Below are 57,671 nucleotides of genomic sequence, written 5' to 3'. Positions count from 1 at the left end.
CGAGCGCATCCGGCTGGAGCCGCTGGTCGCCGCCCGCGGGGCCTGCGGGGTGGCCATCGTCATCGGACTGACCCTCTGGTTCGGCTCGCCCACCCTCGCGGTGTCGTCGGCGTTCGGCGCGTTCTCCGCCGGAATCGCCACCTTCCAGAAGAGCTGGCGGCCCCGCCCCGAGCTGGCGCTGGCCGCGGCGTCCCTGCTCGCGGTCTCCACCTTCCTCGGCTATCTGGCCGCCGCCCACACCGCCACCTTCGTCGTGATGCTCGCCGTGTGGACGCTGCTGACCGGCATGTCGTGGGCGGTCGGCCCGGTCTCCGGACTGGTCTCGACCCAGATGGTCGCCGTGATGCTGGTCACCGTCACGCTCCCCACCTCGGTGCTCGGCGCCCTGGAGCACGCCGCGCTGATCGGCCTCGGCGGGGTCGTCCAGGCCGTGCTGATCGTGCTCTTCCCGGTGCGGCCCTGGGGTGTGCAGCGCGACGCCCTCGCGGACGCGCTCGCCGCCGTCGCCGACTACGCCCGGCGGCTGCGCCACGACCCGCAGGCACCGTTCGACCCGCAGCCGCTGATGGACGCCCGCAGCGCCGCCGCCGTCACGGCGCGCGCGGCGAAGCGGCGCCCGCGCCAGCTGCGCGGCTACCGGCTGCTGGCCGAGCGGATCCGGCCGGTGCTCGCCTCGATGGCCGACCCGGTGGTCGGCGCCCCGATGCTGGGGCCCGAGCGCGACCGGGTGCGTGAGCTGCTGGCCGCCACCGCCACCGTGCTGGACGCGGTGGCCCACGCCATCCGCCGCAGCAAGCCGGTCCGGCTGCCGCCCGGGGCGATGGCGGTGCTGGAGGTGCCGGAGAGCGGCCCGATGCTCAACGGGGCGGCCCGCCGCGCCGCGCTGCGGCTGATGGCCCTGGTGAACGATGTCGTGGAGTCCTCGGACGAGCGGGTGGAGGCGGTGACCGCCGAGGGCACCAAGGACCGCCGTCATCTGCCCCGCCCCACCGTCCCCGGCCTGGTGCCGGTGGCGCTGCGCGCCCTGCGCCGCGAGGCCCGCTGGGACTCGCGGATCCTGCGGCACGCGGTGCGCCTGAGCGTGGTGGCGGTCTGCGGCTATCTGCTGGGCGCCGTGCTGCCGTTCGGCCACGGCTACTGGGCGCCGCTGACCTCGGTGATGGTGCTGCGCCCGGACTTCGGCCAGACCTTCTCGCGCGGCGTCGCCCGGTTCTGCGGCACCCTGGCCGGGGTGCTGATCGGCGGGGTGGTGGTGTCGCTGGCCCATCCCGGTCCGTACGTCAGCGCGGCGCTGGCCGTGGTGTGCGCGGCCTTCATGTATCTGCTGCTGCGCACCGGCTTCATCGTGGCCTCCGCGTGTGTGAGCGCCTACGTCGTCTTCCTGCTCGGCATCGCGGGCGCGGCGGTCGGCCAGACCGTCCAGGCGCGGGTGGCGCTGACGCTGCTGGGCGGGCTGGTGGCGATGGCCGCGTACGTGCTCTTCCCCGCCTGGGAGACCCCGTTGCTGCGCGATCGGCTGGCCGACTGGCTGGACAGGAACGGCCAGTACGCCATCGCTGTCTTCGACGCCCACGCCCGCCCCGCCGAGCGCCGCCCCCGTCAGGTGCGGGAGGCGCTGCTGGACGCGCGGGCCGCGCGGACCGACTACGAGCAGCTGGAGGCCCGGGCCCGCCGGGAACCGGTGCGCCACCGCGGTCTCGGCCGCCGGGCGGCGCAGGCGGCGCAGACCGCGCTGTCCACCACGGGCCGGGTCACCATGCTGCTGGAGGCGCATCTGCCGGACCGTGACGCGGCCCCGTCGAAGGAGGCCGAGGAGTTCGCGGCGGCGCTGCGGACGGCGGTCCCGAAGGCCGTGGAGGCGATACGGGAGCGGCGGCCGCTGGACTGGACCGCCGTACAGGAGTCGCTGGAGCACTGGCAGGAGCGCGCCGGGGAGCGGCAGGGGGTGGCGGTGCGCAGCGCCGACCTGTTGGTGGAGGCTCTGGACGACCTGGCGCAGGCGCTCGCGGGGGGCGCGCGGCAGCAGCACGCGCTCCAAAACCCCACTCGTGGGGGTGACTCCGCGCATTAGGGGTGCCCCCTACATCAATTGTCGTGTTAGAACATTTAGGGGCAGCCTGTTCCGACTCGTCTTCCGAAGCGTGCGGGTGTGTTGAGCGGCTGTTCGCGACGGCGAACCTGATGAGGGAAAGACTTTTCACGTACATGGGTGCTCAGCGAGAAGACAGCGTCTGGATACGACGGTTCCATCCGGCACCCGACAGCCGTGTGCGGCTGGTCTGTCTGCCGCACGCCGGGGGTTCGGCGTCGTTCTTCTTCCCGGTGTCCCAGGCGCTTTCGCCGGACATCGACGTCCTCTCGCTGCAGTATCCGGGGCGTCAGGACCGGCGTCTTGACCCGCGGATCGAAAACATCGGCGAGTACGCGGACGCCATCGCCGCGGAGTTGAAGCCCTGGATCGATCTGCCGATCGCCTTCTTCGGCCACAGCATGGGCGCCGTGCTCGCGTTCGAGGTGACGCGCCGACTGGAGGCGGCGGACCCGGAGTTCTCCCCGGTCGCCCTCTTCGCGTCGGGCCGCCGGGCGCCGTCCCGTTACCGGGACGAGAATGTGCACCGCCGTGACGACGACGGCATCGTGCGCGAAATGAAGGTGCTGAGCGGCACCGACGCGCGGGTCCTCGGAGACGAGGAGATCCTGCGCATGGTGATGCCCGCGATTCGCGGTGACTACAAGGCGATCGAGACCTACCGCTCCGAGCCGGGCGCCGCCGTCCGCGCGCCGATCACGGTGCTGACCGGCGACAGCGACCCCAGGACCAGCCTGGAGGAGGCGGAGGCGTGGCGGGCGCACACCACCGGCGCGTTCGACATCCGGGTGTTCCCCGGCGGTCACTTCTTCTTGGCCAACCATCAAGCGGAGATTACGAGTCTGGTGTCCGAGGCGCTTTCGGTATCGAGGTCCTGACCCGGTCCTCGTCCGGGGGACGATTCGTCAGCACGATCGAAACGGAACGAAACGCCAAACGTCACCTTCCATGCCCTCGGCGCCATCGGCCGAGGGCGTGAGGTGATGCGTCATCGGGGGATGAATTCTGTGCCCGCAAACCTTTTCGAATGGGAGAGCCGCCTCTCCGTCCTGCGTGAAATGCTGCACGGCGCGACGCAGGGCAGAGGCCGGCTGGCGCTCGTCAGCGGCGCGGTGGCCAGCGGTAAGACCCGGCTGCTGGACAGCTTTGCCGAACACGCAATCGAGAGCGGTGCGTTGCTCCTCGAAGTGACCGGTTCGCGGGCCGAACGCGACCTGCCCTTCGGCATTCTCCGAAAGATCTTCGATAACGCCGCCATGCCCCCGGAAGTCCGCTCCGAGGCGGTCACCCTCCTTTCCGGCATCGGGCCGGAGAGTACCGCCGCGGCACGCATGCACGTGATGTCCCAGATTTCCTCGGTGCTGCTGCGGCTGGTCGACGAACGCACCCTCGTGATCGCCGTCGACGATGTGCACTGCGGCGACGACCATTCCCTGCAATTCCTGCTCCACCTCGCCCGCCGGGTCCGCCAGGCGAGGGTGCTCATCGTCCTCACCGAATCCCCCCGGCTGCGCCAGCGGCAGCTCACCTTCCACGCCGAACTGCTCCGCCAGCCCAACTGCGTGCGCATGCGACTGCACATGCTCACCGAGGCGGGCGTCGCCGAGGCGCTGTCGAACACCCTGTCCGCCACCGTCGCCGCCCGGCTCGCCCCCGAATGCCACCGCCTCTCCGGCGGCAACCCGCTGCTGCTGCGCGCCCTGCTGGACGACTGGCGGGCCGGTGGCGACCACGGCGAGGCGCTGCAACGCCCCACGCCCGGCGAGGCGTTCGCCCAGGCCGTCATCGACTGTCTGTATCGCGGCGAGCCCGATGTGGCGACGATCGCCCGCGGTGTCGCCGTCCTCGGCGACGCCCGGTCCCCCCGGCTGCTGAGCGGCCTGCTCGACCTGAGCGTCGGCACCGTCGAACAGGGCGTCCAGGACCTCCACGAGTGCGCCGTCCTGGAGCACGGCCGGTTCCGCGACGAGGTGGCCCGTACCGCCGTGCTCGACGCGGCCCCCGCCGCCGTCCGCCACGACCTGCACACCCGGGCCGCCCGGCTGCTGCACGCCGACGGCGCCTCCGCGCTCGACGTCGCCCGCCATCTGGTCCGCGCCCGCCAGGACGGCGAGCCCTGGACCGTGCCGGTGCTGCGCGAGGCCGCCGAATACGCGCTGGTGCAGAAGGAACTCGACGTCGCGCTCCGCTGCCTCGAACACGCCCACCACGCGTGCGAGCCGGGACCCACGCGCACCGCCCTCAAGGCGCGGCTCGTCAGCGTCGCCTGGCGGGTCGGCCCGGCCGTCGCGGAAGGGTATCTGCCGTCGCTCACCGAGGAGGCCGAGAAGGGCTGGCTCGCCCCGCGCGACATCGCCCCCATCACCTCGTACCTCGCCTGGTCGGGGCGGCTGGACGCGGCCGCCGACGCCGTCACCGTGCTGAGCCGCACGGCGGGCCCCGGCGCCGGCGACGGCGGCGACCCCGCGATGTGCGCCGCCCTCTCGGCCTCCGTCCAGTGGCTGACGATGCTCAGCCCGCCGCTGCGCGACCGCCTCCCCACCCTCGGCGCGGGCACCACGAAGACCACCGGCTCGCCCCACGACGTGGCCGACCTCGCCCATGCGCACGCCGCCGCCACCCTGACCGCCGCCTTCACCGAGGGCCGGGCCGACCAGGCGGTCATCGAGGCCGAGCGCGTCCTGCAGCGCTACCACCTCGGCGACAACACCCTCCAGCCGCTGGTCATCGCCCTGTACGCGCTCGTCGTCGTGGACCGCCTGGACCTCGCCCTGTCCTGGTGCGAGCGGCTGCTCGGCGAGTGCTCCTCCCGCAGCGTCCCCGCCTGGCAGGCGATGCTGTCCGCCGTACGGGCCGACATCGCGCTGCGCCAGGGCGATCTGCAGGTGGCCGCGCACCAGGCGCGCGGCGCCCTGGCGCGGATTCCCGCATCGGGCTGGGGCGTGGGTCTTGGCCTGCTGCTGTCCTCCCTGATCCAGGCCGAGACCGGGATGGGCCACCACGACGAGGCCATGGCGCTGCTCGAACAGCCGCTCCCCGACGGGCTCTTCCGCACCATCCCCGGGCTGTACTACCTGCGCGCCCGTGGCCGCTGCCACTTGGCCACCGGCCGCTACCACGCCGCCCTCGGCGACTTCACGGCCTGTGGGGAACTCGCCGAGTCCTGGCGCATGGACACGCCCCTGCTGGCGCCGTGGCGGCTGGACGCCGCCGAGGCGTGGCTCGCCCTCGGCGACCCCGCCCAGGCCCGCTCCCTCGCCGAGGAGCAGCTGCGCCGGGGCGCCGGTGACGCCCGGCAGCGCGGCGCCCTGCTGGTCGTCCTGGCCCGCACCGACCAGCTCAGGCGGCGGCTGCCCCGGCTCAAGGAGGCCGTCGAGGTCCTGGAGGGCGGCGACGACCGCATCCAGCTCGCCATCGCCCTCGGTGAACTCGGCCGCGCCTACCGCGCGCTGGGCGACTTCAACCGGGGCCGGGTCTTCGTCCGCAAGGCCTGGCACGTGGCCAAGACCTGCGGCGCCGAGCCGCTGTGCCGGGAGCTGATGCCCCGGCAGGCGGAGACCGGCGAACTCGGCCCCGCCCCCGCCCAGCCGGGCGGCGACGCCGAGGCGCAGCGCGATGTGGAGGCGCTGACGGAGGCCGAGGTGCGGGTCGCGCTGCTGGCCGCGCACGGCAACACCAACCGGGAGATCGCCTCCAAGCTGTTCGTCACCGTCAGCACGGTGGAGCAGCACCTCACCCGCATCTACCGCAAGCTGAACGTCAAGCGCCGCCGCGACCTGCCCGCCAAGCTCTCCGACAGCAGCCTGACGGGCACCGTATAGGCACGGTCAGGACAGCAGGCGGTCAGGACAGGAGCCCGCGCTCCATCGCCGTCATCACCGCGGCCGTGCGGTCGGAGACGCCGAGCTTCCGATACGAACGCAGCAGATGCGTCTTGACCGTGGCCTCGGCCACGAACAGCTTCGCGCCGATCTCGGCGTTGGTCAGCCCCTGGCCGACCAGCCGCAGCACCTCGCGCTCACGGCCGGACAGCGGGGACGGCTCGGCCACCCGGGTGCGCAGCAGCTTGCCCGCCAGCGACGGGGTGAGCACCGTCTCGCCGCGCGCCGCGGTCTGGACGGCGCCGATCAGCTCCTGGCGTGAACTGCCCTTCAGCAGATAGCCCGCGGCGCCCGCCTCCACCGCGCGCAGGATGTCGGAGTCGTCCTCGTACGTGGTCACGATGACGACCTTGCAGCCGGGCTCCTTCCGCAGGATCTGCGTGGTGGCCTCGACGCCGTCCATGCCGCCCATGCGCAGATCCAGCAGGATGATGTCCGGTCGCAGCGCCGTCGCCTGGACCACCGCCTCCTCACCGGAACCGGCCTGCCCGACGACGGTGATGCCGTCGGCGGACTCCAGCATGGCGCTCAACCCCTCCCGCACCACGGGGTGGTCGTCGGCGAGCAGGACCCTGATCGGCCCGTTCGGCGCTTTCTCAGCCATGCGCCGCCTCCCCGGCCAGCGCCGTCGCCGGCACGTTCACCTCGACGGTGGTGCCCCGCCCGGGGCTGCTGGTGATGGACGCCATTCCGTCGATCTCCTCCATCCGGGCCTGCATTCCGCGCAGCCCGTACCCTTCCTGCGTACCGTCCGGGGTGAAGCCCTCGCCGTCGTCGTGGATCAGCAGCCGCACGCCGGACTCGTCGAAGGCCACGATCACGTCCACCGTACGGGCCTGCTTGGCGTGCTTGCGGACGTTCGCGATGGCCTCCTGCACCGAGCGCAGCAGCACGACGCTCACCGCCATAGGCATGGGCTGCTCCTCGCCCATGACCGAGCACCGCACCTCCAGGCCGGTCTCGGCGATCAGCCCGTCCGCCTGCCGCCGCACCGCCTGCACCAGCGAGCCGCCGCGCAGCGCGGGCGGGGTGAGAGCCGCCACGAAGTCACGGGCCTCGGCAAGGGACTCCTTGGCCACCCGCCCGGCCAGCGACAGATGGTTCACCGCCTGGTCCGGTGTGCCGTACACCTCCGACTCCGCCGCCTGGACCAGGCTGATGATGCTGGTCAGGCCCTGCGCGAGGGTGTCGTGGATCTCCCGGGCCAGCCGCTCGCGTTCGGCGGAGATACCGGCCTCGTGGGACAGCCGGGCCACCCGCTCCCGGCTGCGCCGCAGTTCCTCGATGAGCAGCCCGCGCTCCTTGCTCTGCCGCACCACCCGCTTGATCCACAGGCCCAGCAGCACCGAGAGCGCGATGCTCAGCAGCGAGACGGGCAGTACGCCCCACACGCTCAGGCCCAGCGCCTCGCCGCTGACCCACACCACCAGGACGGGGCACAGATTGGCCGTCGTGGCCATCGCGACGGCCCAGCCCATCGGCAGGCTCATGATCAGCATCGGGATGACCGCGAACAGCGCGAAGGCGCCCACCAGGTTGAACGCGGTGGTGAGGGAGAACAGCGCCACCAGCCCGATCGCGAAGACCAGGTTCCGCGGCCCGTAGGTGTCCTCGACCATCAGGGCGCGGCCGAGCGCCGCGTACCAGGGCACCGTCAGCGTCAACGAGCCGATCGCCACGGCGGCGAGCGGCTGGGAGCCGCCGGAGAGCAGCAGCAGGGTCGCGGTGACGAGATAGGAGACGGCGAAGAAGCCGTCCCACAGGCCGAACCAGCGGGTTCCGGACTCGGGACCGTAATACGCGCCGGTCGCCGAATCCTCCCCCGGAGAGTGAGTGCGCACGGCCTCAGTACTACCACGCGTGTCCACCGTGTCCACCGGACGGTTGACAGCGGGAACCCACCGTTCGGTCGTCCCGTGGCGCGCGCCGGGCTTCTAGCGTTGATGTCGGTTGGACAGCACGTGTCAAGCCACGCAGCACCTCGTCCCCTGGCTTGAAAGAAGGTCACCTATGCCACAGATGAGTCAGTTCATGTCCGCGCTGATCGCGAGCGGCACCATTCTGATCATCATCCTCGCGACCGACATCGGCCGCCGCCGCATCACCACGATGCGCATGGCGCGCTCCGTCATCGCGGTCGCCGTGGTCATCGCGATCTTCGTCAACTCGTTCCCGACCAAGGGCAACGACCTGTCCCTGCAGCTCCTCGGCGTCGGCACCGGCGTCATCTGCGGCCTGATCGCCGGTGTGCTGCTGCCCGCCTTCAAGGACTCCTCCTCCGGCGAGCTGTACACCATCGGTGGCATCGGCTACGCCTTGGTGTGGATCGTCCTCTCCAGCGGGCGCGTCATCTTCGCCTACGGCGCCGAGCACTGGTTCACCATGGACCTGGTCAAGTTCTCCATCGACTACAAGATCAGCGGCCAGGACACCTACGCCAACGCGTTCGTCTTCATGTCGCTGGCCATGGTGCTGACCCGTACCGCGGTCCTGCTCTTCAAGATGCGCAAGCTGGACACCGGCAACACCACCGGCGGCCAGTCGGCCGAGCCGGTCACCAGCGGTGCCTCGGTCTGAACCAGACCTGGTTTCATGGTCCACCAGTCCCGGACGGGGCAGGCGCGACGACGTCTGACGCAGGAACAGGGGTGAAGCAGTGGAACACAACGACAACGTGCGGCTCCGGCCTCCTCGCCACCGGGTCGACCGCCGTGCTCTCGGCTGGTGGACGCTGCAGTCGTCACTCTTCGCCCTGCCCCTGCCACTCACCTTCGGCATCCTGTGGGCGACCATTCCCCCCACGCGGACGTTCTTCATGTGGGCCACGCTGATCTCGCTGGTCCCCGGGATCCTCTACGTGGCGGTCATGCCCGCATGGCGCTACCGGGTGCACCGCTGGGAGGCCACCGACCAGGCCGTGTACGCGGCCTCCGGGTGGCTCTGGCAGCAGTGGCGGGTCGTGCCGCTGTCCCGCGTCCAGACGGTGGACACCCTGCGCGGCCCGCTGCAGCAGATGTTCGGCCTCTCCGGCATCACCGTCACCACCGCCTCCTCCGCCGCCGCGGTGAAGATCAAGGGCATCGACCACAAGGTCGCCGGGGATCTGGTCGAGTACCTGACCAGGACCATCCAGGCCGTACCGGGAGACGCCACGTGATGTCCGACACCGCCGTGCGGCGGCCCGCCCACGCGGCCGGCCGTGACTGGGAGCGGCTGAACGGACGGCTGCTCCTGGTCAACCTCTCCATCCTCGCCGCACCGCTGGCCATGTTCCTCGCCAGCCTCGCGATCACCGGCGGCAAGACCAGCCTCCAAATCATCATCACCCTCGGCTCGCTGTTCGTGACCTTCCTGGTCATCAGCGGCATCGGGCTGATGCGGCTGTTCACCACCCGCTACCGGCTCACCGAGGACCGCTTCGAACTCCACTCGGGCCTGGTCTTCCGCAGCCGGCGCTCGATCTCCGTCGCCCGCATCCGCGGCGTCGACATGACCGCCAACCCGGTGCACCGGCTCTTCGGCCTCACCACCCTGCGGCTCGACACCGGGGAACAGAGCGACAGCGCCGGGCGCAGGTTCTCCCTCGACGGCATCACCCGCGCCGACGCCCGGGAGCTGCGCCGCCGCATCATCGAGCTGCGCGACGCGGGCCAGGCCCGCCCGGTGGCCGACAGCGACGGCCGCCTCTGCGAACTCGACTGGTCCTGGCTGCGCTACGGCCCGCTGACCGTCTGGGGCGTCGGCGGCGTCCTCATCGCCGCCAGCAGCGTGTACCGCACCCTGCACGAGATGCAGGTCGACCCGCTCGAATGGGGCATCGTCAAGGACCTGGAGCACCGCTTCGGCTCCGTCCCCCTCTGGTACGGAATCCTGGTGGCCGTCGTCGTCCTCGCCGCCCTCGGCATGGCGGGCTCCACCGCCACCTTCATCGAGAACTGGTACGGCTACGAACTGCGCCGCGAGGACGGCGGAATCCTCCGGGTCCGCCGCGGACTGCTGGCCACCCGCTCCGTGAGCATCGAGGAACAGCGGCTGCGCGGCCTCGAACTGGTCGAGCCGATCCCGCTGCGCTGGGCCAAGGGCGCCAAACTCAACGCCGTCGCCAGCGGCCTGGGCAACCTCGAGGACAACCGCAGGCGCCGCGCCCTCACCCCGCCCACCCCGCGCGGCGAGGCCCTGCGGGTCGCCGCCGAGACGCTGCCGGCGGGCCCCGGCCTCCTTGAACGTACGGGGCTCACCCGGCATCCGCAGGCCGCCATGTGGCGCCGGGTCAACCGCGCCCTCCTCTGGACGGCCCTGATCACCGCCGTCCAGGTCGGCCTCGGCCTGTGGCTCGGCTCGTGGCTCGTCGTCACGGGCATCTTCTCCGGTGCGGTGGTGATGCCGATCCTGATCGGGTTCGCGCTCGACGCGTACCGCACCCTGGGCCACGGCATCCGCGGCCGCTATCTGGTCGCCTCCTGCGGTACGTTCGCCCACCGCACCGCCGCCCTCCAGCGCGACGGCATCATCGGCTGGACCATCACCCGGTCCGCGTTCCAGCGCCGGAAGGGGCTGCTCACCCTCGGCGCCACCACCGCCGCGGGCGACGGCGTCTACAGGGTCCACGACCTGACCGAAAGCCAGGGAATCGCCCTCGCCGAGACCGCCGTACCGCGGCTGCTGGCGCCGTTCGTCGAGCGGGTGCCCGACGGACGCTGACCCCCACTGAACCAACTGGCGATCCCCCGAGAGGTGGAGGGGCGGCCCGAGAGGCCGCCCCTCCACCTCTGAACTCACAAGAAGTGCTCTATTTCGTCGAGTTCCTTGTCGCCACCGGAATTCTCATGCACTCTGGTTAATTAAACGCGGCCATTGTGTGGCCCCCAGCGGATAAGGGACTCCCCGGGTGCGGTAGGGGTTCATAGGGGGTTTGAAGGGGTTTCTTGCCGCACTGCCCTGTGTAAGGCTGACCTACGGTTTGGTTTATGTCTGCGAGGGTAATGGGGCGCGCGATGGTGAGTGAGTCCGTGGATTTCACGCACGAGCACACCGAAAAGCGGGGGAGCGGCCCCGACGGAGCCTCCAACGGCCCCGGCGGAGCGTCCCCGTGGCGGGCGCGGCTCTCCGAACTGCCCGAGGCCGAGCGCGCCGAGGCCCTCACCGAGTGGGTCGGCGAGGTCGTCGCCCAGGCCCTCAAGGACAAGGCGCCCGATGTCCTCGACCCCCAGCGCCCCTTCCTCGACCTGGGCTTCGACTCCCTCGCCACCGTCGACCTGCACGCCCGGCTGACCGCAGCCACCGGACTGCGCCTGCCCGTCACCCTCGCCTTCGACCACCCCACCCCCGCCGACCTCGCCCGCCACCTGCGGACCGAACTCCTCGGGGCGGACTCCGGGGACGACCTGCCTTCCGCCGAGACGGACCGCGGCCCCATAGCCGACGACGAGCCCATCGCCATCATCGGAATGAGCTGCCGATTTCCCGGCGCGATCGGCTCGCCCGAAGAGCTGTGGGATATCGTCGCAGGCGGAAAAGACGTCATCTCCGAATTCCCGGTGAGCCGGGGGTGGGATCTCGACGGTCTTTACGACCCCGACCCGGACAAGGCGGGCAGCAGCTATGCCCGCGAGGGCGGATTCCTGCACGACGCCGATGAGTTCGATCCGGCGTTCTTCGGAATTTCACCGCGCGAGGCCCTGGCGATGGATCCGCAGCAGCGGCTGCTGCTGGAGACCTCCTGGGAGGCGTTCGAGCGGGCGGGCATCGACCCCGCGGCCCTGCGCGGCGGCCGGGCCGGGGTGTTCGTCGGCGCCGAGCAGCAGGACTACGGCCCCCGGCTGCACGAGGCCGAACAGGGCTTCGAGGGCTACCTCGTCACCGGCAACGCCGCGAGCGTCGCCTCCGGCCGCATCGCCTACACCTTCGGCTTCGAAGGCCCCACCGTCACCGTCGACACCGCGTGTTCCGGCTCGCTGGTGGCGCTCCACCTCGCCGTCCAGGCCCTCCGCGGCGGGGAATGCCCGCTCGCCCTCGCGGGCGGCGTCGCCGTCATGGCCAACCCCGGCTCGTTCATCGCCTTCAGCCGCCAGCGCGGCCTGGCCCCCGACGGCCGCTGCAAGCCGTTCGCCGCCGCCGCCGACGGCACCGCCTGGGGCGAGGGCGTCGGCATGCTGCTCGTGGAGCGGCTGTCCGACGCGCGGCGCAACGGCCACCGCGTCCTCGCCGTCGTCCGCTCCACCGCCATCAACCAGGACGGCGCCAGCAACGGTCTCACCGCCCCCAGCGGCCCCGCCCAGCAGCGCGTCATCCGCCAGGCCCTCGCGGGCGCCGGACTCTCGCCCGCCGACGTGGACGCCGTGGAGGCGCACGGTACGGGCACCACGCTGGGCGACCCCATCGAGGCGCAGGCGCTGCTCGCCACCTACGGGCAGGAGCGGCCGGAGGGCCGGCCGCTGTGGCTCGGCTCGCTCAAGTCGAACATCGGCCACACCCAGTCCGCGGCCGGTGTCGGCGGCGTCATCAAGATGGTCATGGCGATGCGCCACGGCGAACTGCCGCGCAGCCTGCACATCGACCAGCCCACCCCGCACGTCGACTGGGCCACGGGCGACATCGAACTCCTCACGCAGGCGCGGGAATGGCCGGAGACCGGCCGCCCGCGCCGCGCGGGCGTGTCGTCGTTCGGCATGAGCGGCACCAACGCCCACGCCATCATCGAGCAGCCGCCCGCCGCCGACGAGGACGCCGAGGAGACGGCCGGGGACCCGGCCCCCGCCGTACTGCCCTGGATCCTGTCGGCCAAGACCACCGACGCCCTCCGCGCCCAGGCCGAACGGCTGCTGCACCACCTGGAGGCCCACCCTGGCCTCGCCCTCACCGACATCGGCCACTCCCTGGCCACCACCCGCGCCGCCTTCGAACAGCGCGCCGTGCTCCTCGCCGACGGCCGCGACGGCGCCCTCACCGCGCTGCGCACCCTCGCCCAGGGCGGCGACACCCCGTCCGTCGTCCAGGGCGCCCCCGCCGCCGGAAAGCTCGCCCTGCTGTTCACCGGCCAGGGCAGCCAGCGCCTCGGCATGGGCCGCGAGCTGTACGCCACGTACCCCGTCTTCGCCGAAGCCCTCGACGACGCCTGCTGGTACCTCGAGGAGCAGCTGGAACACCCGCTCCTCGACGTACTCTTCGCCGAGGAGGGCTCGCCCGAGGCGGCCCTGCTCGACCGCACCGACTACACCCAGCCCGCCCTGTTCGCCGTCGAGGTCGCCCTCTACCGCCTCGTCGAATCCTGGGGACTGCGCCCCGACCTGCTCGCCGGACACTCGATCGGCGAGATCGCCGCAGCCCATGTGGCAGGGGTGCTCTCCCTGGAGGACGCCGCCGCGCTCGTGGCGGCGCGTGGGCGGCTCATGCAGGAGCTTCCGGCCGGTGGCGCGATGGTCGCGGTGCAGGCGTCCGAGGACGAGGTACTGCCGCTGCTCACCGAGCGGGTGAGCATCGCCGCCGTGAACGGGCCCACGTCGGTGGTGATCTCGGGTGACGAGGACGCCGCTGTCGAGATCGCGGCTGGCTTCGAGGCGCGGGGCCGCAAGACCAAGCGGCTCACGGTCAGCCACGCCTTCCACTCCCCGCTCATGGACGGCATGCTCGGCGAGTTCCGGCGCGTCGCCCAGGTGCTGGAGTACGCGCCGCCGCGCATCCCCGTCGTCTCCACCGTCACCGGGCGGCCCGCCACCGCCGACGAACTGTGCTCGCCCGAGTACTGGGTACGCCACGTCCGCGACGCGGTGCGCTTCCTCGACGGCGTCCACACCCTGGCCGACAAGGGCGCCACCACCTTCCTGGAACTCGGCCCCGACGCCGTGCTCACCGCCATGGCGCAGGACTGCCTGACGGACGCCGAGGGCGTTCGGTACGCGCCCGTGCTGCGCGCCTCCCGCCCGGAGGGCGAAACCCTCACGGCGGCCGTGGCGCTGGCGTACGTACGCGGCAAGAAGACCGACTGGGCCGCCCCGTACGCCGGTACCGGAGCCCGCGTCGTCGACCTGCCCACGTACGCCTTCCAGCGCCAGAGCTACTGGCTCGACGCCCCCGCCGCCACCGTGGCTCCCGCTGGTTCGGGTGATGCGGCTGATGGGCGGTTCTGGGATGTGGTGGAGCGTGGGGATGTGGCTGCGCTGGCTGCGGAGTTGGAGGTGGATCCGGGGCTGTCGTTGGGTGAGGTGTTGCCTGCGTTGTCGTCGTGGCGGCGGCAGGAGTCTGTGCGTTCGGTAGTGGCTGGTTGGCGTTATGGGGTGTCGTGGCGGCCGGTGGGGGATCGGTCGGCTGGGGTGTCGGGTGGTTGTTGGGTTGTGGTGGTTCCGGCTGGTGGGGCTGGGGGGGTGTGGTCCGCGGGTGTGGTGCGGATGCTGGCTGAGCGTGGCGTGGATGTGCGTCAGGTCGAGCTGAGTGCGGGGGATGGCCGGGCGGCGATGGCTGAGCGGCTGCGGGCGGTCGTTGGCGATGTGGCGGTGACGGGTGTGGTGTCGCTGTTGGCCCTTGGGGGCGGCGATGGCTTGCTGGGTACGGCTGTGTTGACGCAGGCGTTGGGTGATGCGGGTGTGGGTGCGCGGTTGTGGGTGGGGACGCGTGGTGGGGTGTCGGTGGGGCGTTCGGATGGGGTGGTGGTTCCGGGTCAGGCGTTGGTGTGGGGTCTGGGTCGGGTGGCGGCGTTGGAGTTGCCGGAGCGGTGGGGTGGGTTGGTTGATCTGCCGGAGTCGGTGGATGAGCGTGTGTTGGGGCGGTTGGCGGGGGTGCTGGCCGGGGCTGGTGGTGAGGATCAGGTCGCGGTGCGTGGGTCGGGGGTCTTCGGGCGTCGGCTCGTGCGGTCGTCGGCCCCGGCGTCGTCCGGTCGCTCCTGGCGGCCGGGTGCGGGTTCGGTGCTGGTGACCGGTGGTACGGGTGTGTTGGGTGCGCGGGTGGCGCGTTGGCTGGTGGCGAGCGGTGCGGAGCATGTGGTGCTGACCAGTCGTCGTGGTCTGGATGCTCCGGGTGCGGTGGAGCTGCGGGATGAGTTGTCGGTGTCGGGTGCGCGGGTGACGGTCGCCGCTTGTGATGTGGCTGATCGGGAGGCGTTGGCGGAGTTGCTGGCGTCGGTGCCGGACGTGACCGGTGTTATCCACACGGCCGGTGTCCTGGACGACGGCGTACTGGACTCGCTCACCCCCGAGCGGTTCGCCTCGGTGCTCCGCGCGAAGGTCGACGCCGCGCACCATCTGGACGAGCTGACGCGTGACCTGGACCTTTCCGCGTTCGTCCTCTTCTCCTCGATCGCCGGATCGGTGGGCGCGGCAGGTCAGGGCAACTACGCGGCGGCCAATGCCTTCCTGGACGCGCTGGCCGAGCAGCGCCGCGCCGAGGGCTTGCCCGCTACGTCGATCGCGTGGGGCCCGTGGGCCGATGGTGGCATGGCGGCCGACGAGGCGCTGGAGCGGCGTATGCGTCGTGAGGGCATGCCGCCGATGGCGCCCGAGCTGGCGCTGACCGCGCTTCAGCAGGCGCTCGACCACGACGACACGGCCGTGACCGTCGCGGACATCGACTGGGACCGCTTCGTCGGCACCCTCACCGCCGTACGGCCGAGCCCACTGATCGCCGACCTGTTGGAGACCGCCGCGCCGCAGTCCGCGACCGGCCCGGACACCGGGCGTGTGATCACCGATGCCGACGCCGCCTCTCCCTTGGGGGAGCGGCTCAAGGGGCTTCCACGGGCCGAGCAGGACCGCGCGCTGCTGGAGCTGGTGCGTACGCACGTCGCGGCCGTGCTGGGGCATGGCGGGGTCGAGGCGGTCGAGTCGGGGCGCGCGTTCAAGGAGCTGGGTTTCGACTCGCTCGCCGCCGTAGAGCTGCGCAACCGGCTCGGCGCCGCGACCGATCTGCGGCTGCCCGCCACGCTCATCTACGACTACCCGTCGTCGGCCGCCCTGGCCGAGTATCTGCACACGGAGCTGATCGGCGCCCAGCCCGCCACCGTCCAGGGTGGCGATGTCGCTGCGGCCGTCGAGGATGATCCAATCGCGATCGTGGCGATGAGCTGCCGTTTCCCGGGTGGGGTGCGGACGCCGGAGGAGCTGTGGCAGCTGCTCACGGCGGGTGGGGATGCGATCGCGGAGTTCCCGGCGGACCGTGGCTGGGACCTGGCGGGGCTGTACGACCCGGATCCGGACCGTCAGGGCACCTCGTACACGCGCGAGGGTGGCTTCCTCTACGACGTCGCGGACTTCGACCCGGCGTTCTTCGGTATTTCGCCGCGTGAGGCGCTGGCGATGGATCCGCAGCAGCGGTTGCTGCTGGAGACGTCATGGGAGGCGTTCGAGCGGGCGGGCATCGACCCGGCGGCCCTGCGCGGCAGCCGCACCGGTGTCTTCGCGGGAACCAACGGCCAGGACTACGCCGGGCTCGTTTCCACCCCGCCCGAGGGGCTTGAGGGCCACCTGGGCACGGGCAACGCGGCGAGCGTGGTGTCCGGGCGGATCTCGTACACCTTCGGGCTCGAGGGCCCGGCGGTCACGGTCGACACGGCGTGCTCGTCGTCGCTGGTCGCCCTGCACATGGCCGTGCAGGCGCTGCGGAGCGGTGAGTGCTCGATGGCGCTGGCGGGCGGCGTCACGGTGATGTCCACGCCGGAGGCGTTCGTCGACTTCAGCCGTCAGCGTGGGCTGGCGGCGGATGGCCGTATCAAGGCGTTCGCGGCCGGTGCGGATGGCACCGGTTGGGGTGAGGGCGTCGGCATGCTGCTGGTGGAGCGGCTGTCGGACGCGCGCCGCAACGGCCACCCGGTGCTGGCGGTGGTGCGGGGCTCTGCGATCAACCAGGACGGCGCGTCGAATGGTCTGACGGCGCCCAATGGCCCGTCGCAGCAGCGGGTGATCCGCCAGGCGCTGACCAGCGCCGGGCTGTCCGCGGCCGAGGTGGACGTCGTTGAGGCGCACGGTACGGGGACGACGCTGGGTGACCCGATCGAGGCGCAGGCGCTGCTGGCCACGTACGGGCAGGAGCGTGACGCGGACCGGCCGCTGTGGCTGGGGTCCATCAAGTCCAACATCGGTCACACGCAGGCGGCTGCTGGCGTCGCCGGTGTGATGAAGATGGTGCTGGCCATGCGTCATGGCGTGCTGCCGCAGACGCTGCATGTGGATGCGCCGTCGCCGCATGTGGACTGGTCGGCGGGCGCGGTCGCGCTGCTGAGCGAGACGCGGGAGTGGCCGGAGACGGGCCGTCCGCGCCGCGCGGGTGTGTCGTCGTTCGGTCTCAGTGGCACCAACGCGCACACCATCATCGAAGAGGCCCCCGCGATTGAGGCCGAGGCGATCGAGGCCCCGGCCGGGGCGCCCGCGCCGCGTGCCCCGGAGCCGCTTCCGTGGCTGCTGTCGGCGAAGGACGCGCAGGCGCTGCGCGCCCAGGCCGCACAGCTGGCCGCCCACCTCCGGGCCCGTCCCGAGCTGAGCGCGGCCGACCTCGCCTTCTCGCTCGCCACCAGCCGCACGGCGCTGGAGCAGCGCGCGGCGCTCGTCACCGCCGACCGCGAGGAATTCCTCGCGGGCCTGGACGCGATGGCTCGCGGCGAGTCCGCGCCGGGCCTGGTCGAGGGCTTGGCGGCCGAGGGCAAGGTGGCGTTCCTGTTCACGGGGCAGGGGAGCCAGCGGCCGGGTATGGGGCGTGAGCTGTATGACGCCTATCCGGTGTTCGCGGATGCGTTGGATGAGGTGTGTGCGCATCTGGATCTGCACCTTGAGCGGCCGCTGCGGGATGTGCTGTTCGGGGATGACGCCTCGGTGCTGGATCAGACGGGGTTCACTCAGCCTGCGTTGTTCGCGGTTGAGGTGGCGTTGTTCCGGCTGGTCGAGGCGTGGGGTGTGCGACCCGACTTCCTGTCGGGGCATTCGATCGGTGAGCTGGCCGCTGCGCATGTGGCCGGTGTGCTGTCGCTCGCGGACGCGGCGAAGTTGGTGGCGGCGCGTGGGCGGTTGATGCAGGAGCTTCCGGCCGGTGGCGCGATGATCGCGGTGCAGGCATCGGAGGACGAGGTGGCGCCGCTGCTCACCGACCGGGTGAGCATTGCCGCGCTGAATGGCCCGTCGTCGGTGGTCATCGCGGGCGATGAGGACGCTGCTGTCGAGATTGCGGCTTCGTTCGAGGCGCAGGGTCGTAAGACCAAGCGGCTCACTGTCAGCCATGCGTTCCACTCGCCTCGCATGGACGGGATGCTGGAGGCGTTCCGCGCGGTCGCCGAGGGGCTGACGTACGAGACCCCGACGATCCCCATCGTGTCGAACCTGACCGGTGCCGTCGTCTCCGCCGAGGAGATCACGACCGCCGACTTCTGGGTGCGTCATGTCCGCGAGGCCGTGCGTTTCCTCGATGGTGTGCGGGTGCTGGAGGCCCAGGGCGTCAGCACGTACGTCGAGCTGGGCCCGGACGGTGTGCTCACCGCCATGGCACAGGACTGTCTTCTCGACAGCGACGCCGCCCTGTGCACCCCCGCGCTGCGCAAGGGGCGTGCCGAGTGCGAGTCCGTGACCACCACCCTCGCCCGACTGCATGTCGGGGGCGTGGTGCCGGACTGGGCGGCGTACTTCGCGGGCGCCGGTGTCCGCAGGGTCGAGTTGCCGACGTATGCCTTCCAGCGCGAGCGGTTCTGGCTGGAGGAGGTACCGGCCGCCCCCGCCACTTCGGGGGCCGTTGATGGGCGGTTCTGGGATGTGGTGGAGCGTGGGGATGTGGCTGCGCTGGCTGCGGAGTTGGAGGTGGATCCGGGGCTGTCGTTGGGTGAGGTGTTGCCTGCGTTGTCGTCGTGGCGGCGGCAGGAGTCTGTGCGTTCGGTGGTGGCTGGTTGGCGTTATGGGGTGTCGTGGCGGCCGGTGGGGGATCGGTCGGCTGGGGTGTCGGGTGGTTGTTGGGTTGTGGTGGTTCCGGCTGGTGGGGCTGGGGGTGTGTGGTCCGCGGGTGTGGTGCGGATGCTGGCTGAGCGTGGCGTGGATGTGCGTCAGGTCGAGCTGGGCGTGGGGTATGGCCGGGCGGCGATGGCTGAGCGGCTGCGGGCGGCGGTTGTGGGTGCTTCGGTCGCGGGTGTGTTCTCGCTGCTGGCGGTCGAGGGTGACGCGGGTCTGCTGGGTACGGCTGTGTTGACGCAGGCGTTGGGTGATGCGGGTGTGGGTGCGCGGTTGTGGGTGGGGACGCGTGGTGGGGTGTCGGTGGGGCCTTCGGATGGGGTGGTGGTTCCGGGTCAGGCGTTGGTGTGGGGTCTGGGTCGGGTGGCGGCGTTGGAGTTGCCGGAGCGGTGGGGTGGGTTGGTTGATCTGCCGGAATCGGTGGATGAGCGTGCGTTGGCGCGGTTGGCGGGGGTGCTGGCCGGCGGTGGCGGTGAGGATCAGGTCGCGGTGCGGGCGTCGGGTGTCTACGGGCGTCGGCTCGTACGGGCCTCCGCGCCCGCGTCGTCCGGTCGCTCCTGGCGGCCGGGTGCGGGTTCGGTGCTGGTGACCGGTGGTACGGGTGTGTTGGGTGCGCGGGTGGCGCGTTGGCTGGTGGCGAATGGCGCCGAGCATGTGGTGCTGACCAGTCGTCGTGGTCTGGATGCTCCGGGTGCGGTGGAGCTGCGGGATGAGTTGTCGGTGTCGGGTGCGCGGGTGACGGTCGCCGCTTGTGATGTGGCTGATCGGGAGGCGCTGGCGGAGTTGCTGGCGTCGGTGCCGGACGTGACCGGTGTTATCCACACGGCCGGTGTCCTGGACGACGGTCTTGTGGACGGGCTGGACGCCGAGCGCATGGAGCGCGTGCTGCGCGCCAAGGCCGCGTCCGCGCAGAACCTCCACGAGCTGACCCGCGACCTGGACCTCTCGGCATTCGTCCTCTTCTCCTCCCTCGCCGGATCGGTCGGCGCGGCAGGTCAGGGCAACTACGCGGCGGCCAATGCCTTCCTGGACGCGCTCGCCGAGCAGCGCCGCGCCGAGGGGCTGCCCGCTACGTCGATCGCCTGGGGTCCATGGGCCGATGGTGGCATGGCGGCCGACGAGGCGACGGAGCGGCGTATGCGTCGCGACGGAGTGCCGCCGATGGCGCCCGAGCTGGCGCTCACCGCGCTTCAGCAGGCGCTCGACCACGACGACACGGCCGTGACCGTCGCGGACATCGACTGGGACCGTTTCCTCGCGGAGTTCACCGCCGTACGGCCCAGCGCGCTGTTCGGTGAGCTGTCCGAGGCGCGGCCCGCCCCGGGTGCCGCCGATGCCACATCGCGCCCGGCGTCGGCAGGCACCGGCACGCTGGCGGAGCGGCTGTCCGCCCTGACGGGAGCCGAGCGCGCCCAGACGGTGCTGGAGCTGGTCCGTACGCAGGTCGCGGCGGTGCTGGGGCACGGCGGGGCCGAGGCGGTCGAGGCAGGACGCGCCTTCAAGGAGCTGGGTTTCGACTCGCTCACCGCCGTCGAACTCCGCAACCGGCTGAATGTGGCGACAGGTCTGCGGCTGCCCGCCACGCTCATCTACGACTACCCGAACGCCACCGCCCTGGCCGATCACCTGCGGACGGAACTGCTGGGCGCCGACGCGACGGCGACCGGCGGCACCGCCACGCCGCAGCTCGCGGTGGCCGACGATCCGATCGCGATCGTGGCGATGAGCTGCCGTTTCCCGGGTGGGGTGCGGACGCCGGAGGAGCTCTGGCAGCTGCTCACGGCGGGTGGGGATGCGATCGCGGAGTTCCCGGCGGACCGTGGCTGGGACCTGGCGGGGCTGTACGACCCGGATCCGGACCGTCAGGGCACCTCGTACACGCGCGAGGGTGGCTTCCTCTACGACGTCGCGGACTTCGACCCGGCGTTCTTCGGTATTTCGCCGCGTGAGGCGCTGGCGATGGATCCGCAGCAGCGGTTGCTGCTGGAGACGTCGTGGGAGGCGTTCGAGCGGGCGGGCATCGACCCGACCGCGCTGCGCGGTCAGCAGGTCGGTGTCTTCGCCGGTACCAACGGCCAGGACTATCTGTCGCTGCTGATGGCGGCGCCCGAGGGGCTTGAGGGCCACGTGGGCACGGGCAACGCGGCGAGCGTGGTGTCCGGGCGGATCTCGTACACCTTCGGGCTCGAAGGGCCCGCCGTCACGGTCGACACGGCGTGCTCGTCGTCGCTGGTGGCGTTGCATCTGGCGGCGCAGGCGCTGCGTCAGGGCGAATGCTCGATGGCGCTGGCGGGCGGCGTCACGGTGATGTCCACCCCGGAGAACTTCATCGACTTCAGCCGTCAGCGTGGGCTGGCCGCTGACGGGCGTATCAAGGCGTTCGCGGCCGGTGCGGATGGCACCGGTTGGGGTGAGGGCGTGGGCATGCTGCTGGTGGAGCGGCTGTCGGACGCGCGCCGCAACGGCCACCCCGTCCTCGCCACCGTGCGCGGCTCGGCCGTCAACCAGGACGGTGCGTCGAATGGTCTGACGGCGCCCAACGGCCCGTCGCAGCAGCGGGTCATCCGCCAGGCGCTGACCAGCGCCGGGCTGTCCGCGGCCGAGGTGGACGTCGTTGAGGCGCACGGTACGGGGACGACGCTGGGTGACCCGATCGAGGCGCAGGCGCTGCTGGCCACGTACGGGCAGGAGCGTGACGCGGACCGGCCGCTGTGGCTGGGGTCCATCAAGTCCAACATCGGTCACACGCAGGCCGCGGCCGGTGTCGCGGGCGTGATGAAGATGGTGCTGGCCATGCGTCATGGCGTGCTGCCGCAGACGCTGCATGTCGATGAGCCGTCGCCGCATGTGGACTGGTCGGCGGGCGCGGTCGCGCTGCTGAGCGAGACGCGGGAGTGGCCGGAGACGGGCCGTCCGCGCCGCGCGGGTGTGTCGTCGTTCGGCATCAGTGGCACCAACGCGCACACCATCATCGAGCAGGCCCCGGCGGTTGAGCCTACTGCCACGCCGGATAACGCGCTCGGCGGTGTGGTGTCGGTTCCGCTGTCGGCCAAGAGCGCTGAAGCGCTGCGGGAGCAGGCCGCGCGGCTGCGCACCTACGTCGACGCGCGCCCCGACGCGGCGCCGCTCGCCGTCGCCCACGCCCTGGCCGTCGGTCGCGCCGCCCTGGAGCGGCGTGCGGTGCTGACCGTCAGCGACCGCGATGAGCTGCTGCGGACGCTGGATGCTCTGGCGCACGGCGAGAGTGCGCCGGGCCTGGTCGAGGCTTCGGCGGCCGAGGGCAAGGTGGCGTTCCTGTTCACGGGGCAGGGCAGCCAGCGGCTCGGGATGGGGCGTGAGCTGTACGACGCCTATCCGGTGTTCGCCGATGCGCTGGATGAGGTGTGTGCGCATCTGGATCTGTACCTTGAGCGGCCGCTGCGGGATGTGCTGTTCGGGGATGACGCCTCGGTGCTGGATCAGACGGCGTTTACTCAGCCTGCGTTGTTCGCGGTTGAGGTGGCCTTGTTCCGGCTGGTCGAGGCGTGGGGTGCGCGACCCGACTTCCTGTCGGGGCATTCGATCGGTGAACTGGCCGCTGCGCATGTGGCCGGTGTGCTGTCGCTCGCGGACGCTGCGAAGTTGGTGGCGGCGCGTGGGCGGTTGATGCAGGAGCTTCCGGCCGGTGGCGCGATGATCGCGGTGCAGGCATCGGAGGAGGAGGTGCTGCCGCTGCTCACCGAGCGCGTGAGCATCGCGGCCCTCAACGGGCCGACCTCGGTTGTCATCGCGGGTGATGAGGATGCGGCTCTGGAGATCGCGGCGGGCTTTGAGGCGCAGGGTCGTAAGACCAAGCGGCTCACTGTCAGCCATGCGTTCCACTCGCCTCGCATGGACGGGATGCTGGAGGCGTTCCGCGCGGTCGCCGAGGGGCTGACGTACGAGACCCCGACGATCCCCATCGTGTCGAACCTGACCGGTGCCGTCGTCTCCGCCGAGGAGATCGCGACCGCCGACTTCTGGGTGCGCCACGTCCGTGAGGCCGTCCGCTTCCTCGACGGGGTGCGCACCCTCGAAGCCCAGAGCGTCACGACGTACGTCGAGCTGGGCCCCGACGGCGTGCTCACGGCCATGGCCCAGGAGTGCGTGACCGGCGATGACGCCGCGTTCGTCTCGGCGCTGCGCAAGGACCGCCCCGAGGCCGAGGCGCTGACCACCGCCGCCGCCCGCGCGTACGTCCGTGGCGTGCCGCTGGCCTGGGACGCCGTCCTCGGCAGAACGGGCGCGGCCCGCATCGAGCCCGCCGAGCTGCCGACGTACCCCTTCCAGCGTCAGCGCTACTGGCCCAGCGCCGCGGCCCTGGCGGCGGGCGATCCCGAGTCCATCGGGCTGGGGGACATCGACCATCCGCTGCTGGGTGCCGCCGTGGCGCTCGCGGATGCCGACGGCCTGCTGCTCACCGGCGTACTGTCCACGCGCACCCACCCCTGGCTGGCCGACCACGCCGTCATGGGCACCGTGCTGCTGCCCGGCACGGCCTTCGTGGAGCTGGCGAGCGCCGCCGGTGCGCAGGTCGGTTGCGAGCGGCTGGACGAACTGACCCTGGAAGCCCCGCTCGTGCTGCCGGAGCACACCGGGGTGCGGGTGCAGCTCGTCGTGGACGGGCCGGACGAGTCGGGCGCCCGCGCCTTCAGCCTTCACTCCCGCAGGCAGGACGCGCTCGGCACCGAGCCGTGGACGCGCCACGCCACCGGTGTGCTGGCGGTCGGCACCCGGACCACCGCCCCCGACGAGCTGGCCGCGTGGCCGCCGCAGGGCGCCACGCCCATCGCGGTCGACGGGCTGTACGCGGACCTGGCCGGGGCGGGTCTCGGGTACGGGCCGGTGTTCCAGGGGCTCAAGGGCGCCTGGCGGCTCGGCGACGACCTGTACGCCGACGTCGCGCTCCCCGAGGACACCGCGCTCACGGCGGGCGCCGAAGCCGGGCGCTTCGGGCTGCATCCCGCGCTGCTCGACGCCGCGTTGCACGTCATCGGCCTCGACAGCCCCGACCGGGAGGCGGCGCCGGCCGAGGGCGCGCTGCTGCCGTTCGCGTGGAACGGCGTCCATCTGCACGCGGCCGGGGCCGATGTGCTCCGGGTGCGGGTGACCGAGCAGTCGCGGGACACCGTCTCGCTGCTGGTGGCCGACGGTACGGGGCGGCCGGTCGCCACGGTCGAGTCGGTGGCGCTGCGGGCCGCCTCCGCCGACCAGGTGCGCGCGGCATCGGGCGGGCTGCACGAATCGCTGTTCCGGCTGGACTGGACGGCGGTTCCGGCGCCCGCGACGGGCGCGGGCACGGTCACGGACACGGGCGACTGGGCGCTGCTCGGCGCCGACGACGTTGGGGCGTTCCCGGAGGACGCGTTCGGGGCCGGGGTGCGGTTCGCCGCGTACCGCGACCTGGCGGCGCTGCGTCAGGCCGTCGACGCGGGGGCGCCCGCGCCCGGCACCGTGCTCATCGGTGGTCATGGTGACGGCGCCGACGCGGCCGCCGTGCACACCGCCACCCAGGACATGCTGGCCCTGCTCCAGTCGTGGCTGGCCGACGAGCGGTTCACCGAGTCGCGGCTCGTGCTGCTGACGCGGGGCGCAGTGGAGACCGAGCCGGGGACGGGCGTCGCGCATCTGCCGCAGGCCGCCGCGCGCGGGCTGTTCCGCTCCGCGCAGTCGGAGAACCCGGCCCGCCTGGTGCTGCTCGACGTGGACGGCCGGGAGGACTCGTACCGTACGGTGCCTGCCGCGCTCGCCCTGGACGAGCCCGAGGTGGCGCTGCGCGGGGGAGTGGCGTACGCGCCACGGCTGTCCCGGACGCCGGTCGCCGACGGCGACGGCGCCGCCGGCCCGTCCTTCGACGGGCCCGGCACCGTGCTGCTCACCGGCGCCTCCGGAAACCTCGGTGGCCTCTTCGCCCGCCACCTCGTCGCCGCCCACGGCGTACGCCACCTGCTGCTGGTCAGCCGCCGTGGCGCCGACGCCGACGGCGCCGACGCGCTGACCGCCGACCTGACGGCGGCCGGTGCCACCGTGACCTGGGCGGCCTGCGACGTGGCCGACCGCGAAGCGCTCGCCGCGACACTGGCCGCGATCCCGGCCGAGCGTCCGCTGACCGCCGTCGTGCACACGGCGGGAGTCCTGGACGACGGGATCATCGGTTCGCTGACGCCCGAGCGCGTCGCGAACGTCCTGCGCCCCAAGGTGGACGCCGCACTCAACCTGCACGAGCTGACCGGTGGACACGACCTGTCGGCGTTCGTGCTGTTCTCCGGCGCCGCCGCCGTGTTCGGCGCGCCGGGACAGGCGAGCTACGCCGCCGCCAACTCCTACCTGGAGGCCCTTGCCCAGCACCGCGCCGCCCAGGGCCTTCCGGCCACCGCGCTGGCCTGGGGACTGTGGTCCGGCGCGGGCATGGGCAGCGAGCTGGACGACGTGGACCTGCGCCGTATTTCGCGCGGTGGCGTCGCCCCGATAGCCGCCGACGAGGGGCTTGCGCTCTTCGACGCGGCGCACGCGGACGGCACGGCTGCCGTGCTGTTCCCGATGCGGCTCGACTACGCCGGGCTGCGCACCGAGGCCACCGCGACCGGCACCGTACCGGCCCTGTTCCGCGGTCTGATGCGGGCCCCGGTGCGACGGGCCGCCACGTCGGCCGCCACCGCCGACGGTTCCACGCTCGTACGGCGCCTGGCCGGGCTCGCGCGGCCCGAACAGGACCGCGAGCTGCTGGAGCTGGTGTGCGGGCGGGTCGCCACGGTGCTCGGGCACGGCGGGGCCGATGCGATCGAGCCCGGGCGGGCGTTCAAGGAGCTGGGCTTCGACTCGCTCACCGCCGTCGAACTCCGCAACGACCTCAAGACCGTGACCGGACTGCGTCTCCCGGCCACGCTCGTCTTCGACTACCCGACCCCGACCGCCCTCGCCGGTTATCTGCGCGACGAACTGCTGGGCGCCGAGGAGTCCGTGGCACCCGCCGCCACCGGGGGCACGGGCGTGGCGCCCGCGGTGGATGACGATCCGATCGTCATCGTCGGCATGAGCTGCCGCTACCCGGGCGGTGTGAGCACCCCCGAGCAGCTGTGGGATCTCGTCGCCGCGGGTGGCGACGGCATCTCCGGCTTCCCCGTCGACCGCGGCTGGGACCTGGACGGCCTGTACCACCCGGACCCCGGCCACGCGGGAACCTCGTACACCCGCGAGGGCGGTTTCCTGCACGACGCCGCCGACTTCGACCCGGCGTTCTTCGGGATTTCGCCGCGTGAGGCGTTGGCGATGGATCCGCAGCAGCGGCTGCTGCTGGAGACGTCGTGGGAGGCGTTCGAGCGGGCGGGCATCGACCCGTCGACCGTGCGCGGCAGCCGGACCGGTGTGTTCGCGGGCGTCATGTACCACGACTACGTCACCGGCTTGGACGGCATCCCGGAGGGCGTCGAGGGCTACGTCGGCACCGGCAACGCGGGCAGCATCGCGTCGGGCCGGGTCGCCTACACCTTCGGGCTCGAGGGCCCGGCCGTCACCGTCGACACCGCGTGCTCGTCGTCGCTGGTGGCGCTGCACTGGGCGATCCAGGCGCTGCGCGCGGGGGAGTGCACGATGGCGCTCGCCGGCGGTGTGGCGATCATGGCCACTCCCGAGACGTTCGTGGACTTCAGCCGTCAGCGCGGGCTGGCCACCGACGGCCGCTGCAAGTCGTTCGCGGCGGGCGCGGACGGTACGGGCTGGGCCGAGGGCGCGGGCATGCTGCTCGTGGAGCGGCTGTCCGACGCGCGCCGCAACGGCCACCCCGTGATGGCGGTGGTGCGGGGTTCCGCCATCAACCAGGACGGCGCGTCGAACGGTCTGACGGCGCCGAACGGTCCGTCGCAGCAGCGCGTCATCCGGCAGGCGCTCAGCAGCGCCCGGCTCACCACCGCCGACGTCGACGTGGTGGAGGCGCACGGCACGGGGACGACGCTGGGCGACCCGATCGAGGCGCAGGCGCTGCTGGCCACGTACGGCCGCGAGCGGGACGCGGAGCGGCCGCTGTGGCTCGGGTCCATCAAGTCCAACATCGGGCACACGCAGGCCGCGGCCGGTGTCGCGGGCATCATCAAGATGGTGATGGCCATGCGGCACGGTGTGCTGCCGCAGACCCTCCACGTCGACGCGCCGTCCCCGAACGTCGACTGGGCGGAGGGCGCGGTCTCGCTGCTCACGGAGGCGCGGGAGTGGCCGGAGTCGGGTCGTCCGCGCCGGGCGGGTGTGTCGTCGTTCGGCATCAGCGGCACCAACGCGCACACCATCATCGAACAGCCCCCGGCGATCGAGGCGCCCGTATCGGACAGCCTCGACGGTGTGCTGCCGTGGCCGCTGTCGGCCATGGGCCAGGAGGCGCTGCGCGACCAGGCCCGCCGCCTGCGCGACCGGCTGAGCGTCGCCGACGACACGGACCTCGCCGACATCGGCTACACCCTGGCCACCGGACGTACCGCCTTCGAGGACCGCGCGGTGCTGGTGGCGCGCGACCGCGAGGGCTTCCTGCGCGGTCTGACGGCGCTGGCCGCCGGTGAACCGGCCCCGGGCGTGGTCCATGGCTCGCCGGTCGCCGGAAAGCTCGCCTTCCTGTTCACGGGGCAGGGGAGCCAGCGGCTGGGGATGGGGCGTGAGCTGTACGACGCCTATCCGGTGTTCGCTGAGGCGCTGGACGCGGTGTGCGACACGCTGGACCCGCACCTCGAAAAGCCCCTGAAGACGGTGCTGTTCGGCGGCGACGCCTCGGTGCTGGACCAGACTGGCTTCACTCAGCCCGCGCTGTTCGCGGTTGAGGTGGCGCTGTTCCGGCTGGTCGAGGCGTGGGGTCTGCGTCCCGATTTCCTCTCGGGGCATTCGATCGGTGAGCTGGCCGCCGCGCATGTGGCGGGTGTGCTGTCGCTGGCGGACGCGGCGAAGCTGGTGGCGGCGCGTGGGCGTCTGATGCAGGAGCTTCCGGCCGGTGGCGCGATGATCGCGGTGCAGGCGTCGGAGGACGAGGTGTTGCCGCTGCTCACCGAGCGAGTGAGCATCGCCGCCCTCAACGGGCCCACCTCCGTGGTCATCGCGGGTGACGAGGACGCGGCCCTGGAGATCGCCGCTGGTTTCGAGGCGCAGGGTCGTAAGACCAAGCGGCTCACCGTCAGCCATGCGTTCCACTCGCCCCGCATGGACGGCATGTTGGACGCGTTCCGTGAGATCGCGCAGGGGCTGACGTACGAGGCGCCTCGCATTCCGATCGTGTCGAACCTCACCGGTGAGCTGGTCTCCGCCGAGGAGATCACGACGCCTGACTTCTGGGTGCGCCACGTCCGCGAGACGGTCCGCTTCCTCGACGGCGTCCGGACCCTCGAAGCCCAGGGCGTCACCACGTACCTCGAACTCGGCCCCGACGGCGTGCTCTCCGGCATGGGGCAGGACTGCCTCACCGAGGGCGACACCGCCGCCTTCCTCTCCGCCCTGCGCGGCGGCCGCCCCGAGCCCGAGACGCTGACCGGCGCCCTCGCCGGGGTGCGGGTGCGCCAGAGCGCGCCCGACTGGGCGGCGTTCTACGCCGGGACCGGCGCGCGGCGCGTGGAGCTTCCGACGTACGCCTTCCAGCGCCGCCGCTACTGGCTGGACATCGCGACGCCCACCGCCACACCCCAGGACGCGGTGGACGCCCGCTTCTGGGAGGCCGTGGAGCGGGAAGACCTCGATTCGCTCGCCGCCACGCTCGACCTGGGTGGCGAGGACAACGGGGCGCTGGAGGCACTGCTGCCCGCGCTGTCGTCGTGGCGGCGGCAGCAGGCGGAGCGTTCGGCGGTGGACGGCTGGCGCTACCGGGTGTCGTGGAAGCCGGTGTCCGACCGTTCCACCGGCGCGCCGCTGAGCGGCCGTTGGCTGGTGGCCACACCGGCGGAGACGACCGGAGAGCCCGCCTGGACCACCGCTCTCGTACGGATGCTGAACGACCGCGGAGTGGACGTGACGCAGGTCGAGCTGACCGGCGACGCCGACCGCGCCGCAGTGGCCACACACCTCACCTCGGCGGTCGGCGACGACGCCGTGGCCGGTGTGGTGTCCCTGCTGGCCCTCGCCGAGGGCGACTGCCTCCTGCGGACGGCCGCGCTGACGCAGGCCCTGGGCGACGCGGGCATCGGCGCGCCGCTGTGGGTGGCCACGCGGGGCGCGGTGGCCGTGGGGCGTTCGGACGGGGCGGTCAGCCCGGACCAGGCGCAGCTGTGGGGGCTTGGCCTGGTGGCGGCGCTGGAGCTGCCCGAGCGCTGGGGCGGTCTGATCGACCTTCCCGGTACGCCCGATGAGCGCGCGGTGGCGCGGCTGGCGGAGGTGCTGGCCGGGGCCGGTGGCGAGGATCAGGTCGCGGTGCGTGCGTCGGGCGTGTTCGGGCGCCGTCTCGTACGGGCCTCGGCGCCCGCGTCGTCCGGTGGCTCCTGGCGGCCGGGTGCGGGGTCCGTCCTGGTCACCGGCGGTACGGGCGCCCTGGGGGCACGGGTGGCGCGCTGGCTGGTGGCGAACGGCGCCGAGCATGTGGTGCTCACCAGCCGCCGTGGCCCGGACGCCCCCGGCGCGGCCGAGCTGCGCGACGAACTCACCGCTTCCGGCGCCCGCGTGACGGTGGCCGCCTGCGACGCGGCCGACCGGGACGCGCTCGCGCGGCTGCTGGCCGGGCTTCCGGAGGAGCTGCCGCTGACCGGCGTCATCCACACGGCAGGCGTGCTGGATGACGGCGTACTCGACGCGCTCACTCCCGAGCGTTTCACGGCCGTGGTGCGCGCCAAGGTGGCGGCTGCGGCGCATCTGGACGAGCTGACGCGCGAGCTGGACCTGTCGGCGTTCGTGCTGTTCTCCTCGATCAGTGGCACGTTCGGCGCGGCGGGACAGGCCAACTACGCCGCCGCCAACGCCTACTTGGACGCGCTCGCCGAGCGGCGCCGTGCCGAGGGCCTGCCCGCCACGTCGATCGCCTGGGGCCCGTGGGCCGAGGGCGGCATGGCGGCGGACGACGCGCTGGAGCAGCGGCTGCGCCGTGGCGGGCTGCCGCCGATGGACGCCGAACGGGCGATGGCCGCCCTGCAGCGGACGCTGGACCTGGACGACGCGGCGGTGGCCGTCGCGGACATCGACTGGGCCCGGTTCGCGCCGGACTTCGCCGCCGTACGGCCGAGCCGCCTCATCGCGGACCTGGCCGACGTGGCGGAGGCGGCGGAGCAGCGACAGGACACCCCTGACGCCTCGTCGCTCGCCGCGCGGCTGGCCGGGCTGGGCGAGGCCGAGCGGGACCGGCTGCTGCTGGACCTGGTCCGTACGCAGGTGGCCGCGGTCCTCGGCCACGACGGCACCGAATCGGTCGGCGCCGACCGGGCCTTCGGGGAGCTGGGCTTCGACTCGCTCACGGCCGTCGAGCTGCGCAACCGGCTCGCTGCGGCGAGCGGCGTCAAGCTGCCCGCCACCCTGGTCTTCGACTACCCGACGGCCACCGCGCTGGCGGGCTGTCTGCGGGCCGAACTGGTGGACTCCGAGGCCGTCGCCACCACATCGGCACCGGACACTGTGACGGTCGCGGCCGACGACGACCCGATCGCGATCGTCGCGATGAGCTGCCGTTTCCCCGGCGGTGTCACCACCCCCGAGGAGCTTTGGCAGCTGCTGACGGCGGGCGGGGACGCGATCGCCGGGTTCCCGGCCGACCGGGGCTGGGACCTGGACGCGCTGTACGACCCGGACCCCGACAAGCGGGGCACCTTCTACGCCCGCGAGGGCGGCTTCCTGTACGACGCGGGCCGGTTCGACGCCGCGTTCTTCGGGATCTCGCCGCGTGAGGCGCTGGCCATGGACCCGCAGCAGCGGCTGCTGCTGGAAACCTCGTGGGAGGCGTTCGAGCGGGCGGGCATCGACCCGGCGACACTGCGCGGTACCTCGGCCGGTGTCTTCGTCGGATCCAACGGTCAGGACTACGACGCCTCCCTGCACACGGTCCCGGAGGGCGTCGAGGGCTACCTCGGCACGGGCAACGCGGCGAGCGTGGTGTCCGGCCGCCTCGCCTACACCTTCGGTCTGGAGGGCCCGGCGGTCACCGTCGACACGGCGTGCTCCTCCTCGCTGGTGGCGCTGCACTGGGCGATCCAGGCGCTGCGGCAGGGCGAGTGTTCGCTCGCGCTCGCGGGCGGTGTGACGGTGATGTCGAGCCCCGGCGCGTACATCGAGTTCAGCCGTCAGCGCGGGCTGGCCGCCGATGGCCGCTGCAAGGCGTTCGCGGCCGGTGCGGACGGCACCGGCTGGGGCGAGGGCGTCGGCATGCTGCTCGTCGAGCGGCTGTCGGACGCGCGCCGCAACGGCCACCCGGTGCTCGCCGTCGTCCGGGGTTCCGCGATCAACCAGGACGGTGCGAGCAACGGTCTGACGGCGCCCAACGGCCCCGCCCAGCAGCGGGTCATCCGGCAGGCGCTGGCCGGTGCGGGCCTGTCCGCCGCCGAGGTGGACGCCGTCGAGGCACATGGCACCGGCACCCGGCTCGGCGACCCGATCGAGGCGCAGGCGCTGCTCGCCACGTACGGGCAGGAGCGGGACCCGGACCGGCCGCTGTGGCTGGGTGCCATCAAGTCCAACATCGGGCACACGCAGGCCGCGGCCGGTGCCGCGGGCATCATCAAGATGGTGATGGCCATGCGGCACGGTGTGCTGCCGCGGACCCTCCACGTGGACGAGCCGTCGCCGCACGTCGACTGGTCGGCGGGCGCGGTGTCGCTGCTGACCGAGCAGACGCGGTGGCCGGAGACCGGCCGTCCGCGCCGCGCGGGCGTGTCCTCGTTCGGCTTCAGCGGCACCAACGCCCACACGGTGCTGGAGCAGGCCCCGGAGCACGACGAGGCGGCCGAAGGCGCACCGCGGCGTCCCGTCGTACGGCCGGACCAGCTCGCCTGGCCGCTGTCCGCCAAGAGCGGGGACGCCCTGCGCGACCAGGCCGAGCGGCTGCGCGGCCACGTCGCCGCCGACCCGGCGCTCGACGCCGTGGACGTGGCGTACTCCCTGGCCACCACCAGGTCCGCGCTCGAACACCGCGCGGTGGTCCTCGGCCCCGACCGGGACCGGCTGCTCGCGGGCCTCGCCGCCCTCGCGCGCGGCGAGTCGGCCGCGCAGCTGATCCAGGGTTCGCCCGCCGATGGCCGTACGGCCGTGCTCTTCACCGGGCAGGGCAGCCAGCGGCTCGGCATGGGACGTGAGCTGTACGAGGCCAGCCCGGTGTTCGCCGAGGCGCTGGACGCGGTCTGCGCCGAACTGGACCGGCACCTCGAACGGCCGCTGTACGACGTGCTGTTCGGCGCCGACAAGGAGCTGCTGGACCGGACGGCCTTCACCCAGTCCGCCCTGTTCGCGGTCGAGGTGGCGCTGTTCCGGCTGGCCGAGGCCGCCGGGCTGCGGCCCGACGTCCTCGCCGGGCACTCCATCGGCGAACTGGCCGCCGCCCATGTGGCGGGCGTGCTGTCGCTGGCGGATGCCGCCGAGTTGGTGGCGGCGCGTGGCCGTCTGATGCAGGAGCTTCCGGCCGGTGGCGCGATGGTCGCGGTGCAGGCGTCGGAGGACGAGGTGGCGCCGCTGCTCACCGAGGGTGTGAGCATCGCCGCTGTGAACGGCCCCACGTCGGTGGTTGTCGCGGGCGACGAGGACGCGGCGCTGGACATCGCGGCGTCGTTGGAGGAGCGGGGCCGTAAGACCAAGCGGCTCACCGTCAGCCACGCCTTCCACTCCCCGCACATGGACGGCATGCTCGCCGGTTTCCGCAAGGTCGCCGAGGGCCTCACCTACAGTGCTCCGCGCATCCCGGTCCTCTCGACCGTCACCGGGCAGCCGGTGACCGACGAGCTGGGCATGGGCTCCGACTACTGGGTGCGCCACGTACGCCACTCCGTCCGCTTCCTCGACGGCATCCGCGCCCTGGAGGCCCAGGGCGTCACCACGTACGTCGAACTCGGCCCGGACGGTGTGCTGTCCGCCATGGCGCAGGACTGCGTCACCGACGACGGCCCCGATGATGTGGCCTTCGTACCGGTGCTGCGCGGCGGGCGCCCCGAGACGGAAACCCTGGCCGGCGCCCTCGCCACCCTGCACGTCCGGGGCGTGGCGCTGGACTGGGAGGCGCTGTTCGCCGGGACCGGCGCGCACCGCGTCGACCTGCCCACGTACGCGTTCCAGCGGCGCCACTACTGGCTCGACGGCGCCGCGCGGAACACGCCCGGCACGACCACCGACGCGGCCGGTGCCCGCTTCTGGGACGCGGTCGAGAGCGACGACCTCGCCTCGCTGGCGGACACCCTGCGCCTCGATGTGGACCAGCCGCTGAGCGCGCTGCTCCCGGCCCTGTCCGCGTGGCGGCGCCGCGAGCGCGAGCAGTCCGCGATCGAGGGCTGGCGCTACCGCGTCACCTGGAAGCCGCTGGAGGAGCCGCGTCTCGCCGTGGCCCCCGGGGTGTGGCTGGTCGCCGAACCGGACGGCCACGCCGAAACCGTACGAACCCTGCTCGACGCGCTGGCCGAACGAGGCGCCGAGATCCGGCGGATCAGCATGGCCAACGGCGCGGACCTCGACCGGGACGCCCTCGCCGACCGCGTCCGCCGGGCCGCGGCCGGTGACCCCGTCCACGGCGTGCTGTCCCTGCTCGCCCTGGACGAGCACCCGCACCCCGAACACGGCGCCGCGCCCACCGGACTGCTGCGCACCGGCGTGCTGGTGCAGGCCCTCGGGGACGCGGGCGTGGACGCCCCGCTGTGGTGCGCCACGACCGGCGCGGTGTCCACCGCCGCCTCCGAGCCCCCGCGCAGCGCCGCACAGGCGCAGGTGTGGGGCCTGGGACGGGTGGTCGCCCTGGAGCACCCCGAGCGCTGGGGCGGCCTGGTCGACCTGCCCGCGACCCTCGACGGACGCACCGCCGACCGTCTGGCGGGCGTGCTCGGCGGCCACGGGAGCGACACCCACGAGGACCAGTTCGCGATCCGTACGGCCGGAGTGCTGGCCCGCAGGCTCGCCCACGCGGAGTCCGTCACCGGGGATGCCGAGCCGTGGCGGCCCCGCGGCACGGTGCTGGTCACCGGCGGCACCGGGGCGCTGGGCGCGCACGTCGCCCGCTGGCTGGCTTCGAGCGGAGCGGACCACCTCGTCCTGGCCGGACGCCGCGGACCGCAGTCCCCCGGCGCCGACCAGCTCACGGCCGAACTGGCCGCGCTGGGCGCCGAGGCGACCGTCGCCGCCTGCGATGTCACCGACCGGGAGGCGCTGGCCGGGCTGCTGGACCGCATCCGGGACGAACACCCCGGCCACCCGCTCACCGCCGTCGTGCACACGGCGGGCGCCGGGCAGTTCGCGCCGCTCGCGGACACCACACCGGCCGATGTCGCCGACGTGGTCGCCGCGAAGGTCGCGGGCGCCACCCACTTGGACGCGCTGCTCGGCGACACCGACCTCGACGCGTTCGTGCTCTTCTCCTCCATCGCCGGGGTGTGGGGCAGCGGTGGCCAGGGTGCGTACGCCGCCGCCAACGCCCACTTGGACGCGCTCGCCGAACAGCGCCGTGCCCGTGGCGCCGCCGCCACCTCCGTGGCCTGGGGACCGTGGGCGGACGGCGGGCTCGTCGCCGACGACGAGGCGGCCGAGCAGCTGCGCCGCCGCGGACTGCCGGTCATGGCCCCGCAGTCCGCCATCGCCGCCCTCCAGCAGGCGCTGGAGCGGGGTGAGACCACGATCGCCGTCGCCGACGTCGACTGGGACCGGTTCGCCCCCGCCTTCACCGCGGCCCGCCCGCGTCCGCTCATCGCCGACCTGCCCGAGGTCCGTAACGCCCTCGCGGGGCCGGATCCCGCTGAGGACGGCGCGGCCGGCGACCCGGCGGAGGCGCTGCGGGAGCGGCTGGCGGGGCTCACCGGGCCCGAGGCCGACCGCGTGCTGCTCGACCTCGTACGCACGGAGGTCGCCGCCGTCCTCGGACACGACGACACCACGGCCATCGAGGCGGGCCGGGCGTTCAAGGAGCTGGGCTTCGACTCCCTCACCGCCGTCGAACTCCGCAACCGGCTGGGCGCCGCGACCGGACTCCGGCTCACCGCCACCCTGGTCTTCGACCACCCCACGCCCAGCGTGCTCGCGGACCAGCTGCGCGCCGACCTCCTGGGCGAGGACACCACCCCGGAACTCCCGGCCCTCGCGGAAATCGACAAGCTGGAATTCACCCTCTCCCACGTTCCCGACGACAAGGCGGAACGCGAGCGGGTCACGGCGCGACTCGAAGCGCTGCTGCGGAAATGGCACGAGACCGAGAACGAGGCGGCCGCGGACGGTACCGACGACGATGACCTCGATATCGAATCCGCCTCGGCCGAAGACATCTTCGACCTCATCAACAATGAATTCGGAAGGTCCTGACGTGATGACCGCTCACATTTCCACTGACCTCAGGAGGTGACGTTTTCGTGGCTAGCGCGAACGAAGAAAAGCTGCTCGACAATCTGAAGTGGATGACCACTGAGCTGCGCCGGGCCCGTCGCCGCCTGACCGAGGTGGAGGCGGACGCGCAGGAACCCATCGCGATCGTCGCGATGAGCTGCCGCTTCCCCGGCGGCATCGGCTCACCCGAGGACCTGTGGCGGCTCGTCGACGAGGGCGGCGACGCCATTTCCGGATTCCCCGCCGACCGCGGCTGGGACATCGAAGGACTCGCCGACCCGGACCCCGACCGCAAGGGCACCTTCTACAACAGCGGCGGCGGATTCCTCGACGGCGTCGCCGACTTCGACCCCGGATTCTTCGGCATTTCGCCGCGCGAGGCGCTGGCCATGGACCCGCAGCAGCGGCTGCTGCTGGAAACCTCCTGGGAAGCCTTCGAACGCGCCGGAATCGACCCGGCCTCCGTCCACGGCAGCCGCACCGGCGTGTACGTGGGCGCCGCGGCCATGGGCTACGGCTCCGACACCCAGGGCGCCTCGGAAGAGCTGGAAGGGCTGATGCTCACCGGCGGCGCCACCAGCGTGCTGTCCGGCCGCATCGCCTACACCTTCGGCCTCGAGGGCCCGGCCGCCACCATCGACACGGCCTGCTCGTCGTCGCTGGTCGCCCTGCACTGGGCGGCCCAGGCGCTGCGTCAGCGCGAATGCTCGCTCGCCCTGGTCGGCGGCGTCACCGTGATGCCCAACCCCGATGTGTTCGTGGAATTCAGCCGTCAGCGCGGCCTCGCCCCCGACGGCCGCTGCAAGTCCTTCGCGGCGTCGGCGGACGGCACCGGCTGGTCCGAGGGCGTCGGCGTCCTGCTGGTCGAGCGGCTGTCGGACGCGGTCCGCAACGGCCACCAGGTGCTGGCGGTCGTCCGGGGCTCGGCCGTCAACCAGGACGGTGCGTCGAACGGTCTGACGGCGCCGAACGGCCCGTCGCAGCGCCGTGTCATCCGCCAGGCCCTGGAGAACGCCCGGCTGTCCGCCGCCGAGATCGACATGGTCGAAGCACATGGCACCGGTACGACGCTGGGCGACCCCATCGAGGCGCAGGCGCTGCTCGCCACCTACGGCCAGGACCGGCCGGAGGGGCGGCCGATGTGGTTGGGCTCGCTCAAGTCCAACCTGGGCCACACCCAGGCGGCGGCCGGTGTCGCGGGCGTCATCAAGACAGTCATGGCGATACGACACGGCGTCATGCCCCGGACCCTCCACGTCGACCAGCCGTCCCCGACCGTCGACTGGTCTGCGGGGGACGTGTCGCTGCTCACGGAGGCCCGGCCGTGGGCCGACACCGGGCGGCCGCGCCGGGCCGGTATCTCGGCCTTCGGCGTGAGCGGCACCAACGCCCACACCATCCTGGAGCAGGCCCCGGAGCCGGAGGCCACGGAGAACGACGCTCCGGCCGCCGTCACCCTCGCCGTCCTGCCGTGGCTCCTGTCCGCCAAGACGGAGACGGCGCTGCGCGAGAACGCCCGCCGCCTCGCCGCTCACCTCGACCGCGACCCCGCCCTCGGCGCCGCCGACATCGGCTACTCCCTCGCCACCGGCAGGGCCGCCCTGGACCACCGCGCGGCCATCGTGGGCACCGACCGCGATGCGCTACGGCACGCCCTGGACGCCCTGGCGCGGGGCGAGTCCGCACCGGGGCTGGCCGAGAGCCCGGTGGCCGGCGGGCAGGTGGCGTTCCTGTTCACTGGGCAGGGGAGCCAGCGGCTGGGGATGGGCCGTGAGCTGTATGACGCCTATCCGGTGTTCGCGGAGGCGCTGGATGCGGTGTGCGATGCGCTGGATGCGCATCTTGAGCAGCCGCTGAAGTCGGTGCTGTTCGGGGATGACGCGGCGGTGCTGGACCAGACGGCGTTTACTCAGCCTGCGCTGTTCGCGGTTGAGGTGGCGTTGTTCCGGCTGGTGGAGGCGTGGGGTGTGAGGCCGGACTTCCTGTCCGGGCACTCCATTGGTGAGTTGGCTGCGGCGCATGTGGCGGGTGTGTTGTCGCTGGCGGATGCGGCGAAGTTGGTGGCGGCGCGTGGGCGGTTGATGCAGGAGCTTCCGGCCGGTGGTGCGATGGTCGCGGTGCAGGCGTCGGAGGACGAGGTGGCGCCGCTGCTGACCGAGCGGGTGAGTATTGCCGCGCTGAATGGCCCGTCGTCGGTGGTGATCTCGGGTGATGAGGACGCTGCTGTTGAGATTGCGGCTTCGTTCGAGGCGCAGGGTCGTAAGACGAAGCGGCTCACGGTCAGCCATGCGTTCCATTCGCCGCGTATGGACGGGATGCTGGACGTGTTCCGTGCGGTGGCGCAGGGGCTGTCGTACGAGGCTCCGCGCATTCCGATCGTGTCGAATCTGACCGGGGATGTCGTCTCCGCGCAGGAGATCACCAGCCCGGAGTTCTGGGTGCGGCATGTCCGTGAGGCCGTGCGGTTCCTCGATGGTGTGCGGGTGTTGGAGGCCAAGGGTGTCTCTACGTTCATCGAGCTGGGTCCGGATGGTGTGCTCACCGCCATGGCACAGGAGTGTGTGACCGGCGACGACGCCGCGTTCATCTCCGTCTGTCGCAAGGACCGCTCCGAGGCGGAGTCGCTGACGACGGCTGTCGCGCGGGTGTTTGTGCGTGGTGTGGGTGTGGACTGGGCTGGTTTCTTTGCGGGGACTGGTGCTGGTCGGGTGGATTTGCCGACGTATGCGTTTGAGCATGAGCGGTTCTGGTTGGAGCCGGGTGCGGCGTCGGTGGGTGATGTGGCGTCGGTGGGGTTGGAGCCGGTGGGGCATCCGTTGTTGGGTGCGGCGGTGTCGTTGGCGGAGTCGGATGGGTTGTTGTTCACGGGTCGGCTGGGTGTGGATTCGCATCCGTGGCTGGCCGATCATGTGGTGCGTGGTGCGGTGGTGGTGCCGGGTACGGCGTTTGTTGAGCTGGCGGTGCGGGCCGGTGACCAGGCCGGTTGTGACCATCTCGATGAGCTGACCCTGCACGCCCCCCTCGTCCTGCCCGCACGTGGCGGGGTCCGGCTTCAGGTCACCGTCGGCGCCCCGGACGACACCGGACGGCGGTCCATCGCCGTGCTGTCCCGCGCCGAGGACGCCCCGGCCGAGGAGCCGTGGACGCGCCACGCCAGTGGTGCGGTGGTCGCGGGCGCGCCCCGGCCGTCGTTCGCGCTGGCCCAGTGGCCCCCACAGGACGCCGAGGTGGCCCGTACCGAGGAGCTGTACGAGGCCCTGGCGGACGGCGGGCTGCGCTACGGCCCGGTGTTCCAGGGGCTCAACGCCGCCTGGCGGCGCGGTGACGAGCTGTTCGCCGAGGTCCGGCTGCCGGAGGCCGTCGCGGCCGACGCGCAGGCGTACGGGCTGCACCCGGCGCTGCTCGACTCCGCGCTGCACGCGCTGGGGCTGGACGGTCTGGGCGACGGCGAGAGCCAGGGGCGGCTGCCGTTCGCCTGGAGCGGGGTGTCGCTGTACGCGAGTGGCGCTTCGGCGCTGCGCGTGCGGCTGGTGTTGCAGGGCGCGGACGGTGTCCGGCTGGAGATCGCGGACACGTCCGGTGCGCCGGCCGCCGCCGTGGACTCGCTGGTGCTGCGCGCCGTATCGGACGAGCAGGTGCAGGCCGCGCGGGCGGCGTACCACGAGTCGCTGTTCCGGGTGGAGTGGACCGAGCTGGCGACGGGCGCGGGTACCGCACGGCGCGACCGCTGGGCGGTGCTCGGCGACGTGGACGGTACCGGGCTCGGTGCCGTCGGTGCTGTCGGTGCTGTCGGTGCCGAGGTCGTGGCGTACGCGGATCTCGCGGCGCTGACCGAGGCGGTCGCCTCCGGCGCGGCCGTACCGGACTACGTGTTGGTGGCGCCTTCCACCGAGGGCGACTCGGTGCCGGACGCGGTGCGTCAGGCCACGGTCGGGGCGCTGGGCCTGGCCCAGGCGTGGCTGGCCGAGGAGCGGTTCGCCGCTTCGCGGCTGGTGTTCCTGACCTGGGGCGAGGGCGAGCCCGTACGCGACCCGGCGCAGGCCGCCGCGTGGGGTCTGCTGCGTACGGCGCAGGCCGAGAACCCGGACCGCTTCATCCTCCTGGACACCGACGGCCAGGACGCGTCGCTCGCGGCGCTTCCGGCGGCGCTGGCGGCGGGCGAGGAGCAGCTCGCGGTGCGTGCGGGCGTGGCCCGCGTCCCGAGGCTGGCCCGGGTGCGGGCCGTGGACACCGATGACACGGACGTATTCAGCACGGACGGCACGGTGCTGGTCACCGGCGCCTCCGGCACGCTGGGCGGCCTGGTGGCCCGTCATCTGGCCGCCGAGCACGGCGTACGACGCCTGCTGCTGGTGAGCCGCCGTGGCGACCAGGCGCCGGGGTCCGCCGAACTGACCGCAGAGCTGGCCGAGTTGGGCGCCGAAGCACACTGGGCGGCCTGCGATGTGGCCGACCGGGACGCGCTCGCGGCGACCCTCGCCACCGTCCCGGCCGAACATCCGCTGACGGCTGTGGTCCACACGGCGGGCGTCCTGGACGACGGTGTGATCGGCTCGCTGACGCCCGAGCGCGTCGCCCACGTCCTGCGCCCGAAGGTGGACGCGGCGTGGAACCTGCACGAACTGACCCGGGACCTGGACCTGACGGCGTTCGTGCTGTTCTCGTCCGCCTCGGGCGTGTTCGGCACCCCCGGACAGGGCAACTACGCGGCCGCCAACGCGTTCCTCGACGCCCTGGCCACCCGCCGCCGCGCCGAGGGGCTTCCGGCCGTCGCGCTCGCCTGGGGACCGTGGGCGGGCGCCGGCATGGCCGGTGGCCTGGACGAGGCCGACGTCGCGCGGATGCGGCGCGCCGGACTGCCGCCGCTGACCCCGGCGGAGGGCCTGGCACTGCTGGACGCGGCCCTCGCCACCGGCGAGGCGACGCCCGCCCCGATGCGGGTGGACGCCGTGGCGCTGCGGGCCCAGGCCGCCGCGGGCGCGCTCGCGCCGGTGCTGCGCGGACTGGTCCGGGTGCCGGTACGGCGCGCGGTGGACACCGCCGCGGGCGGCGCGGCCGGGCTGGCGGAGCGGCTGGCCGGGCTGAGCGCGGCCGAGCAGGACCGGCTGCTGCTGGACCTGGTCCGTACGCAGGTGGCCGCCGTCCTCGGCTATGCGGGACCGCAGGCCGTCGATGAGGGCCGGGCGTTCAAGGACCTGGGCTTCGACTCGCTCACCGCCGTCGAACTGCGCAACCTCCTGCGCGAGGTGACCGGGCTGCGGCTGCCGCCGACCCTCGTCTTCGACTACCCGACCTCGACCGCCCTGGTGGGCCATCTGCGGGACGAGATCATCGGAGACCGGGCCGAGGCGATCGTGCCCGACCAGGTGACCACCGCGGCCGACCAGGACGACCCGATCGCGATCGTCGCTATGAGCTGCCGTTTCCCCGGTGGCGTGCGGTCGCCCGAGGAGCTGTGGCAGCTGCTGCTCGCGGGCGACGACGCGATCACCCCGTTCCCCGCCGACCGCGGCTGGGACCTCGCCACCCTCTACAGCGACGACCCGGACCTCGAAGGCACCAGCTACACCCGCGAGGGCGGCTTCCTGCACGACGTCGCCGACTTCGACGCCCCGTTCTTCGGCATCTCGCCGCGTGAGGCGCTGGCCATGGACCCGCAGCAGCGGCTGCTGCTGGAAACCTCCTGGGAGGCGTTCGAGCGGGCCGGGATCGACCCCGCGACGCTGCGCGGCAGCCGGACCGGCGTCTACGTCGGCTCCAACGACCAGGACTATCTGACGCTGTGGCTCAACGAGCCGCAGGGCCTCGAAGGCCACCTGGGCACCGGCAACTCCTCCAGCGTGGCGTCCGGCCGCCTCTCCTACGCCTTCGGGCTCGAAGGGCCCGCCCTCACCGTCGACACCGCCTGCTCGTCCTCGGTGGTGGCCCTGCACCTGGCCGCGCAGGCGCTGCGCAACGGCGAATGCTCGCTCGCGCTCGCGGGTGCCGTCACGGTCATGTCGACCCCCGGCGCGTTCCTGGAGTTCAGCCGCCAGCGCGGACTGGCCGCCGACGGCCGGATCAAGGCGTTCTCCGGTGACGCGGACGGCACCAACTGGGCCGAGGGCGTGGGCCTGTTCCTCGTGGAACGGCTCTCCGACGCCCGCAGGAACGGCCACCCGGTGCTCGCCCTCCTGCGCTCCACCGCCATCAACCAGGACGGTGCGTCGAATGGTCTGACGGCGCCCAACGGCCCCTCCCAGCAGCGTGTCATCCGGCAGGCCCTGGCCACCGCCGGGCTGTCGGCCACCGACATCGACGCGGTGGAGGCGCACGGCACCGGCACGTCCCTCGGCGACCCGATCGAGGCGCAGGCGCTGCTCGCCACCTACGGCCAGAACCGGCCCGAGGGGCGGCCCCTGTGGCTCGGCTCGGTGAAGTCCAACATCGGCCACACCCAGGCCGTGGCGGGCGCCGCCGGAATCATGAAGATGGTCCTGGCCATGCAGCACGGCGCGCTGCCGCAAACGCTGCACGTCACCGAGCCGACCCCGCACGTCGACTGGTCGGCGGGCGACATCGAGCTGCTGACCGAGGCCCGGCCCTGGCCGGAGACCGACGGCCGTCCGCGCCGCGCGGGCGTGTCGTCCTTCGGCTTCAGCGGCACCAACTCGCACGCGATCATCGAGCAGGCCCCGGCCGCCGATGCCGTCTCGTCGGCCGCTCCGGAACGATCCCTGCCCGTCCTCGCCTGGCCGGTCTCGGCCCGTGACGCGGACGCGCTACGGGCCCAGGCCACGCGCCTGCACGCCTACGCGGACGGCCACCCCGAGCTGCGCCCGCTCGACGTGGCGTACTCCCTGGCCACCTCCCGCTCCGCCCTGGAACACCGAGCCGTGCTGCTCGGCCGGGACGCCGAACACCCCGGCGACGCGCTGACCGCCCTGGCCGAGGGCCGCGATGCGCCCGGGCTCGTGGCGGGTTCGGTGGCCGGTGGCCGGGTGGCGTTCCTGTTCACGGGGCAGGGCAGCCAGCGGCTGGGGATGGGCCGTGAGCTGTACGAGGCGTACCCGGTGTTCGCGGAGGCGCTGGACGCGGTGTGCGATGCGCTGGATGCGCACCTGGAACGGCCGCTGAAGTCGGTGCTGTTCGGGGATGACGCGTCGGTGCTGGATCAGACGGGGTTCACCCAGCCTGCGTTGTTCGCGGTTGAGGTGGCGCTGTTCCGGCTGGTCGAGGCGTGGGGTGTGAAGGCGGACTTCCTGTCCGGGCACTCCATTGGTGAGCTGGCTGCTGCCCATGTGGCGGGTGTGCTGTCGCTTGCGGATGCTGCGAAGTTGGTGGCGGCGCGTGGGCGGTTGATGCAGGAGCTTCCGGCCGGTGGCGCGATGATCGCCGTGCAGGCCGCCGAGGACGAGGTGTTGCCGCTGCACACCGAGCGCGTCAGCATCGCCGCCCTCAACGGGCCCACGTCCGTGGTCATCGCGGGTGACGAGGACGCGGCGCTGGAGATCGCGGCGGGCTTTGAGGCGCAGGGTCGTAAGACGAAGCGGCTCACGGTGAGCCATGCGTTCCACTCGCCGCGTATGGACGGGATGCTGGAGGCGTTCCGTGAGGTCGCGCAGGGGTTGTCGTACGAGGCTCCGCGCATCCCGATCGTGTCGAACCTGACCGGTGAGCTGGTCTCCGCCGAGGAGATCACCAGCCCGGACTTCTGGGTGCGCCACGTCCGCGAAGCCGTCCGCTTCCTGGATGGCGTACGCACCCTCGAAGCCCAGGGCGTCACCACCTACGTCGAGCTGGGCCCGGACGGTGTGCTCACCGCCATGGCACACGAGAGCGTCACCGGCGCCGACGCGGCGTTCGTGACCGCGCTCCGCAAGGGCCGCCCCGAGGCCGAGGCCGTCACCACGGCGCTCGCCCAGGCGTACGTCCGGGGCGCCGCCGTCGACTGGGCGGCGTACTTCGCCGGGACCGGTGCGTCCCGCGTGGACCTGCCCACGTACGCCTTCCAGCGCCGTCGCTACTGGCCCGACGCCACCCCCAAGGGGGCGACCGAGGGCGCCGTGGACGCGGTGGACGCGCGGTTCTGGGAGGCCGTGGAGCGCGAGGACTGGGAGTCGCTGGCCACCGAGCTGCGCGTCGAGGGCGACCAGCCGCTCAGCGCGGTGCTGCCCGCGCTGTCGTCGTGGCGGCGCGCCCGGCGCGAAGAGTCCGCCGCCGACGGCCGCCTCTACAACGTGACGTGGAAGTCGTGCCCGCACGCCCCGTCCGGTGCCCCCACCGGCACCTGGCTGACCGTCGTCCCCGCGAGCCTCGCCGGGGACACCCGGGTCGCGGCGGTGGCCGACGATCTGGCGCGGCGCGGGGTGCGTGTCGTACCCGTCGAACTGGACGTGGCGGACACCGATCCCGGCGCCCTCGCCACCCGCCTCACAGCAGCCTCGGATGGCCCGGTGGCCGGCGTCCTGTCGCTGCTGGCGCTGGACGAGCAGCCGCATCCGGAGCATCCGGCGGTGCCGGTCGGCCTCGCGCTGACCGGGGCGCTGGCCGAGGCGCTGGCGCGGCAGGGCGGCGACGCCCCGGCGCGGCTGTGGTGTGTCACCCGGGGCGCGGTCTCGACCGGCGCCGGCGACGAGCTGCACGGCGTCACCCAGGCCCAGGTCTGGGGCTACGGCCGGGTCGTGGCGCTGGAGCAGCCCGAGCGCTGGGGCGGTCTGGTCGACCTGCCGGACACGCTTGACGCGAAGGCGCTGGACCGGCTCGCGGGCGCGCTCGCCGGGGCCGACGGGCTCCGCGACGAGGACCAGGTGGCGATCCGTTCCGCCGGGGTCTTCGTACGCCGCCTCGTACCCGCCCCGCGCGACGCGGCCACCGCGGCCGTCGAGCCGTGGATGCCGCGCGGCACCGTGCTGGTGACCGGCGGCACGGGCGCCCTGGGGCGGCACGTCGCGCACTGGCTGGCCCGCAACGGGGCCGAGCGGCTGGTGCTGCTCAGCCGCCGGGGCCCGGACGCGCCGGGCGCGGCCGAGATCGTGACCGAACTGTCCGGCACCGACACCGCCGTGACCGTCGAGGCATGCGATGTGGCCGACCGCGAGGCGCTGGAAGCGCTCGTGGAGAAGCTGGCGGCCAACGGCACCCCCGTACGGGCCGTGGTGCACTCGGCGGGCATCTCGCAGGAACCCGGCACCGGCACCGAACTCCCCGAGTTCGCCCGGATCGTGGCGGCGAAGACCACCGGAGCGCTCCACCTCGACGGCATCTTCGGGGAGGGCGCCGAACCGCTCGACGCGTTCGTGCTCTTCTCCTCCATCGCCGGGGTGTGGGGCAGCGGCGGCCAGGGCGCGTACGCGGCGGGCAACGCCTTCCTCGACGCGCTGGCCGAACAGCGCCGCGCCCGTGGCCTGACCGCCACGTCCGTGGCCTGGGGCCCGTGGGCCGAGGGCGGCATGGCCGCCGAGGGCGACGCGGAGGAGCAGCTGCGCCGCCGTGGCCTGCCGCCGATGGCGCCGGACCTGAACATGGCCGCCTTCCAGCGGGTGCTGTCCCGTCGGGAGACCGCCGTGACCGTGGCCGATGTCGACTGGGAGCGTTTCGCCCCGGCCTTCACCGCCGCCCGCCCCCGCCCGCTGATCGACGACCTGCCGGGTGTCCGCGCCCTGCTACAAGGCGCCGAGGGCGAGTCGGCGAACCAAGGGACGGAGGCGGATGCCGCGTCGGCGCTGCGCGAGCGGCTGGCGGGACTGCCCGCGGCCGACCGTGAGGACGCGGTGCTCGAGGTGGTGCGCACCCATGTGGCCACCGCCCTCGGCCACGCCTCGGCCGACGAGGTCGAGGCCGGACGCGCCTTCAACGAGCTGGGCTTCGACTCGCTCACCGCGGTCGAACTGCGCACCCGGCTGAGCGCGGCCACCGGCCTCCGGCTGCCCACCAGCCTCGTCTTCGACTACCCGAACCCGGCCGCGCTCGCCGCGCATCTGCTGGAGCAACTGGCGCCAGAGGAGCCGGGCCACGCCCCGGCCGATGTGGACCTCGATCCGCAGGACGCCGCACTGCGCCGCACCCTGGCCGCCATCCCGATGAGCCGGATCCGGGAGGCCGGTCTGCTGGACACGCTGCTCCAGCTCGCCGATCCGCAAGCAGCGACCCCTGGCACGAGCCGCGCCGAAGATGACGCCGAGTCCATCGACGACATGGACGTCCAGCACCTCATCGACATGGCGCTCGACCTCGACGGCCTCGACGGCACCGAATCCTGACGCGGCCCAAGCACGGAGTACACGACACGATGACAACCCCCAACGAAAAGCTCGTTGACGCGCTGCGGGCCTCGCTGAAGGAAACCGAGCGGCTGCGCAAGCAGAACCAGCAGCTCACCGACGCATCCCGGGAACCGATCGCGATCGTCGGCATGAGCTGCCGATTCCCCGGCGGTGTCGGCAGCCCCGAAGAGCTGTGGCAGCTCGTCGCGGGCGGCCACGACGCCATCTCGGGGTTCCCCACCGACCGCGGCTGGAACATCGAGTCGCTCTACGACCCGGACCCCGAGCGCGAGGGCACGTTCTACGCACGCGGTGGCGGCTTCCTCTACGACGCGGACCAGTTCGACCCCGGGTTCTTCGGCATCTCGCCGCGTGAGGCGCTGGCCATGGACCCGCAGCAGCGGCTGCTGCTGGAGACGTCATGGGAGGCGTTCGAGCGGGCGGGCATCGACCCGGCGGCGCTGCGCGGCTCCCGCACCGGCGTGTTCGTCGGCGCGTCCACGCAGGCGTACGGGGCGGGTGAATACGACCTGCCGGAGGGTGTCGAGGGCCATCTGCTCACCGGCACCGCCTCCAGCGTCGCGTCCGGGCGGCTCTCGTACGCCTTCGGCCTCGAGGGCCCGGCCGCCACCATCGACACCGCGTGCTCGTCCTCCTCGGTCGCGCTGCACCTGGCGGTCCAGGCGCTGCGGCAGAGCGAGTGCTCGCTCGCGCTGGCGGCGGGCGCGACCGTGCTCGCGTCGCCCGATGTGTTCGTGGAGTTCAGCCGTCAGCGCGGCCTGTCCGCCGACGGCCGCTGCAAGTCCTTCGCGGCGTCGGCGGACGGCACCGGCTGGTCCGAGGGCGTTGCGGTGCTGCTGGTCGAGCGGCTGTCGGACGCGGTCCGCAACGGCCACCAGGTGCTTGCGGTCGTGCGTGGTTCGGCGGTCAACCAGGACGGTGCGAGCAATGGCCTGACGGCGCCGAACGGCCCGTCGCAGCGCCGTGTCATCCGCCAGGCCCTGGAGAACGCCCGCCTCAGCCCGGCCGACGTGGACGCGGTCGAAGCACACGGCACGGGTACGACCCTGGGCGACCCGATCGAGGCACAGGCCCTGATCGCCACCTACGGCCAGGAGCGGCCGGAGGGGCGGCCGCTGTGGCTCGGCTCGCTGAAGTCGAACATCGGTCACACCCAGAACGTCGCCGGAATCGGCGGCGTCATCAAGATGGTCATGGCGATGCGGCACGGTGTACTGCCGCAGACCCTGCACGTGGATGAGCCGACGCCGCACGTCGACTGGTCGGCGGGGGACGTGTCGCTGCTCACGGAGGCGCGGCAGTGGCCGGAGACCGACGGCCGCCCGCGGCGCGCGGGCGTCTCGTCGTTCGGCGTCAGCGGCACCAACGTCCACACCATCATCGAGCAGGCGCCCGAGCCGGAAGAAGCCAAGGCCCCCTCGGCGCCCGCCGTGACCCCCGCCGTGCTGCCGTGGGTCCTGTCCGGACGCGGCGCCGCCGCCCTGCGCGCCCAGGCCGAGCGCCTGGCCGCGCACGTGCGGGACCACCCCGATCTGCGGCCGCTCGACCTCGCCCACGCGCTCGCGACCACCCGGTCGGCCTTCGACCACCGCGCGGTGCTCGTCGCGGCCGACGGCGACGGCTTCCGGGCCGGACTCGACGCCCTGGCGGGCGCCGGGGACGCCCCGGGGCTGGTGCAGGGTTCGCCGGTGCCGGGCAAGGTGGCGTTCCTGTTCACGGGGCAGGGGAGCCAGCGGCTGGGTATGGGGCGTGAGCTGTATGACGCCTATCCGGTGTTCGCGGAGGCGCTGGATGCGGTGTGTGCGGAGCTGGATCGGCATCTTGAGCGGCCGTTGAAGTCGGTGCTGTTCGGGGATGACGCGGCGGTGCTGGATCAGACGGGGTTCACTCAGCCTGCGTTGTTCGCGGTTGAGGTGGCGTTGTTCCGGCTGGTGGAGGCGTGGGGTGTGAGGCCGGACTTCCTGTCCGGGCACTCCATTGGTGAGTTGGCTGCGGCGCATGTGGCGGGTGTGTTGTCGCTGGCGGATGCCGCCGAGTTGGTGGCGGCGCGTGGGCGGTTGATGCAGGAGCTTCCGGCCGGTGGCGCGATGGTCGCGGTGCAGGCGTCGGAGGACGAGGTGGCGCCGCTGCTGACCGGGCGTGTTTCGATCGCCGCTGTCAACGGGCCGACGTCCGTGGTCATCGCGGGCGACGAGGATGCGGCTCTGGAGATCGCGGCGGGCTTTGAGGCGCAGGGTCGTAAGACCAAGCGGCTCACCGTCAGCCACGCCTTCCACTCACCGCGTATGGACGGGATGCTGAACGCGTTCCGCGAGGTCGCCGAGGGGCTGTCGTACGAGGCCCCGACGATCCCCATCGTGTCCAACCTGACCGGTGCCGTGGTGTCCGCCGAGGAGATCACGACCGCCGATTTCTGGGTGCGGCATGTCCGTGAGGCCGTGCGGTTCCTCGATGGTGTGCGGGTGTTGGAGGCCAAGGGTGTCTCGACGTTCATCGAGCTGGGTCCGGATGGTGTGCTCTCTGCGATGGGGCAGGAGTGTGTCTCCGGTGAGGAGGCGGCGTTCATCTCCGTCTGCCGCAAGGAGCGCTCCGAGGCGGAGTCGCTGACGACGGCTGTCGCGCGGGCGTTTGTGCGTGGTGTGGGTGTGGACTGGGCTGGTTTCTTTGCGGGGACTGGTGCTGGTCGGGTGGATTTGCCGACGTATGCGTTTGAGCATGAGCGGTTCTGGTTGGAGCCGGGTGCGGCGTCGGTGGGTGATGTGGCGTCGGTGGGGTTGGAGCCGGTGGGGCATCCGTTGTTGGGTGCGGCGGTGTCGTTGGCGGAGTCGGATGGGTTGTTGTTCACGGGTCGGCTGGGTGTGGATTCGCATCCGTGGCTGGCCGATCATGTGGTGCGTGGTGCGGTGGTGGTGCCGGGTACGGCGTTTGTTGAGCTGGCGGTGCGGGCCGGTGACCAGGCCGGTTGTGACCATCTCGATGAGCTGACCCTGCACGCCCCCCTCGTCCTGCCCGCGCGTGGCGGGGTCCGGCTTCAGGTCACCGTCGGCACCCCGGACGAGGCCGGACGGCGTTCCCTCACCGTCTCCTCTCGTGCGGAGGACGCCGCCCCCGACGCGGCGTGGCTGCGGAACGCCAGCGGTGTGCTCGCCCCCGGCGCCCCGAGTCCGTCGTTCGAGCTGGCCGAGTGGCCGCCGACCGCCGCCGAGGCGATCGAGACCGAAGCGGTCTACGGCCGGCTGGCCGAGGCAGGCCTGCGGCACGGCCCGCTGTTCCAGGGGCTCAACGCCGCCTGGCGGCGCGGTGACGAGCTGTTCGCCGAGGTCCGGCTGCCGGAGGACGCGGACCCCGGTGCCGAACGGTTTGCCGTACACCCGGCGCTGCTGGACGCCGCACTGCACACCCTGTACGACCACGGGGACGCCGCGCAGCCGGCCGTGGAATGGCAGGGCGTCTCCCTGTACGCGGAGGGCGCGTCCGCGCTGCGCGTACGGATCGGGCCGGCCGAAGCCGACACCGTGACCGTGGCGGTGGCCGACGCCGAAGGCGAGCCTGTCGCCACCATCGACGCACTGCGCTGCCGCCCGCTCCCCGAAGACCTCGGCAGCGACGCGAACGACCAGTGGCAGAACCTGTTCCGCCTGGACTGGGTTGCCCCGCAGGCAGCCCAAGCCACGCAGGCCGCCGGGGCCGGGCCGGACGCCGCCGCCCGCCGCGTCGTCCTCGGCGACGACCCGTTCGGGCTGGTCACGGGCGGCGTGGCCGCCACCTCCGTACCGGATCTGGCGGCGCTGGGCGACATCACCGCGCCGGAACTGGTGCTCGCCTCCTTCGCCCCCATATCGCAAGGCGACCCGGACGAGGACATGGCCGCAGCGGCGCACCGGGAGGCGCAGCGCGCGCTGGCCCTGGTACAGGGCTGGCTGGCCGACGACCGGTTCGAGGACGCGCGGCTCGTGGTGGTCACCCGGGGCGCGATGGCCGCCGGGCCGGAGGAGAGCGTCACCGACCTGGCGCACGCCCCGCTGTGGGGTCTGGTGCGCTCCGCCGAGACCGAGAACCCGGGTCGTTTCGTCCTTGTGGACCTCGACGAAACCTCCACGGCCGCCCTGCCCGACGCCCTGGCCACCGGGGAGCCGGAGCTGGCCGTCCGCGCGGACCGCGCCCTCGCGCCCCGCCTGGCCCGCGCGTCGGCGGAGGACCGTACGGACACCGTCGCCCCGGCGTTCGACGCCGATGGCACCGTCCTGATCACCGGCGGCACCGGCGCCCTGGGCCGCCTGCTCGCCCGCCACCTGGTCGCCGATCACGGCGTACGCCACCTGCTGCTCACCAGCAGGCGCGGCGCGGACGCCGACGGCGCCGTCGAGCTGGCCGCCGAACTCCGCGAGCAGGGCGCCGAGATCACCCTCGCCGCCTGCGACGCCGCGGACCGCGACGCCCTCGCCGCGACCCTGGCCGCCATTCCGGCCGAGCACCCGCTCACGGCCGTCGTGCACACCGCCGGTGTGCTGGACGACGGCACGGCCGCCGCCCTGAGGCCCGAGCAACTGGACCGCGTGCTGCGCCCCAAGGTGGACGCGGCGTGGAACCTGCACGAGCTGACGCGTGGCCGCGCCCTCTCCGCGTTCGTCCTGTTCTCCGCCATCGCGGGCACGCTGGGCGGCGCGGGCCAGGCCAACTACGCAGCGGCGAATGTCTTCCTCGACGCGCTCGCCGCACACCGCCACGCCACCGGTCTGCCCGCCACCTCGCTGGTGTGGGGCCTGTGGGCCCAGTCCGGTGGCATCACCGGCGATCTGACCGAGACCGATCTGCTGCGGCTCGCCCGCAGCGGCATGGGCGCGCTGTCCGACGAGGAGGGCATGGCGCTGTTCGACACCGCCTGCCGCACCGGCCGGACCACGCTGATCCCGGCCCGTCTCGACCTCGCGGCGCTGCGTTCCGCCGCCGGTTCGGGGCCGGTTCCGGCCCTGCTGCGCGGGCTGATCCGTACGACCGGACGGCGGACCGCTGCGGGTGCGCTCGCCGCCTCCGGCTCGTCCCTGGCCCAGCGGCTGCGCGCGCTCTCCGCGAGCGAGCGCCGCCGGACCCTGCTGGACCTCGTGCGCACCCATGTGGCCTTGGCCCTCGGCCACGCGTCCGCCGACGCCATCGAGGCGCGCCGGGCCTTCAAGGAGCTGGGCTTCGACTCGCTCACCGCCGTCGAACTGCGCAACCGGCTCTCCGGCGCCACCGGGCTCAAGCTGCCCACCACGATCGTCTTCGACTACCCCAACCCCGCCGTCCTCGCGGACCATCTGCGCCGCGAACTCCTCGGCCCGGACGCCGACGAGGACAACCAGGTGGAGGCGGCGGAAGCATCCCCCGCCGCCTCCCTCGCCGACGACCCGATCGCCATCGTCGCCATGGGTTGCCGCTACCCCGGTGACGTGCGCTCGCCCGAGGACCTGTGGCAGCTCGTGGCCACGGACGCGGACGCGATCACCGGCTTCCCCGTCAACCGCAACTGGGAGTCCCAGTGGGCGGACGAGGACGCCGACGCGACGCCGTCCGACTACGCCCGCAGCGGTGGCTTCCTGCATGACGCGGACCTCTTCGACGCGGCCTTCTTCGGCATCTCGCCGCGTGAGGCGCTCGCCATGGACCCGCAGCAGCGGCTGCTGCTGGAAACCTCCTGGGAGGTGTTCGAGCGGGCCGGGATCGACCCGGACGCGCTTCGGGGCCGTTCGGTCGGCGTGTTCGTCGGCGCGGCCTACAGCGGCTACGACGCGGGCCTCGAACAGGCCGGTGCGGAGGTCGCGGGCCATGTGATGACGGGCAACGCGGGCAGCGTCATGTCCGGCCGCATCGCCTACGCCCTCGGCCTCGAAGGCCCCGCCGTCACCGTCGACACCGCCTGCTCGTCCTCCCTGGTCGCACTGCACTGGGCCATCCAGGCGCTGCGGCAGGGCGAATGCACCATGGCCCTCGCGGGCGGTGTCACGGTGATGACGACGCCGGGTCACTTCACCGAGTTCGGCCGCCAGGGCGGCCTCGCGGCGGACGGCCGCTGCAAGGCGTTCGCCTCCGGCGCGGACGGCACGGGCTGGGGCGAGGGCGTCGGCATGCTGCTCGTCGAGCGGCTGTCGGACGCCCGGAAGAACGGCCACCAAGTGCTGGCCGTCGTACGGAGCTCGGCCGTCAACCAGGACGGCGCGTCGAACGGTCTGACGGCGCCGAACGGCCCGTCGCAGCAGCGGGTGATCCGGCAGGCGCTGGCCGGTGCGGGGCTGTCCGCCGCCGAGGTGGACGCCGTTGAGGCGCACGGTACGGGGACGACGCTGGGCGACCCGATCGAGGCGCAGGCGCTGCTCGCCACGTACGGCCAGGACCGCGACGCGGACCTGCCCCTGTGGCTCGGCTCCGTCAAGTCCAACATCGGCCACGCCCAGGCGGCGGCCGGTGTCGCCGGAATCATCAAGATGGTCATGGCCATCCGTCATGGCCTGCTGCCGCGCACGCTGCACGTGGACGAGCCGTCGCCGCACGTCGACTGGACGGACGGCGCGGTGTCGCTGCTGACTCAGCAGCAGACGTGGCCGGAGACCGGCCGCCCGCGCCGGGCGGGCGTGTCCTCGTTCGGCATCAGCGGCACCAACGCGCACACCATCATCGAGCAGGCCCCGGTCGTCGTCGACGAGACGCGGCCGGCCGAGCGGCACGGGACCGGTGTGCTGCCGTACGCGCTGTCCGCGCAGGGCACCGACGCCCTGCGGGCCCAGGCCGAGCGGCTGTACGCCCACCTCACGGCGCACCCCGCCCTCGAACCGGCCGATGTCGCCCACACCCTGGCCACCGGCCGCGCCGTGCTGGACCAGCGCGCGGTGCTGGTCGCCGATGGCCGCGACGAACTGCTGCGCGGGCTCGACGCGCTGGCCCGGGGCGAGTCCGCGCCGGGGCTCATCGAAGGTACGGCCGCCGAGGGCGACGTGGCGTTCCTGTTCACGGGGCAGGGTAGCCAGCGGCTCGGGATGGGGCGTGAGCTGTACGACGCCTATCCGGTGTTCGCTGAGGCGCTGGATGCGGTGTGCGATGCGCTGGACCCGTACCTTGAACGGCCATTGAAGACGGTGCTGTTCGGGGACGACGCCTCGGTGCTGGACCAGACTGGCTTCACTCAGCCTGCGTTGTTCGCGGTTGAGGTGGCGCTGTTCCGGCTGGTCGAGGCGTGGGGTCTGCGTCCCGATTTCCTCTCGGGGCATTCGATCGGTGAGCTGGCCGCCGCGCATGTGGCGGAGGTGCTCTCGCTCGCGGATGCGGCGAAGTTGGTGGCGGCGCGTGGGCGGTTGATGCAGGAGCTTCCGGCCGGTGGCGCGATGATCGCCGTCCAGGCCGCCGAGGATGAGGTGCTGCCGCTGCTCACCGAGCGCGTCAGCATCGCCGCCCTCAACGGTCCGATGGCAGTGGTCATCGCGGGCGATGAGGATGCCGCCGTCGAGATCGCGGCTTCGTTCGAGGCGCAGGGTCGTAAGACGAAGCGGCTCACGGTCAGCCACGCCTTCCATTCGCCGCGTATGGACGGGATGCTGGACGCGTTCCGTGAGGTGGCCGAGGGGCTTTCGTACGAGGCTCCGCGCATCCCGATGGTGTCGAATCTGACCGGGGACGTCGTCTCCGACGAGGAGATCACCAGCCCGGACTTCTGGGTGCGTCACGTCCGGGAGGCGGTCCGCTTCCTCGACGGTGTCCGGACCCTCGAAGCGCAGGGCGTCACCACCTTCATCGAGCTGGGCCCGGACGGTGTCCTCACCGCCATGGCCCAGGAGAGCGCCACCGGCGCCGACGCGGCGTTCGTGGCCGCGCTCCGCAAGGGCCGCCCCGAGGCGGAGGCCCTGACCGCCGCTGTCGGCCGGCTGCACGTCCGTGGCGTGGCGCCGGACTGGGCGGCGTACTTCGCCGGGACCGGTGCGTCCCGCGTGGACCTGCCCACGTACGCCTTCCAGCACCGTCGTTACTGGCCCGAGGCGCCGGTGTCGGGCCTCGTCGCCGCCGCCGGTGTCGACGGCTGGCGGTACCAGGTGTCGTGGAAGCCGCTCTCGCTGGGTTCCGCGTCCCGCATGTCCGGTGTCTGGCTCGTTGTCGCTCCCGCCGGGCAGGCCGACGCGTGGACGGCCGGTGTCGTCCGTACGCTCACCGAGCGCGGAGCCGAGGTGCGGCAGCTCGCGCTGGTGGCCGAGGACCGCGCGGGCATCGCCGAGCAGCTGCGCACGGTGGCCGACGGTGGCGCCGTCGCCGGTGTGCTCTCGCTGCTGGCCACCGGGGACGCCGACGCCCTGCTGCCCACGGCCGCGCTCGTGCAGGCGCTCGGCGACGCCGCGATCGAGGCGCCGCTGTGGTGCGCGACGCGGGGCGCGGTGTCGACGGGGCGTCAGGGCGAGGTCGTGGACCCGGCCCGGGCGCGGGTCTGGGGTCTGGGCCGGGTCGCGGCCCTGGAGCTGCCCGACCGCTGGGGCGGTCTGGTCGACCTCCCCGAGACCCCGAACGACCGGGTGCTGGCGCGGCTCGCGGCGGTGCTGGCCGGGGCCGGGGAAGAGGACCAGATCGCCGTCCGCGCCTCCGGCGTCTTCGGCCGCAGGCTCGCGCACGCCCCCGCACGGCAGGTGCCGGAGTCCGAGAGCTGGAACGCTCGGGGCACGGTGCTGGTGACGGGCGGCACGGGCGCACTGGGCGCCCAGGTGGCCCGCTGGCTGATCGACAACGGCGCCGAGCACGTGGTGCTCACCAGCCGCCGTGGCCCCGACGCGCCGGGCGCGGCCGAGCTGCGCGACGAACTCGCCGCGTCGGGCGCCCGCGTGACCGTGGCCGCGTGCGATGTGGCCGACCGGGAGGCCCTGGCCGGGCTGCTGGCCGGGCTGCCCGCCGAGTTGCCGCTGACGGCCGTGGTGCACGCGGCCGGTGTGCTGGACGACGGCGTACTGGAGTCGCTGACCCCCGAGCGCATCAGCGGTGTGCTGCGGGCGAAGGCCGACGCCGCGCTCGCACTGGACGAGCTGACGCGCGACCTGGACCTGTCCGCGTTCGTGCTGTTCTCCTCGACCAGCGGCACCGTGGGCGCCGCGGGCCAGGCCAACTACGCCGCCGCGAACGCCTACCTCGACGCGCTCGCCGAGCGGCGCCGCGCCGAGGGTCTGCCCGCCACGTCGATCGCCTGGGGCCCGTGGGCCGCGGGTGGCATGGCCGCCGACGAGGCGCTGGAGCAGCGCATGCGCCGCGCCGGTATGCCGCCGATGGACGCCGACCTCGCGCTCGGCGCACTGCGGCGCGCCCTCGACCTGGGCGACACGGCCGTGACGGTCGCGGACGTCGACTGGGACCGGTTCGCGCCGGGCTTCACGGCCGGGCGGCCCAGTCCGCTGCTGGCCGACCTGCCGGAGGTGCGGCACGCGGCCGTCATCGGAGGCAGGGAGAACGTGGCCGTCGAGACGGCCTCCGCGCTGGCTCAGCGGCTCCTCGGTCTGCCGGAGGCGGAGCGCCACCGGGCACTGCTGGATCTCGTACGCACCCATGTGGCGGACGTGCTCGGCCACGCCGATGTGTCCGACATCAGTGCCGAACGGGCCTTCCGCGACATCGGTTTCGACTCGCTCACCGCCGTCGAACTGCGCAACGGTCTGAACGCCGCGACCGATCTGCGGCTCCCCGCCACCCTCGTCTACGACTACCCGACGCCGATCGCCCTCGCCGACCACCTGTTCACCGAGCTGCTCGGCGCACCGGCCGCGGCCACCGTCACCGCCACCGGCGGCGCGCTGGTGGCGGGCGCGGCGGCCGACGACGACCCGATCGCGATCGTCGCGATGAGCTGCCGCTTCCCGGGCGGTGTGCGCACCCCCGAGGAGCTGTGGCAGCTGCTCGCGTCCGGTACGGACGTGATCTCGGGCATGCCCACCGACCGCGGCTGGGACCTGGCCTCGCTCTACAACCCGGACCCGGACGTCGAGGGCACCTCGTACGCCCGCGAGGGTGGCTTCCTGCACGACGCCGCCGACTTCGACCCGGCGTTCTTCGGCATCTCGCCGAGGGAAGCCCTCGCGATGGACCCGCAGCAGCGGCTGCTGCTGGAGACGTCGTGGGAGGCGTTCGAGCGGGCGGGCATCGACCCGGCCACGCTGCGCGGCTCCACGGCCGGTGTCTTCGTCGGCACCAACGGCCAGGACTATCTGTCGCTGCTGCTGGGCGACTCGCAGGGCCTCGAAGGCCACATGGGCACGGGCAACGCGGCGAGCGTCATCTCGGGCCGACTCGCCTACACCTTCGGTCTCGAAGGCCCGGCCGTCACCATCGACACCGCCTGCTCGTCCTCGCTCGTCGCCCTCCACTCGGCGATCCAGGCGCTGCGCGGCGGTGAATGCTCGCTCGCGCTGGCCGGTGGTGTGACCGTGATGTCCACCCCCGGTGTGTTCGTCGACTTCAGCCGTCAGCGCGGGCTCGCCGAGGACGGCCGCATCAAGGCCTTCGCGGCCGGGGCCGACGGCACCGGCTGGGGTGAGGGCGTCGGCATGCTGCTCGTGGAGCGGCTGTCGGACGCGCGCCGCAACGGCCACCCGGTGCTCGCGCTCGTACGCGGCACAGCGGTCAACCAGGACGGTGCGAGCAACGGCCTGACGGCGCCGAACGGTCCGTCGCAGCAGCGTGTCATCCGGCAGGCGCTGGCGGGCGCCGGTCTGTCGGCCGCCGAGGTGGACGCGGTCGAGGCGCACGGTACGGGCACCCGGCTGGGTGACCCGATCGAGGCGCAGGCACTGCTCGCCACGTACGGCCGGGACCGCGACGCGGACCGGCCCCTGCTGCTCGGCTCCATCAAGTCCAACCTCGGCCACACCCAGGCAGCGGCCGGTGTCGCCGGTGTGATGAAGATGGTCCTCGCCATGCGGCACGGAGTGCTGCCGCGGACCCTGCACGTGGACGAGCCGACGCCGCACGTCGACTGGTCGGCGGGCGAGATCGCGCTGCTGACGGAGGCGCGGGAGTGGCCGCAGACCGGGCACCCGCGTCGCGCGGGTGTGTCGTCCTTCGGCTTCAGCGGGACCAACGCACACGCGGTGCTGGAAGAGGCCCCGGCCGTCCCCGCCCTTGAGCCTGCCGAGACCGAGACCGAGGCCGAAGCCGGGACCGAGACCGAGACCGAGGCCGGCCAGGACGCGGCCCTGCCGGTGCTCCTCTCGGCCCGGACCACGGAGGGGCTGCGCGCCCAGGCCGAGCAGCTGCACGCCTACCTGACCGCGCGCACCGAGGTACGGACGGCCGACCTCGGCTACTCGCTGGCCGTCGGCCGCTCGTCCTTCGAGGAGCGGGCGGCACTGGTCGCCGACGACCGGACCGGGCTGCTGTCCGACCTGGAAGCGCTGGCCGAGGGCCGTACGGCGGCCGGACTCATCGCGGGCTCGGTGGCCGGTGGCCGGGTGGCGTTCCTGTTCACGGGGCAGGGCAGCCAGCGGCTCGGCATGGGCCGTGAGCTGTACTTCGCCCATCCGGCCTTCGCGGAGGCGCTGGATGAGGTGTGCGATGAGCTGGACCAGCATCTTGAACGGCCGCTGAAGACGGTGCTGTTCGGCGACGACGCCTCGGTGCTGGACCAGACGGGGTTCACTCAGCCTGCGTTGTTCGCGGTCGAGGTGGCGCTGTTCCGGCTGGTCGAGGCGTGGGGTCTGCGTGCGGACTTCCTCTCTGGGCACTCCATCGGTGAGCTGGCCGCCGCGCATGTGGCGGGGGTTCTCTCGCTTGCGGATGCCGCGAAGTTGGTGGCGGCGCGTGGGCGGTTGATGCAGGAGCTTCCGGCCGGTGGTGCGATGGTCGCGGTGCAGGCGTCGGAGGACGAGGTGGCGCCGCTGCTGACCGAGCGGGTGAGTATTGCCGCGCTGAATGGCCCGTCGTCGGTGGTGATCTCGGGTGATGAGGACGCTGCTGTCGAGATTGCGGCTTCGTTCGAGGCGCAGGGTCGTAAGACGAAGCGGCTCACGGTCAGCCATGCGTTCCATTCGCCGCGTATGGACGGGATGCTGGACGTGTTCCGTGCGGTGGCCGAGGGGCT

11 protein-coding genes (2 of these 11 cut by a window edge) are annotated in these 57,671 nt (G+C 72.9%); 9 read left to right on the top strand and 2 right to left on the bottom strand.

What is annotated here, in order from left to right; all coding sequences use genetic code 11:
- From ACFZCY_RS28630 to ACFZCY_RS28620, 3 genes are all read left to right on the top strand, one after another.
- Positions 1–2,071 carry the 3' portion of an FUSC family protein gene (locus ACFZCY_RS28630; RefSeq protein WP_391179359.1) on the top strand. 50 nt of this gene lie to the left of the window's left edge, so only the last 2,071 of its 2,121 coding nucleotides appear in the window; the start codon falls outside the window, past its left edge; the stop codon is at positions 2,069–2,071.
- Positions 2,072–2,205: 134 nt separating this feature from the next.
- On the top strand, positions 2,206–2,967 hold the full coding sequence (locus ACFZCY_RS28625; protein WP_391179357.1) for an alpha/beta fold hydrolase: 762 nt from the start codon (positions 2,206–2,208) through the stop codon (positions 2,965–2,967).
- A gap of 120 nt (positions 2,968–3,087) precedes the next feature.
- A complete protein-coding gene (locus tag ACFZCY_RS28620) occupies positions 3,088–5,910 on the top strand; it encodes an AAA family ATPase (protein ID WP_391179354.1) in 2,823 nt (940 codons plus the stop codon).
- Between the two features lie 22 nt (positions 5,911–5,932).
- On the opposite strand, the gene ACFZCY_RS28615 is transcribed toward ACFZCY_RS28620, so the two are convergent.
- Positions 5,933–6,574 (bottom strand): response regulator, encoded by a 642-nt coding sequence (locus ACFZCY_RS28615; protein WP_391179351.1) that lies wholly within the window; start codon positions 6,572–6,574, stop codon positions 5,933–5,935.
- Positions 6,567–7,811 (bottom strand): histidine kinase, encoded by a 1,245-nt coding sequence (locus tag ACFZCY_RS28610; RefSeq protein WP_391179348.1) that lies wholly within the window; start codon positions 7,809–7,811, stop codon positions 6,567–6,569. Before ACFZCY_RS28610 ends, ACFZCY_RS28615 begins: the two co-directional genes overlap by 8 nt.
- 169 nt (positions 7,812–7,980) lie before the next feature.
- Between ACFZCY_RS28610 and ACFZCY_RS28605 the strand changes: the two genes are divergently transcribed.
- The 6 genes from ACFZCY_RS28605 to ACFZCY_RS28580 form a co-directional block, all read left to right on the top strand.
- Positions 7,981–8,547 (top strand): hypothetical protein, encoded by a 567-nt coding sequence (locus ACFZCY_RS28605; protein WP_391179345.1) that lies wholly within the window; start codon positions 7,981–7,983, stop codon positions 8,545–8,547.
- Positions 8,548–8,626: 79 nt separating this feature from the next.
- Positions 8,627–9,127 carry a PH domain-containing protein gene (locus tag ACFZCY_RS28600; RefSeq protein WP_391179343.1) on the top strand — a complete coding sequence of 167 codons (501 nt, stop codon included), beginning with the start codon at positions 8,627–8,629 and terminating at the stop codon, positions 9,125–9,127.
- Positions 9,127–10,671, top strand: a complete 1,545-nt coding sequence (locus ACFZCY_RS28595; protein WP_391179340.1) for a PH domain-containing protein — start codon at positions 9,127–9,129, stop codon at positions 10,669–10,671. The genes ACFZCY_RS28600 and ACFZCY_RS28595 overlap by 1 nt, the downstream gene beginning before the upstream one ends.
- A gap of 308 nt (positions 10,672–10,979) precedes the next feature.
- Positions 10,980–35,315, top strand: coding sequence for a type I polyketide synthase (locus tag ACFZCY_RS28590; RefSeq protein ID WP_391179337.1), 24,336 nt, complete (start codon positions 10,980–10,982; stop codon positions 35,313–35,315).
- A gap of 47 nt (positions 35,316–35,362) precedes the next feature.
- Positions 35,363–45,577: a type I polyketide synthase gene (locus tag ACFZCY_RS28585; RefSeq protein WP_391179335.1), complete on the top strand. Its 10,215-nt coding sequence runs from the start codon at positions 35,363–35,365 to the stop codon at positions 45,575–45,577.
- A gap of 29 nt (positions 45,578–45,606) precedes the next feature.
- On the top strand, positions 45,607–57,671 hold the 5' portion of the coding sequence (locus ACFZCY_RS28580; protein ID WP_391179332.1) for a type I polyketide synthase. The gene runs 13,378 nt beyond the window's last position; the window shows 12,065 of its 25,443 coding nt (coding positions 1–12,065); its start codon is at positions 45,607–45,609; its stop codon lies off the right edge, out of view.

This window comes from Streptomyces sp. NPDC007983 (genome assembly GCF_042958345.1).
Taxonomy (GTDB): Bacteria; Actinomycetota; Actinomycetes; order Streptomycetales; family Streptomycetaceae; genus Streptomyces.
This window is presented reverse-complemented; position numbering and strand designations above follow the sequence as displayed.

Excerpts from the sequence above, each read along its gene's own strand:
- ACFZCY_RS28625 (WP_391179357.1), top strand. The coding sequence starts at position 2,206 with ATGGGTGCTCAGCGAGAAGACAGCGTCTGGATACGACGGTTCCATCCG.
- ACFZCY_RS28620 (WP_391179354.1), top strand. The coding sequence starts at position 3,088 with ATGAATTCTGTGCCCGCAAACCTTTTCGAATGGGAGAGCCGCCTCTCC.
- ACFZCY_RS28615 (WP_391179351.1), bottom strand. The coding sequence starts at position 6,574 with ATGGCTGAGAAAGCGCCGAACGGGCCGATCAGGGTCCTGCTCGCCGAC.
- ACFZCY_RS28605 (WP_391179345.1), top strand. The coding sequence starts at position 7,981 with ATGCCACAGATGAGTCAGTTCATGTCCGCGCTGATCGCGAGCGGCACC.
- ACFZCY_RS28595 (WP_391179340.1), top strand. The coding sequence starts at position 9,127 with ATGTCCGACACCGCCGTGCGGCGGCCCGCCCACGCGGCCGGCCGTGAC.